This window comes from Nocardia abscessus (assembly GCF_015477775.1).
Lineage (GTDB): Bacteria > Actinomycetota > Actinomycetes > Mycobacteriales > Mycobacteriaceae > Nocardia > Nocardia abscessus_A.
The window spans coordinates 1-56613 of sequence record NZ_JADLQO010000015.1 but is presented as its reverse complement, the minus strand read 5'-3'; the positions used below and the strand labels follow the sequence as shown (position 1 = coordinate 56613).

At 69.8% G+C, this 56613-nt stretch carries 54 protein-coding genes, 1 tRNA gene, 1 other RNA gene and 3 pseudogenes (1 of these 59 only partly in view); 25 read left to right on the top strand and 34 right to left on the bottom strand.

Translation table 11 applies throughout. The features are described 5' to 3' along the window. Positions 1-832, bottom strand: partial view of an alpha/beta hydrolase gene (locus IU450_RS30245; RefSeq protein ID WP_195153138.1) — the 5' portion only. It extends 713 nt beyond the left edge of the window; 832 of the gene's 1545 nt are visible here — the first part of the coding sequence; the start codon lies at positions 830-832; its stop codon lies off the left edge, out of view. 181 nt (positions 833-1013) lie between these two features. Between IU450_RS30245 and panB the strand changes: the two genes are divergently transcribed. The 5 genes and pseudogenes from panB (at position 1014) to IU450_RS40200 (ending at position 4639) form a co-directional block, all read left to right on the top strand. Further along, complete coding sequence (gene panB / locus IU450_RS30240) at positions 1014-1871, top strand: 3-methyl-2-oxobutanoate hydroxymethyltransferase (protein WP_195153259.1); 858 nt, start codon at positions 1014-1016, stop codon at positions 1869-1871. A gap of 80 nt (positions 1872-1951) precedes the next feature. Next, positions 1952-2287 carry a hypothetical protein gene (locus IU450_RS30235; RefSeq protein WP_195153137.1) on the top strand — a complete coding sequence of 112 codons (336 nt, stop codon included), beginning with the start codon at positions 1952-1954 and terminating at the stop codon, positions 2285-2287. Positions 2288-2337: 50 nt separating this feature from the next. Next, positions 2338-2787 carry a hypothetical protein gene (locus tag IU450_RS30230; protein WP_195153136.1) on the top strand — a complete coding sequence of 150 codons (450 nt, stop codon included), beginning with the start codon at positions 2338-2340 and terminating at the stop codon, positions 2785-2787. Between the two features lie 13 nt (positions 2788-2800). Then, positions 2801-3748, top strand: a pseudogene (gene pip, locus IU450_RS40205) (prolyl aminopeptidase); the annotation flags it as partial. Next, complete coding sequence (locus IU450_RS40200; protein ID WP_324197888.1) at positions 3728-4639, top strand: CHAD domain-containing protein; 912 nt, start codon at positions 3728-3730, stop codon at positions 4637-4639. The pseudogene pip and the gene IU450_RS40200, both read left to right, overlap by 21 nt. Before the next feature lie 48 nt (positions 4640-4687). Here the strand turns inward: IU450_RS40200 and IU450_RS30220 are convergent, their stop codons facing one another. Further along, positions 4688-6139 (bottom strand): RNB domain-containing ribonuclease, encoded by a 1452-nt coding sequence (locus IU450_RS30220; RefSeq protein ID WP_195153134.1) that lies wholly within the window; start codon positions 6137-6139, stop codon positions 4688-4690. Positions 6140-6154: 15 nt separating this feature from the next. After that, positions 6155-6487, bottom strand: a complete 333-nt coding sequence (locus IU450_RS30215) for a hypothetical protein (RefSeq protein WP_195153133.1) — start codon at positions 6485-6487, stop codon at positions 6155-6157. Between the two features lie 434 nt (positions 6488-6921). On the opposite strand from IU450_RS30215, the gene IU450_RS30210 reads away from it, so the two are divergent. Beyond that, entirely contained in the window at positions 6922-7293 is a 372-nt protein-coding gene (locus IU450_RS30210) for a hypothetical protein (protein ID WP_195153132.1), read from the top strand. Between the two features lie 91 nt (positions 7294-7384). On the opposite strand, the gene rnpB is transcribed toward IU450_RS30210, so the two are convergent. Beyond that, positions 7385-7802: RNase P RNA component class A (gene rnpB, locus IU450_RS30205), an RNA gene on the bottom strand. 36 nt (positions 7803-7838) lie between these two features. Here rnpB and IU450_RS30200 point away from each other — a divergent pair. The 3 genes from IU450_RS30200 to IU450_RS30190 are packed head-to-tail and all read left to right on the top strand — an operon-like array spanning position 7839 to position 9821. Next, on the top strand, positions 7839-8726 hold the full coding sequence (locus tag IU450_RS30200) for an alpha/beta hydrolase (RefSeq protein WP_195153131.1): 888 nt from the start codon (positions 7839-7841) through the stop codon (positions 8724-8726). A gap of 12 nt (positions 8727-8738) precedes the next feature. Continuing rightward, positions 8739-9311 (top strand): NUDIX hydrolase, encoded by a 573-nt coding sequence (locus IU450_RS30195; protein WP_195153130.1) that lies wholly within the window; start codon positions 8739-8741, stop codon positions 9309-9311. 48 nt (positions 9312-9359) lie between these two features. Beyond that, complete coding sequence (locus tag IU450_RS30190) at positions 9360-9821, top strand: GNAT family N-acetyltransferase (RefSeq protein ID WP_195153129.1); 462 nt, start codon at positions 9360-9362, stop codon at positions 9819-9821. A 6-nt stretch (positions 9822-9827) separates the two neighbouring features. Here the strand turns inward: IU450_RS30190 and IU450_RS30185 are convergent, their stop codons facing one another. Genes IU450_RS30185 through IU450_RS30170 form a run of 4 tightly spaced genes read right to left on the bottom strand, consistent with a single transcriptional unit; the run spans position 9828 to position 11723 of the window. After that, positions 9828-10433: a hypothetical protein gene (locus tag IU450_RS30185; protein ID WP_195153128.1), complete on the bottom strand. Its 606-nt coding sequence runs from the start codon at positions 10431-10433 to the stop codon at positions 9828-9830. Beyond that, on the bottom strand, positions 10430-11017 hold the full coding sequence (locus IU450_RS30180) for a GNAT family N-acetyltransferase (RefSeq protein WP_195153127.1): 588 nt from the start codon (positions 11015-11017) through the stop codon (positions 10430-10432). The genes IU450_RS30185 and IU450_RS30180 overlap by 4 nt, the downstream gene beginning before the upstream one ends. A 10-nt stretch (positions 11018-11027) precedes the next feature. After that, positions 11028-11309, bottom strand: coding sequence for a hypothetical protein (locus tag IU450_RS30175; protein ID WP_195153281.1), 282 nt, complete (start codon positions 11307-11309; stop codon positions 11028-11030). Positions 11310-11315: 6 nt separating this feature from the next. Continuing rightward, on the bottom strand, positions 11316-11723 hold the full coding sequence (locus IU450_RS30170) for a hypothetical protein (RefSeq protein ID WP_195153126.1): 408 nt from the start codon (positions 11721-11723) through the stop codon (positions 11316-11318). 129 nt (positions 11724-11852) lie between these two features. Here IU450_RS30170 and IU450_RS30165 point away from each other — a divergent pair, with 129 nt between their 5' ends. Continuing rightward, positions 11853-12671, top strand: a complete 819-nt coding sequence (locus tag IU450_RS30165; RefSeq protein ID WP_324197881.1) for a helix-turn-helix transcriptional regulator — start codon at positions 11853-11855, stop codon at positions 12669-12671. Between the two features lie 7 nt (positions 12672-12678). On the opposite strand, the gene IU450_RS30160 is transcribed toward IU450_RS30165, so the two are convergent. The 7 genes from IU450_RS30160 to cobC form a co-directional block, all read right to left on the bottom strand. Beyond that, positions 12679-19881: a non-ribosomal peptide synthetase gene (locus IU450_RS30160; protein WP_324197880.1), complete on the bottom strand. Its 7203-nt coding sequence runs from the start codon at positions 19879-19881 to the stop codon at positions 12679-12681. A 249-nt stretch (positions 19882-20130) separates the two neighbouring features. After that, positions 20131-22602, bottom strand: a complete 2472-nt coding sequence (locus IU450_RS30155) for an FAD-dependent monooxygenase (protein ID WP_195153124.1) — start codon at positions 22600-22602, stop codon at positions 20131-20133. A gap of 310 nt (positions 22603-22912) precedes the next feature. Next, a complete protein-coding gene (locus IU450_RS30150; protein WP_195153123.1) occupies positions 22913-24106 on the bottom strand; it encodes a bifunctional RNase H/acid phosphatase in 1194 nt (397 codons plus the stop codon). A gap of 34 nt (positions 24107-24140) precedes the next feature. Beyond that, positions 24141-24878, bottom strand: coding sequence for a zinc ribbon domain-containing protein (locus IU450_RS30145; protein ID WP_195153122.1), 738 nt, complete (start codon positions 24876-24878; stop codon positions 24141-24143). A gap of 72 nt (positions 24879-24950) precedes the next feature. Continuing rightward, complete coding sequence (locus tag IU450_RS30140) at positions 24951-25595, bottom strand: hypothetical protein (RefSeq protein ID WP_195153121.1); 645 nt, start codon at positions 25593-25595, stop codon at positions 24951-24953. A gap of 136 nt (positions 25596-25731) precedes the next feature. Beyond that, positions 25732-26853, bottom strand: coding sequence for a Nif3-like dinuclear metal center hexameric protein (locus IU450_RS30135; protein ID WP_195153120.1), 1122 nt, complete (start codon positions 26851-26853; stop codon positions 25732-25734). 175 nt (positions 26854-27028) lie between these two features. Further along, a complete protein-coding gene (gene cobC / locus IU450_RS30130; protein WP_195153119.1) occupies positions 27029-28069 on the bottom strand; it encodes an Rv2231c family pyridoxal phosphate-dependent protein CobC in 1041 nt (346 codons plus the stop codon). A 44-nt stretch (positions 28070-28113) separates the two neighbouring features. On the opposite strand from cobC, the gene IU450_RS30125 reads away from it, so the two are divergent. Beyond that, on the top strand, positions 28114-28635 hold the full coding sequence (locus IU450_RS30125) for a low molecular weight protein-tyrosine-phosphatase (protein ID WP_195153118.1): 522 nt from the start codon (positions 28114-28116) through the stop codon (positions 28633-28635). Further along, positions 28635-29534 carry an SURF1 family protein gene (locus IU450_RS30120; protein ID WP_195153117.1) on the top strand — a complete coding sequence of 300 codons (900 nt, stop codon included), beginning with the start codon at positions 28635-28637 and terminating at the stop codon, positions 29532-29534. The genes IU450_RS30125 and IU450_RS30120 overlap by 1 nt, the downstream gene beginning before the upstream one ends. A gap of 31 nt (positions 29535-29565) precedes the next feature. On the opposite strand, the gene IU450_RS30115 is transcribed toward IU450_RS30120, so the two are convergent. Then, positions 29566-30483, bottom strand: coding sequence for a cobalamin biosynthesis protein (locus IU450_RS30115; RefSeq protein ID WP_195153116.1), 918 nt, complete (start codon positions 30481-30483; stop codon positions 29566-29568). A gap of 147 nt (positions 30484-30630) precedes the next feature. Between IU450_RS30115 and sigJ the strand changes: the two genes are divergently transcribed. Next, positions 30631-31590 (top strand): RNA polymerase sigma factor SigJ, encoded by a 960-nt coding sequence (sigJ, locus tag IU450_RS30110; RefSeq protein ID WP_195153115.1) that lies wholly within the window; start codon positions 30631-30633, stop codon positions 31588-31590. Positions 31591-31605: 15 nt separating this feature from the next. Here sigJ and ald read toward each other — a convergent pair whose 3' ends face one another. Together ald and IU450_RS30100 are read right to left on the bottom strand one after the other, a co-directional pair. Continuing rightward, positions 31606-32715, bottom strand: a complete 1110-nt coding sequence (gene ald / locus IU450_RS30105; RefSeq protein ID WP_195153114.1) for an alanine dehydrogenase — start codon at positions 32713-32715, stop codon at positions 31606-31608. A gap of 129 nt (positions 32716-32844) precedes the next feature. Continuing rightward, on the bottom strand, positions 32845-33612 hold the full coding sequence (locus tag IU450_RS30100) for an MBL fold metallo-hydrolase (RefSeq protein ID WP_195153113.1): 768 nt from the start codon (positions 33610-33612) through the stop codon (positions 32845-32847). Between the two features lie 71 nt (positions 33613-33683). Between IU450_RS30100 and IU450_RS30095 the strand changes: the two genes are divergently transcribed. The 3 genes from IU450_RS30095 to IU450_RS30085 all read left to right on the top strand — a co-directional run bounded on the left by IU450_RS30095 (position 33684) and on the right by IU450_RS30085 (position 35579). Continuing rightward, positions 33684-34631 carry a GlxA family transcriptional regulator gene (locus tag IU450_RS30095; RefSeq protein ID WP_195153112.1) on the top strand — a complete coding sequence of 316 codons (948 nt, stop codon included), beginning with the start codon at positions 33684-33686 and terminating at the stop codon, positions 34629-34631. Positions 34632-34710: 79 nt separating this feature from the next. Then, positions 34711-35226: a gamma carbonic anhydrase family protein gene (locus IU450_RS30090; protein WP_195153111.1), complete on the top strand. Its 516-nt coding sequence runs from the start codon at positions 34711-34713 to the stop codon at positions 35224-35226. A 140-nt stretch (positions 35227-35366) separates the two neighbouring features. Further along, positions 35367-35579, top strand: coding sequence for a hypothetical protein (locus tag IU450_RS30085; RefSeq protein ID WP_228835381.1), 213 nt, complete (start codon positions 35367-35369; stop codon positions 35577-35579). Positions 35580-35603: 24 nt separating this feature from the next. Here the strand turns inward: IU450_RS30085 and IU450_RS30080 are convergent, their stop codons facing one another. Next, entirely contained in the window at positions 35604-36599 is a 996-nt protein-coding gene (locus IU450_RS30080) for a GAF domain-containing protein (protein WP_324197879.1), read from the bottom strand. A gap of 119 nt (positions 36600-36718) precedes the next feature. Continuing rightward, positions 36719-37531: an SDR family NAD(P)-dependent oxidoreductase gene (locus IU450_RS30075; RefSeq protein WP_195153109.1), complete on the bottom strand. Its 813-nt coding sequence runs from the start codon at positions 37529-37531 to the stop codon at positions 36719-36721. 226 nt (positions 37532-37757) lie between these two features. Here IU450_RS30075 and IU450_RS30070 point away from each other — a divergent pair, with 226 nt between their 5' ends. Beyond that, positions 37758-38381: a TetR/AcrR family transcriptional regulator gene (locus tag IU450_RS30070; RefSeq protein ID WP_195153108.1), complete on the top strand. Its 624-nt coding sequence runs from the start codon at positions 37758-37760 to the stop codon at positions 38379-38381. A gap of 1143 nt (positions 38382-39524) precedes the next feature. Here IU450_RS30070 and IU450_RS41065 read toward each other — a convergent pair. Continuing rightward, positions 39525-40136, bottom strand: a pseudogene (locus tag IU450_RS41065) (Eco57I restriction-modification methylase domain-containing protein); the annotation flags it as partial. Positions 40137-40317: 181 nt separating this feature from the next. Here IU450_RS41065 and IU450_RS30065 point away from each other — a divergent pair. After that, complete coding sequence (locus IU450_RS30065) at positions 40318-41004, top strand: nitroreductase (protein ID WP_195153107.1); 687 nt, start codon at positions 40318-40320, stop codon at positions 41002-41004. A 61-nt stretch (positions 41005-41065) separates the two neighbouring features. On the opposite strand, the gene IU450_RS30060 is transcribed toward IU450_RS30065, so the two are convergent. The 7 genes from IU450_RS30060 to aceE all read right to left on the bottom strand — a co-directional run bounded on the left by IU450_RS30060 (position 41066) and on the right by aceE (position 50293). Next, positions 41066-41551, bottom strand: coding sequence for a winged helix-turn-helix transcriptional regulator (locus IU450_RS30060; RefSeq protein ID WP_195153106.1), 486 nt, complete (start codon positions 41549-41551; stop codon positions 41066-41068). A 201-nt stretch (positions 41552-41752) separates the two neighbouring features. Further along, a complete protein-coding gene (locus IU450_RS30055; RefSeq protein WP_043688958.1) occupies positions 41753-43186 on the bottom strand; it encodes an acyl-CoA carboxylase subunit beta in 1434 nt (477 codons plus the stop codon). A 121-nt stretch (positions 43187-43307) separates the two neighbouring features. Further along, a complete protein-coding gene (locus tag IU450_RS30050) occupies positions 43308-44558 on the bottom strand; it encodes a KasA/KasB family beta-ketoacyl-ACP synthase (RefSeq protein WP_195153105.1) in 1251 nt (416 codons plus the stop codon). 10 nt (positions 44559-44568) lie between these two features. Continuing rightward, positions 44569-44868 carry a meromycolate extension acyl carrier protein AcpM gene (acpM, locus tag IU450_RS30045; RefSeq protein ID WP_014982996.1) on the bottom strand — a complete coding sequence of 100 codons (300 nt, stop codon included), beginning with the start codon at positions 44866-44868 and terminating at the stop codon, positions 44569-44571. Between the two features lie 120 nt (positions 44869-44988). Continuing rightward, entirely contained in the window at positions 44989-45903 is a 915-nt protein-coding gene (locus tag IU450_RS30040; protein ID WP_195153104.1) for an ACP S-malonyltransferase, read from the bottom strand. Between the two features lie 128 nt (positions 45904-46031). Next, a complete protein-coding gene (locus IU450_RS30035) occupies positions 46032-47366 on the bottom strand; it encodes a PucR family transcriptional regulator (protein WP_228835335.1) in 1335 nt (444 codons plus the stop codon). A gap of 11 nt (positions 47367-47377) precedes the next feature. Next, complete coding sequence (gene aceE, locus IU450_RS30030) at positions 47378-50293, bottom strand: pyruvate dehydrogenase (acetyl-transferring), homodimeric type (protein WP_195153103.1); 2916 nt, start codon at positions 50291-50293, stop codon at positions 47378-47380. 210 nt (positions 50294-50503) lie between these two features. Here aceE and IU450_RS30025 point away from each other — a divergent pair, with 210 nt between their 5' ends. From IU450_RS30025 to IU450_RS30010, 4 genes are all read left to right on the top strand, one after another. Continuing rightward, a complete protein-coding gene (locus tag IU450_RS30025) occupies positions 50504-51061 on the top strand; it encodes a hypothetical protein (protein WP_195153102.1) in 558 nt (185 codons plus the stop codon). A 126-nt stretch (positions 51062-51187) separates the two neighbouring features. Next, positions 51188-51610: a DUF3052 domain-containing protein gene (locus IU450_RS30020; protein ID WP_195153256.1), complete on the top strand. Its 423-nt coding sequence runs from the start codon at positions 51188-51190 to the stop codon at positions 51608-51610. A gap of 78 nt (positions 51611-51688) precedes the next feature. Continuing rightward, the gene (locus IU450_RS30015; protein ID WP_195153101.1) at positions 51689-52153 is read left to right on the top strand and encodes a peroxiredoxin; all 465 of its coding nucleotides are present in this window, start codon (positions 51689-51691) and stop codon (positions 52151-52153) included. A gap of 17 nt (positions 52154-52170) precedes the next feature. Further along, positions 52171-52242: transfer RNA gene (locus tag IU450_RS30010), tRNA-Val, on the top strand. Between the two features lie 118 nt (positions 52243-52360). Here IU450_RS30010 and IU450_RS30005 read toward each other — a convergent pair. The 5 genes from IU450_RS30005 to IU450_RS29985 all read right to left on the bottom strand — a co-directional run bounded on the left by IU450_RS30005 (position 52361) and on the right by IU450_RS29985 (position 54413). Beyond that, the gene (locus IU450_RS30005; protein ID WP_195153100.1) at positions 52361-52720 is read right to left on the bottom strand and encodes a DUF3703 domain-containing protein; all 360 of its coding nucleotides are present in this window, start codon (positions 52718-52720) and stop codon (positions 52361-52363) included. Further along, entirely contained in the window at positions 52720-53451 is a 732-nt protein-coding gene (locus IU450_RS30000) for a cation transporter (RefSeq protein ID WP_195153255.1), read from the bottom strand. The genes IU450_RS30005 and IU450_RS30000 overlap by 1 nt, the downstream gene beginning before the upstream one ends. Positions 53452-53465: 14 nt before the next feature. Continuing rightward, positions 53466-53795 (bottom strand): metalloregulator ArsR/SmtB family transcription factor, encoded by a 330-nt coding sequence (locus IU450_RS29995; protein ID WP_324197878.1) that lies wholly within the window; start codon positions 53793-53795, stop codon positions 53466-53468. Between the two features lie 118 nt (positions 53796-53913). Next, complete coding sequence (locus IU450_RS29990; RefSeq protein WP_195153098.1) at positions 53914-54081, bottom strand: hypothetical protein; 168 nt, start codon at positions 54079-54081, stop codon at positions 53914-53916. Continuing rightward, the gene (locus tag IU450_RS29985; RefSeq protein ID WP_195153097.1) at positions 54081-54413 is read right to left on the bottom strand and encodes a hypothetical protein; all 333 of its coding nucleotides are present in this window, start codon (positions 54411-54413) and stop codon (positions 54081-54083) included. Before IU450_RS29985 ends, IU450_RS29990 begins: the two co-directional genes overlap by 1 nt. A gap of 193 nt (positions 54414-54606) precedes the next feature. Here IU450_RS29985 and IU450_RS29980 point away from each other — a divergent pair, with 193 nt between their 5' ends. Genes IU450_RS29980 through IU450_RS29970 form a run of 3 tightly spaced genes read left to right on the top strand, consistent with a single transcriptional unit; the run spans position 54607 to position 56313 of the window. Next, positions 54607-54936, top strand: a complete 330-nt coding sequence (locus IU450_RS29980) for a hypothetical protein (RefSeq protein ID WP_195153096.1) — start codon at positions 54607-54609, stop codon at positions 54934-54936. Beyond that, on the top strand, positions 54914-55429 hold the full coding sequence (locus IU450_RS29975; RefSeq protein ID WP_195153095.1) for a DUF6879 family protein: 516 nt from the start codon (positions 54914-54916) through the stop codon (positions 55427-55429). The genes IU450_RS29980 and IU450_RS29975 overlap by 23 nt, the downstream gene beginning before the upstream one ends. Further along, positions 55426-56313 carry a helix-turn-helix domain-containing protein gene (locus tag IU450_RS29970; RefSeq protein WP_195153094.1) on the top strand — a complete coding sequence of 296 codons (888 nt, stop codon included), beginning with the start codon at positions 55426-55428 and terminating at the stop codon, positions 56311-56313. Before IU450_RS29975 ends, IU450_RS29970 begins: the two co-directional genes overlap by 4 nt. A 168-nt stretch (positions 56314-56481) precedes the next feature. Here IU450_RS29970 and IU450_RS29965 read toward each other — a convergent pair. Beyond that, a pseudogene (locus IU450_RS29965) lies at positions 56482-56613 on the bottom strand (IS481 family transposase); the annotation flags it as partial.

Below are 56613 nucleotides of genomic sequence, written 5' to 3'. Positions count from 1 at the left end.
AGGCGTCGAACACCTTCTGGAAGCCCGCCGCCTGCCGCAGCGACTCCTGCACCGGGTCCTGCGAGGAGTCGATGGCGCCGTCGAGCACCATGGCGCGCACCCGGTCCGGGAACCTCTCCGCGTACGCCGAGCCGATCTTCGTGCCGTAGGAGTACCCGATGTAGGTCAGCTTCGCGTCGCCCAGCACGGCACGCATGACGTCGAGGTCCTGCACCACTTCGCGGGTGCCGACGTGCGCGAGGAAATCCTTCCCGGTGCGCTCGGCGCAGCGGTCGGCGTACCGGCGATTGTCGGCCTCGGCGTCGGCGATGCCCTCCCGCGTGTAGTCCTCCTGGGGCTCGGCGCGCTCGGCGTCCTGCTCCTGCGGGGTCTGGCAGACGATCAGCGGTGTGGAGGACCCGACGCCGCGCGGGTCGAAACCGACCCGGTCGAAGCGCTCGGCCAGCGGCGTCTTGTTGCCGAGCGAGGACATGGCGAGCCCGGACTCCCCCGGTCCGCCCGGGTTCATCAGCAGCGAACCGACGCGCTGTCCGGTCGCCTGGATCCGGGACACCGCGATCTGCGCGGTCGGGCCGTCGGGCGCCGCGTAGTCCACCGGCACGGTGATCCGCGCGCACTGCGTGTTCGGGGGCAGCCGGTCGTCCGGGCCGCCGAAGTCGGCGCAGTCCCCCCACTGCACGGCCTGGCCGTAGAACGTCTCCAGTCCGGTGGGCGCGGCCGGCATCGGCTGACCCGATTCGGTGCGGGTGACAGCGCATCCCGAGACCAGGACAGCGACCAGGGCGGGCACCGCCATCACGAGCGCACCGCGCCTACTCCGCACCGTCGACATGTCTCGATATTGCCATCGGGCAAACCTGGACGCCGACTCGGGCGAGCCCGCGCGCCGCTGTGACCAATTGCACCGATCATCGGCCTTAATCCGGCACCGTGGCGGGTGGCACACTGAATCTCGTCAGACACTCCCGGGGACCCGCACGGGCCCCGAGGCGACACAGACGAAAGGGACGATGATGTCCGTATCCGATTCGGAAACCCCTGCCTACGGTGCGGCGCCCGCGGAGCCCAAGAAGGTCACGCGCAAGACCCGGGTGCACCACCTGCAGCAGATGAAAGCCGACGGCGAGCGCTGGGCGATGCTGACCGCCTACGACTACTCCTCGGCGCGGCTGTTCGAAGAGGCAGGCATTCCCGTACTGCTGGTCGGCGACTCCGCGGCCAACGTCGTCTACGGCTACGACACCACCGTGCCGATCACCGTGGACGAGCTCATCCCGCTGGTGCGCGGCGTGGTGCGCGGCGCACCACACGCGCTGGTGGTGGCCGACCTGCCGTTCGGCACCTACGAGTCCTCCCCGCAGCAAGCCCTGGCCACCGCGACCCGCTTCATGAAGGAGGGCGGGGCGCACGCGGTGAAGCTGGAGGGCGGCGAGCGGGTCGCCGAGCAGATCGCGGTGATCACCGCGGCGGGCATCCCGGTCATGGCGCATATCGGCTTCACTCCGCAGAGCGTGAACACGCTGGGCGGATTCCGGGTGCAAGGTCGCGGCGACGGTGCCGAGCAGTTGATCGCCGACGCCATCGCGGTCCAGGAGGCCGGCGCGTTCTCGGTGGTCATGGAGATGGTTCCGGCCGAGCTGGCCGGGCAGGTCACCCGCAAGCTGACCATTCCGACCGTCGGCATCGGCGCTGGCGCCGACACCGACGCGCAGGTGCTGGTCTGGCAGGACATGGCCGGCTACACCAGCGGCAAGACCGCGAAGTTCGTCAAGCGCTTCGGCAACATCGGCGACGAGTTGCGCACGGCCGCCGCCGCGTACGCCGACGAAGTGCGCCGGGGCACCTTCCCCGGCCCGGAGCACAGCTTCTGACCGGCGGCTCCGAGGAGACGACGCCCGGCCGGGCAGCGCACGCACCAGCCACGCTGCTCGGCCAGCCGCTGCGACCGCTCGTGGACTGGGCGCGCAGCGTGCTGCACGCCGGCGACATCGAGGTCACCGGCGCCGCGGTGGAGACCAAGCGCCGAGCCTGGTCGCTGCTGGCACGCATCCCCACCGACGCCGGGCCGATGTGGGTGAAGGCGAACGCGCGCGCCTTCGCCCACGAGGGTCCGCTGGTGCTCCGCCTGGCCCGCCTGCGTCCCGGCAGCGTGCTGGAACCACTCGCGGTGCGCGGACCACGGCTGGCTACTCAGTCCGGACGGTGGCGCCACCTCTGCTCGACGAGCTGCGCGGGCGCTTCCGCTGACTATTCCCAGCGAAATCGGTGGGTTCGGGCCGGTCGGTGAAATCAATGGCAGACTCGATGCCGACAATACCGACACGACCAGAGGTACCGATGCCGCACAGCCGTTGGATTTCACGCAGCACCCTGCTGGTGGCGGGCGCTCTCGCCGCCGCGGCGTTGACCGCTTGCGGCAGCGAGACGAGCCCGGCCCCCACCGGCAGCTCGAGTTCGACCACGGTGTCGGCCACCGCCGCGCCCGGCACGACCTCCGGCCGCGTCACGCCCGCCAGCCCGGAGATCTCCGACGCGGCCGCGACCCAGCTGTGCGACTTGATCCGGCCGGAGCTGTCCAACTGGCGCATCCAGGGCGGGACCCTGGGCAAGATCGGGCTGAACGCGCTGGTGCACGAATGGGCGCTGCGCAACGGCGGCATCAACGCCGCGGTGCTGGGCGACAAGCCGATCGTCGACCGCGTCACCACGAAGAGCTGCCCTGACGTGCGTCAGCAGGCCATCGAGGCGTTGGGCATCCCCGATCTGGCCTCCGGCCTGGCGTTCTGATCCGGCCGGCCCGATGCGCACCCTCTATCCCGCGATCGAGCCCTACGAGTCCGGCATGCTGGCGGTCGGCGACGGTCAGTCGGTGTACTGGGAGGTCAGCGGCAACCCGGACGGCAAGCCCGTGGTGTTCCTGCACGGCGGCCCCGGTGGCGGCACCGCGCCGTTCCACCGGCGATTCTTCGATCCGGCCGCCTACCGCATCGTGCTGTTCGACCAGCGGGGTTGCGGCCGCTCCACCCCGCATCTGGCCGATGGCGCGAGTCTGGAGCACAACACCACCGGGCACTTGATCGCCGACATCGAGGCGCTGCGCGAGCATCTGGGCGTCGAACGCTGGCAGGTGTTCGGCGGCTCCTGGGGTTCCACGCTCGCGCTGGCCTACGCGCAGCGGCACCCCGAACGCGTGACCGAACTGGTGCTGCGCGGAATCTTCCTGTTGCGCCGCAAGGAGATCGACTGGTACTACAACGGCGCCGCGGGTTACGTCTACCCGGACGAGTGGGAGAAGTTCCTCGCGCCGGTGCCCGAGGACGAACGCGACCAGGACCTGGTCGAGGTCTACCACCGGCTGCTGCACTCGCCCGACGAGGACCTCGCCCGCGCGGCCGCGGTCGCCTGGTCCACCTGGGAGGGCGCGACGAGTTCGCTGCTGCCGCACCCGGATCGAGTGGCCGAAACGGCCGAGCCGCGGTTCGCACTGGCTTTCGCCAGGATCGAGAACCATTACTTCCGCCACGGCGGGTTCCTCGACGAGGGCCAGCTGCTGCGCGACATCGCCGCCATCACGCACATTCCCGCCGTGATCGTGCAGGGCCGCCACGATATCGTCTGCCCGGCGGTCAGCGCGTGGGATCTGCACCGGGCCTGGCCCGGGTCGATCCTGCACATCGTCGACGACGCCGGGCACGCGGCGAACGAGCCCGGCATCACCCATCACCTCGTGGAAGCGACCGACCGATTCGCGAAAGTGGGAGTGAGCACGGTGACCACAGCCGGGGACGCACTGATCGGCGCACTGCGGGACGACATCGACCGGCTCTCGGACGCCGAGCCCGAAGTCCGGGCCGACGCGGAGGATTCGGTTCACCAGATGCGGGTGGCCACCCGCAGGCTGCGCAGCGTGCTGCGGTCCTACGGCACCCTGCTGGTCAAGAAACCGGCCGCCGCGATGAACGCCGAACTCAAGTGGCTGGCCGGATTGCTCGGCGAGGCGCGGGACGCGGAGGTGCGCGCCGAGCGGTTCGCCGCGCTGCTGGCCGAGCACGGCGAGGGCGCCGAGCCGGCCGATCTGGACGCGGTCACCGCGCGTCTGGTGAACGCCGAGCGGGAGCGCTATCGCGCCGCGCACGACGAGGTGCTGGCCGCGTTGGACGGCAAACGCTACCGCAAGTTGCGCGACGAACTGGACCGGTGGCGCACCGCCCCGCCGCTGCGCCACTCCCGCGCCGACGCGCCCGCGACGGACGTTTTCGGGGAGGTGCTGCGGCGTGATCTCGACCGGGTGGCGTCGCTGGTCCGCGCCGAGCCCACCGTGGACCCACACGAACGGGTCGAGCTGCTGCACGATATCCGCAAGAGCGCCAAGCGTTTACGTTATTCCTGTGAAGCAGCGGAGCAGGTGATCGGGGACGAAGCCGCCGAGCGAGGCCGCCGAGCGAAGAAGCTGCAGACGGTGCTCGGCGACCATCGGGACGCGGTGGAGTCGCACAGCGCGATCGTGCACCGGGCGGCCGAAGCCACGGCGGCGGAGGAGGATGCGGGCCTCTACGACATTCTCGCGGCCGCGGAGGACGCGGCGGCCGGGCGTGAACTGAGCCGCTACCCGGCCACCGCCGCGGCGCTGTTCGGATGAGCCACCTCGGGTGACCGCATCGCCGACCGACGCACCGGCCGTCCTCGTTCACGCCGGGTAGGCGAAGGACACCTTCCGCTCCCTCGGGTCCGCCGACACCAACCGCACCCGTACCGTCTCCCCTTCCGGCGGCCGGCCCGCGCACGGCCCCAGCACCGGCGGATCCGCGATGAAGACCACGGCCGGGCGATTGCCGTTGGCCTCACGGACCACCACGGCGTCGAACTCCGCGCCGGTCCGCCGCGCCAGCAGGGTGGACTCGGTCAGGTCGATGCAGGCGCGTTCGATCTTGCCCGCTACGCCGTCGCTGCGCCGCATGGCCTCGGCCGCGCCCGCCAGCCCGTCCCGCACCCAACTCGGCACCTCGGCGCCCGCGCACCTGGCCAGGCATATCTCGGTCGCGAACCGGTCCGACAACCGCCGCAGCGGGGCGGTGACGTGTGCGTACGGAGCGCCGATCGCACTGTGGCGCAGCGCTGCCGGTGCGGGCGGCTCGTCTGCCGCGCCGTCGACCACGGTGTAGGAGGCTCCGCGCAGCAGGGTCGTCGCCTCGGACATCAGCACCAGCGCGGCGGGCGTGTTCGGGTCCAGCCGGGCCAGCATCCGCCCGACCGCTTCGTCGGCGGGCCAGGCCACGTCCAGCGCCTGCGCGGTCCGGCGCATCGAATCGATCGCGGAATCCGACGGCGGCGGCATGGTGCGCAACAGCGCGACCCGCTCACCCGCGGGTGCGTCCGCGTTCAGCATGATCTGCGCCGCGCACATACCGGTCAGCAGCGAGACCTGCTCGTTCCAGTCGTCGGCGGCGGTGCGCGGTTCCACCACCAGCCGCCAGTGCCCGTCGGCGCGCTCGTCCTTGACGACGGCTTGCGCGGGCAGCCGCAGTCCGATCGCACCGCGCGCCAGCCCCGCCTCCATGCGCCGCGTGCCGAATTCCGGCAGGGCCGCGATGGACGGATGCAGCCGACCGGCCTCGGCGTCGCCCTGCACACGCAAGTAGTCGAGCCGGGCACGGGAGCGCACCAGCGCCCGTACCACTGTGAACCGCACCGGTTCGGCTTGCTCGTCGAGTTCGATGGTCCACAGCGCGGCCGGACGCGTCCGTTCGGGAAGCAGGCTCGCGGACCCTTCCGACAGCGCGCGTGGGTGCAGCGGCACCGTGCCGTCGGGTAGATAGAAGGTTTGACCCCTGGCGCCGGACTCTTTGGCGAGTGCGCCGTCGGGAGGGATCACGGCACCCACATCGGCGATGGCGTAGTGCACGGTGAAGCCGCTGGGGGTGCGATCGATGTGCAGGGCCTGGTCCAGATCCATGGCCCCGGGTGGGTCGATCGTCACGAACGGGATGTCCGTGCGATCGACCCGGGTGCCCGCGAACGCGTCCACCGCGTCGCGGGCCTCCGCGCCGGCCTCGGCGGGATACGCCGAGGCCAGCCCGAACTCGGAACGTATGGCGCCGAAATCGACCGGCGCCGAGACGATCCGCTGGTGGAGTTCCACGCTGAGGCGCCGGTCCTACTGCAGCGCCAGCATGGTGCCGTTCAACTGGTCGAACGGCCCGTAGACGGTGAAGGTGACCCGGCCACCCGGCACCGAGGACGACACCTCGGCCGCCGCGTCCAGCGCCTGACCGAACGAGGCGGCGGACGGGTGCGGCAGCCCGGCGATGGCCAGGCCGACGTTGTTCTGGTGCACGAATACCGTGTCGGCGGGACTGAGGTCGACCTGAACCCCACCCGGCAGCGGGGTCACCGCGACCGCGCCGGCGGAACCCGCGCCCAGCACCGCGAAAATCGAAGCGGCGCCTGCGACCAATGCGCCGGCGACTATGGAGCGAACTACTCGCATATGTGTTGAGACCTGCTTTCCCGCGATAGAAGTATGAATGGCCCGGTGCTGCCCCGCACCGCGCCTTACCAACGGCGACTACTTTATGACGTCGATCACGATCAGGGCCAGTTCCGCACGAATCGGACAGACCGGAATCTTGCCTGACGGCATGAGCGCGCCCACGCTGCTAACGTGGCCCGCCGTGACGGGCGTCGCGTTCGCCCTCGCCTCAGGAAAATGTCCCGTACGTCGACAATTGGGAGTTCCACACCTATGTCATCGATTTTGTTCGACTACCTGCTGCCTCTGCTCGGCCCCGAGCAGGCCGCGTACTGGGCTCAGGTTTTCGTGATCAACCCGGTCTGACCGCGCGATTGTTCTCCCACTACTCGTCGCCTCCCGTTCACCTGACGGGAGGCGACGGTGGTTGTCGGCCGCTAGCATCCCGCTGCGTGACCAGAACTACCGCCGCGCTCGCGGCCAGCGCCACCCTCTTCGCCCTGCTCCTCACCGGTTGCGGGGACGACAAGACCAGCGATGCCACCTCCCCCGCCACCACGACGGCGGCGCAGGCCACCGCCCAGGTCGACAGTGTCAAGGCGGGCGCGTTCGTCGTCAGCTTCCGCGGCGCGTTCCCCAAGCTGGCCGACGGAAAGGACGACGCGAAGATCGCGAGCATCCTGTCCGAGACGTGCGGCGACATCAAAGCGGGCAAAGCCGAGGACGAGGTCGTCGAGAACATCACCAAGCGCGCAGGCGGCGCCACCCAACCCAGCCCCGAGGAAGCCAAAGCGATCTACCAAATGGCCAAACTCATGTGCTGACCTCCCGCTCCTGCCAGGCGTGCTTCGCACACCCGCCGATTCCTCGCAGACGTGAGGAATCGAGCCGGTGTGCGAAGCAGGCCGTAGCGGGCGGACGAGTTGGTCTGTAAGCCGGATCCTGTCCCCGGCCGTGTGGCCGGGGGGCGACCATCCATCTGGGCACTCCGTTGCCGGGTGCCTCGAGCGGTCCACCCGCAGGCTCGGGCGAGCAGCCCTCGAACGCCTGCGCAGCCGCACCGCGAACGGTGCGACCTTCGACCTTGCTCCGGGCGGGGTTTACCTAGCCGCCCCGGTCACCCGGGGCGCTGGTGCGCTCTTACCGCACCGTTTCACCCTCACCGCACGGCCCGCGAAGGCCGTGGGCGGTCTGTTTTCTGTGGCACTTTCCCGCGGGTCACCCCGGGTTGCCGTTAGCAACCGCCCTGCTCTGTGGAGTCCGGACTTTCCTCGGCGCCGGGCGGCGGCACGACCGTGCCCGTTCCCAGCGCCGCGGCCGCCCGACCAACTCGTCCGCCACAACAGGATACTGGGTACGGTTGGTGGCCATGGAACGTGTCGAGGTCGGCTTCCCTTCCGGAAGCGAACAGTGCGCGGCGTGGCTATATCGCCCGGACGGCGCACCCAAACCCCGCCCACTAGTGGTGATGGGACACGGCCTGGGGGCCAATCGGGAAATGGGACTGGATCGGTACGCGCGGCGTTTCGCTGCGGCGGGGATTGCGGTCCTGGTATTCGACTATCGGCATTTCGGCGCCAGCCAGGGCACACCGCGCCAGTTGCTGAGCATCGCGCGGCAGCGCGAGGACTGGCATGCCGCCATCGCGTTCGCGCGCACGCTGCGCGGCATCGACGCGACCCGGATCGCGTTGTGGGGCACGTCGTTCGGCGGCGGGCACGTGCTGTCGGTGGCGCCGGACGACGCCTACATCGCGGCCGTGGTCGCGCAGGTGCCGTTCACCAGCGGCCTGTCCTCGGCGTTGGCCAAGGGACCGATCAGCTTGATCAAGGTCTCCACCATCGCGGCCACCGACCTGCTGCTCGGGCCGATCCGGCGCAAGCCGGTCGGCATCCGGCTCGCCGGACGCAAGCGCTCCGCGGCGCTGATGAGCGCGCCCGACGTGCCGGAAGGCTTCCGCAGGCTCACCGACGAGAGCGAGACCTACGAGCCGAAAGTGGCCGCGCGCGTAGCATTCTCCGCACTCTTCGACGCGCCGGGGCGACGCGCGAAGGCGCTCAAGATGCCGGTGCTGTACGCGCTGTGCGACGACGACTCCGTGGCGCCGGTGAAATCGGCGCTGCGTGCCGCAGAACGCACCAAACACGCGGTGGTGAAACGTTATCCGGCCGGGCATTTCGACATCTATTTCGATGAGGTCTTCGAGAAGACCGTCTACGACCAGACGGAATTCCTGGTATCGGTACTGCGGCCCTAGGTGATCCCCGCCATGAATTCCGCCACCGCCGCGGTCGCCGAGATCGTGAATCGAATCGAACCGCTCGACGAGGTGGAGCAACGGCACATCGACACGACACGAGCCTGGCTCGCGTCGACCGACGACATCTTTCGTCGGGTCAAACCGGCCACACCACCGCGGCACCTCGTTTCCTATGTCGTGCTGGTCGATCCGCAGGCGCGGGCGGTGCTGCTGGGCAAGCATCGCCTCGCCGGGCTGTGGCTGCCGACCGGAGGGCATGTCGATCCCGGCGAGCATCCGCTCGAGACCGCGCGGCGCGAAGCGGCCGAGGAGATCGGCATCGAGGCACGGTTCGACGTGGTCGGACCGGTTCCGCTGTTCCTCACCGTCACCACCACCGTCGGCTCGGGCGCCGGGCACGAAGACGTCAGCCTCTGGTACGTCATCCGCGGTGACCGCACCGGTGGCCACACCCTCGATCCACGAGAGTTCCACGGTGAGCGCTGGTGGGACGTCGACGAATTCGCCCTGCCCGACGCCGACCCCCACTTCGGACGGTTCCTCACCAAACTCGGCACCGCTCTGCGCCGCACCGCCGACTGAGGCCGCCTCGAGTCGACGGCGTGCGCCGATGCTGTCACCATGGCGCGAATGATTGTCAGGCTTGCGCGAGAGGACGACCTCGCCGGATTCGTCGAACTGGCGGGGCAGGTCGAGCACTGGTTCGGTGCGGCGGCAGACGACGCCGACTTCCGTGCCGCGGTGCTGCGGCACGTCCAGCGGGGTACGGCACTCGTCGCCCGGTCCGCGGGTGCGGAGGTGCTCGGCGGCATCATGTTCGGCGCGAAGCCGCCGGTCTATCGGGTGCACTGGCTGGTGGTCGCGGAGCAGGCGCGCGGGCACGGCATCGGCCGGGCGTTGACCACGGATGCGATCCGCCGCTACGTGCTCCGCCCGGGAACGCTCGAGGCGGTCACCTTCGGGCCCGATCATCCCGGCGCGGTGCCGAGCGGTGCGCGGGCGTTCTACCAGAAAATGGGCTTCCACCCCGCCGAGGACGCGGCTGCCGGGCCGGACGGCGGTTCCCGGCAGGTCTATCGACGTCGCGTGTGACGCGGATCAGCGCCCGCGGAACGCGCGCCAGAAGATGAAGGCGAGGACCGAGGCGGGTATCGCGGCGAGGACAGGCTTGTCTCGAAGCGTTTCCAAGAGCGTGCGACCCGGGCGGCTCACCGGCCCGGGAAGTCCCGCCGCACCCCGTTCGGCCGCGGTGGCGGTGTCCGCCTGCACCTGCTCGGCGCGCTCGGTGGCGCGTCGAACGGACTCCGCGATCGGTGTGTCGTGCCAGCTGTCGTCCACGGCCGACGAGCGCGCGGATGCCCATTCCGCATTCTCTGCCGCGCCCGGGGTGTGGCCCGGCTTCGCGGCCGGGACCTCAGGAATCTGGGCCGAGGTCACCGTCTCCGGCTCCCCACCCGCGGCACGACCCGGCTTCGGAATCTGTGCCGCATCCCCTGCGCTGGGCTCAGTTTCCCGTCCTCCGGCATCGGCACTGCTCGCCGTGGCAGGAGCATCCGTTCCCCGTGCCGCGCGGGGCTCGGTGTCCCCGCTCGATCCGGCGGACGCGCCGTTGGACGGCTGCACCGCGTCGGGCGACGTGCTGGAGACCTCCGGAGTGCCCGGTGCGTCGTCGGTCCCCTTGTCCGCGGGTTTGCGATCGTTCATCGCTGTCTCCTGTCCTCGGCGTCGCGGTGCGGGACGGATGTCTCGGCTGCCGTCGAGGCCCGGATACCCTGGGGATGGTCGGGCAAACCGGGCCCGAGCGGCCGCCACTCCATCTCGAATTCCGTTCGCGGGTCGCCCGGAGCGACGGGCCCACTCACCCCGGTCCGCACGAAGCCGTGGCGCAGGTACAGCCGCTCGGCAAAGGAATTGTGCTCGGCGAACTCCAGGCGGACCGCCTGGTGCCCGCCCGCCACCGCCCAATCCAGCACCGCGCGAACCAGACGGTCCGACACACCGGTTCCCCGCGCCCGTGGCGCCACCCACATCGAAATCAGGTGCACGCCGCCGCGTTCCGGGTCGAGCATGCCCGCGACGGTCCCCACCTCGGTACCGCGCGACTCGGCCAGGAACTGCGCCCGATCCGTCAACGCGTGCCGCCACTCGCGCTCGGTGCGGGCCTGCGCCTCGGTCAGCGTGGCGCCGAAGAACTGCGGCGCGTCGGTCAGCGCCGCGAGCCGGACGCGCCGGAACACCGCCCAATCGTCGGGGACGAGCAATCTGATCTCGGATGCGGAGACGCCCATCCGGATTTCTCTACGTGATCGGCGGCGGCGTGCGCAACGAATTTCCGGCGCGCGGCCGAGACGGCAGGCGCTGTCGACTCACCCCGTGGCCGGGACGGGGACGGCACTCGTCGCTGCCAGGGCGCAGCACGATGAATTCGCCGATGACCGAGAAGAAATCGGCGTCGGCGGTGAAGGTCGCGGCGAATGCGGGCCCGCCACCGGCCGCCCACGCCGCCCTCTGCGCGTCGAGCAGCCGGACGAGATCGGCTTCGTCGGCGCCAGGTGATCGGTCATCGACATGCACGGTCATCCGCGATCACCCGAGCCTGCGCAGCCCGGCGAATTCCAGCCCGGCGAAGCTCGCGACCGCGGCCGCGCCGACCAGCAGGAACGCCACGCCGAGACCGGTCAGCGCGAGCGCATCCGAGCCGGCCAGACCGAGCATCCCCGCGGCCGACAGCGCGTTGACGGCCACGACCGCCCGAGCCCGACGCGCGGAGATCGCCGGGCGCCTGGCGATCGACAGCAACGCGAGCGCGCCGCCCACCATGACGACGCCGAACACGATGCTCCAGCCGATCGGCAGTCCGAGCGGGTCACGCAGCGATCCGGCTCCGGCGAGCAGCACACCGCCGAAGACTCCGGTGCTCCAGCCGTCCACGCGCAGCGCGGCACGCAGCAACGCGGCGCTGCTGCCGCGGTCGGCCAGGGTCGTGGTGCTCATTCGTACTCCTGTCGGTCGATCCGGCGGGGCCGATCGGCTCCCGGCACCAACCCTGCTGCCCGAAGGTGGGTGTCTCAATAACCTCGGAGGTCATGGCCGCACCGCGCGACCGGGTGCTTAGCTGGTCGAGTGACATCAGTGCAGACCCCATCGAGAGCGGGCGTCCTGCTGCGCGAATGGCGGCAACGGCGCAGGCTGAGCCAGCTGGACCTGGCACTGGCGGCCGACACCTCCGCACGGCACCTGTCGTACGTCGAGACCGGCCGGGCCGCCCCCAGCCGCGCGATGGTGCTGCGGCTGTGCGACACGCTGGATGTGCCACTGCGCGAACGCAACACCCTGCTGGTGGCGGCCGGTTTCGCGCCCGCCTACCGGGAGAGCGGTCTCGACGACGCCCATCTCGCCTCGGTCCGCGCTGCGCTGGACACCATGCTGACCGCGCACGAACCGTACCCGGCGGTGGTCATCGATCGACTGTGGAACGTGGTGGCGGGCAACGCGGCGATGAGTGTGCTGATGGACGGCGTGCCCGAGCACGTGCGGACGCCGCGGCCCAACGTGTACCGGCTGGTGCTGCACCCGGAGGGACTCTCGGCCCGCCTGGCCAACCTCGCCCAGGTGCGCGAACTGTTCCTGGAGCGGCTGGGCAGGCAGGTCAGCGCGAGCGGCGACGCGGAGCTGGCCGCGCTGTACGACGAGGTGTCCCGCTACCCCGACCCACCGGAGACGGCCGGCGCGGAGGCGGAGGACGGAGCGCCGCCGAGCCCGTTCGAGGTGCCGATCCGGATCCGCACCCCGGCGGGCGAACTGTCGATGTTCAGCACGATGGCCACCTTCGGCGCTCCGGCCGACGTCACCCTGTCGGAGCTGGCCATCGAATTGTTCTACCCCTTGGACGAGTTCACCGCGGCCGTGCTGCGCGCAGCGGCGGCCGCGGTGAAGGCGTGAGCGGAGCTCAGGCGTCCAGCATGGATTCGTCCCATTCCCGGTCCAGATCGGGATCGGCGGCCGAGAGCACCTCGTCCAGCCGCAGCCCCAGCTCGCCGATGTTCGGCTCGGTCATCATGTTCAGGTGATCCCCCGGCACGTCGATCACAGTGAACCGGCGCGCCGCGTACTTTTTCCAGCCGTTGTCGGCGCTGTCGAACATGCTGCCGACGGTCTTGTGCGCCAGGTCGACGCCCGGCGGCAGGCCCTCGGTGGCGCGCATCAGGGTGATGTCACGGTCGTACGGCTCGAGCTTGTAGTCCAGCATCGCGGAGTAGTTGGCGAAGAACACCTCGTAGAGCCGCCGGATCGCCTGCGGCGAGCTGTCGGCGGGCAGGATGCCCGACCGCACCGACTCCTCCAGCATCGCCGCGAACAACTCCTCGGAGTTGTGCACGTCGGGCTCGAAATCGACCAGGGCGGTCTGGCTTCCTCGCGCGTACCAGAGCAGTTCGAGGAAGAACCACCGGATGAGTTTCTCCTCCGGGATCGGCGTTCGCGTTCGTGCGCGCAGCGCCATCGTGTCCAGCAGCGTCACGCTGGACACCTCGTGCTCGGGGAGCTGGCGGGCCATCTCCAAAGCGACGTACCCGCCGAACGACCAGCCCGCCAGGTGGTACGGACCGTCCGGATGCACCCGTCGCACCGCCTCCAGGTACGACTCGGTCATCGCCGCGATGGACTTCTCCGGCGCGCTGCCCGGATCCGCCCCGGCCGCCTGCAACCCGTACACCGGACGGTCCGGGTCCAGGTACCGCGCGAGAGCCAGGTAGCACAGCACGTTGCCGCCGATCGGATGCACCAGGAACAGCGGTGGCTTGCTGCCGCCGACGCTGATCGGCACCAGCGGGTCGAATGTGCGCTGGACGTCGCCCGACCGCACCAGCGCGGCGAGCCCGGCGGCGGTGGGCGCGCCGATGAACGCGTCCAGCGGCACCTCGACTCCCCAGCGGCGCGACAGCGCCATCACCACGCGCATCGCCCCGATCGAGGTGCCGCCCGCCGCGAAGAAGTCGTCGTCCACGCCGATCGCGCGCAGCCCCGCGTACTCCGCCAGCAACCCGACCGCCGACCGTTCGTACTCATCGGCCGGTTCGCGCCGCGCCGCCACCGAGTCGGTGGCGTCGTCCCCGTAGCCGCGCAGCGTGGCGTCGTCGCGTTTGCCGCTGGGCGTGCGGGGCAGTTCGTCGAGCCAGACGAACCGTGTGGGCACCATGTGCGCGGGCAGCATCGAGCGCAGGTCGTGCCGCAGCGCGGCGAGGTCGGTCTGTTCGGCCGCGCCGACCAGGAACGCGATCAGCGAGCCGTCGATACCGCCGAAACCGCGGGCCACCACGGCGGCCTCGGTGATGCCGGGGAACTTCTCGACCAGACCGAGAATGCACAGCTCTACCTCCGCGGGCTCCACCCGGAACCCGCGGATCTTGACCTGGCTGTCGCTGCGGCCCAGGCAGACGATGTCGCCGGAGAATAGTCGGACACCGAGATCACCGGTGCGGTAGCGGATTCCGCCCGCGTGCGTGGCGACGAACCGCTGCGCGGTGAGCGCGGGCCTGCCCTCGTAGCCGCGGGCGATGCTGCGCCCGCCGAGATAGAGCTCGCCGATCACACCGTTCGGCACCGGACGCAGCGCGCTGTCGAGCAGTTCCACGGTGTCGCCGTCGACGGCGCGGCCGATGGGCGGCAGGGCGGGGAATTCGTCGGCAGGCCCGGTCAGCGTGAACTTCGTCGCGACGTGGGATTCGGTGGGGCCGTACTGGTTCTCCAGCACCAGGCCGGGAACCACCTTGCACAGCGCGCGGATCTCGTCGGTGATGCGCAGCTGTTCGCCGGAGGAGATCAGCACCTTCAGCTCGGTCGGGAACATTCGCCGCCCCACCGCGGCCTCGGCGAACGCCTGCAGGGCCACGTACGGCAGGAACAGCCGCTCGATGCCCTCCTCCACCACCGTGTTCAGCAATTGCTCGACATTCGATCGCAGGTCGGCCGAACTCACCCGCAGCGTGGACCCGGCCGCGAGGGTGGTGAAGATCTCCTGGAACGACACGTCGAAACTCAACGGCGCCAACTGCAGTGTGCTGAGCAGCCCGGTGCCGGTGGCCGCGCGATTCTGCCAGTCCACCAGGGAGGTCAGGCCGCGGTGCGGCATCGCGACTCCCTTGGGCTCGCCGGTCGACCCGGAAGTGAACAGCACGTAGGCCACCGCGTCGGGCGAGACGTGGTCGGGCAGGAGCACGTCCGCGTCGGGCGCGGAGTCGTCGAAGAGCGCAGAGTCATCGAAAAGCGCAGAGTCATCGAAGAGCGCGGCGGTGTCCAGGACCAAGGCGGCGTCGTCCACGATGTCGCGATAGGCGGCGTCGGCGATCACCCGGTGCGGGCGGGCGCGGTCGATCATGAGATTCAGCCGGGCGCGCGGGTAGCTGACATCCAGCGGAACGCACGCGGCCCCGATCCTGGTCAGTGCGAGCACCAGCAGCACCAGTTGCGGACGGCGCCCCATCAGGATGCCGACCCGGTCGCCGGGCGACACCCCGAGTCCGACCAGGCGGCGCGCCAGCCGATCGGAGCGTTCGATCATCTCGTCGTAGGTGACCGATTCGTCGTCACCGGCCAGGGCGACGCGGGCGGGGTTGAGCGCGGCGGCCTCGGCCACCAGCGTGCCCACGTCGCGGGCGGTGGCCGGGCCGACGCCGCGGTCGATCACCGCGTCTGGGTCGGCGACGATGCCCGCCAGCATGCGCAACTGTGTGAGCGCCACCGTTTCGCACTGTTCGGCGGTCAGCGTGTGGTCTCCGTTGACCCGCAACCACATCCGGCCGTCGCGCGGGTCGGTCGCCGCGGTCACCAGCAGCTGGAAGTTGGTCTCCTCGCGGACGTCGAAGTCCAGCAGGCGCACGCCGTCCAGCACGAGCATGGGCTGGAAGACGTGATAGTTGACGAAATTGAACGCCGTCTCGAAGACCGGCCCGCCGTCGGCGAGGATCGACCGCAGCGGGTAGCGGCGGAACGGATAGGCCTCGCGTTCCCGGCGCGCGATCTGCTCCACCGCCGCGCGCCAGGTGGTCGCGGCGCTGTCCAACCGGATCGGCAGCGTGTTGAGGAACAGCCCCGCCACCCGCTCGGCGCCCGCACGGTCCGGGCGGCCGTGGCTCACCACGCCGGTGGTGACGTCCGTGCGCCCGGTGAGCGCCCGCAACGCCAAGCAGTGCGCGGCCAGGTAGACCGATTTCTCCGGAACCTGGTGACGCGCGGCGAACGCCGAGACCCGCTCGGCCAGCCTGCGCGGCACCAGCGCCCGCGCTTGCGGCACGCCGGCGACCACCGGCTGGTGCACGCCGAGCGCGGTGAGCGCGGTGGGTTCGGCTCCGGCGAGGGCGGTCAGCCAGTACTCGCGGGCCGCGGTGTCGTGCGCGGCGCCCTGCTCGGCCTGCGCGTACTCGGCGAGCACGGTCGCCGGGTGCGGCGTGGCCTCGATCCGGGTCCTGGTCATGCCGATGTGGTTCAGGTAGTCCAGCAGCAGTTCCAGCACCGACGTGGCGACGCTCCAGCCGTCCAGGATGGCGTGGTGGAAGCTCAGCACCAGGTCCACCGTGCCGACCGGGTCCTGCGGACCGGGGCGGACGAACACCCGGATGGCGAACAGCGCGGCGACCGAGATGTCGTACTGGGCGTGCGTGCGTTCCTGGAGATAGATCTCGATCAGGTCTTCGCCGGTCGCCTCGTCCATATCGCCGAGGTCCACGATCTCCAGCTCGTAGGGCGGCGCGACGTGCACGACCTGCAGCGGGACCGAATGCCTGCTCAGTTCGAACGAGGAACGCAGCGCGGGCTGGCGCCGCACCAGCCGGTCCACGGCTTCCCGAAATCGCTCTCCGTCCCACGGGATTTCGAGCCGGTAGCGGAACGCGTCCTTGTAGGTGACCGAGTCGGCGCGCTCGATGCTGTGATACAGCATGCCCAGTTGCAGGGCCGTGGCCGGGAACGCGTCCTCGACCTGGTGCAGTGCCGCGCGGTCGATCAGCGGCACCGTCTCCAGGGGCGTCCCGATGTGCCCGCGGTCACCGTGCCGGTCGTCGCGCACCACACGGGCCAGCTCGGCGATGGTCGGCGCCTGGTAGAAGGCGTCCACGTCGAAGTAGAGCCCGGCGCGTTCGGCGGCGGTGCGCACGGCCAGCGCGAGGATGGAATCGCCGCCGTGGGTGAAGAAGTTGTCGTGCACGCCGATCGACTCGACGCCCAGCACCGTGCGCCAGACCCGCGCGAGCCCGGCTTCCACCTCGGTGCGCGGATCGCCGCCGCCGGTGAACGGCTCGCCGCCGTGGCCGAGGACGAGTTGCGCGGCGAGCGCGCGACGATCCAGTTTCCCGTTGCGGGTCAACGGGATCCGGTCCACCCGGATCAGCCGGGACGGCACCATGTAGCGGGGCAGCGTCGCCGCGAGCTGCTCGGCGATCTCCTCGCCGGAGACGTCGGCTCCGACGAAGTAGCCGACCAGTTGGACGCCGTGCGCCTCCGAGACCTCGTCCACCACGGCCGCCGCGCGCACCCCGGTGCAGCCGAGCATGGCGTTGTGCACCTCGCCGAGCGTGATCCGGTTACCGCGGATCTTCACCTGGTCGTCGAACCGGCCCAGGTATTCGAGGTTGCCGTCCGGCAGCCACCGCGCCAGGTCGCCGGTGCGGTACCGGCGGCGTCCGGGCACCGCGCGATCGTCGACGAACGCCGCGGCGGTCAGCTCGGGCCTGCCGCGGTAGCCGCGAGCCACGCCCACGCCCGCGATGTTCAGCTCCCCCGGCACGCCGACCGGCACACGGCGGCCGGTGTCGTCGAGCACGAGCAGATCTATGTTGTCGATGGGGCGGCCGATCGGCACCACGTCGAGCGGGTCGTCGGCCGGGCAGTCGAAATAGGATACGTCCACGGTGGCTTCGGTGGGGCCGTAGAGATTCACCAGCTGCGGCGCTGTGGCACCGGCCGCGGCGAAGACCGCGTGGAACCGGCGCACCAGCGCCGGCGGTAACGCCTCACCGCTGCAGAACACCCGCCGCACGCTGCCGATCCGCGCGATCGTCGCGGGATCGGCCGCCAGCTCGTCGACGAACGCGACCAGCATGGACGGCACGAAGTGCAGCACGGTCACGGCGTGCGCGGCGATCGCCTCGGCGATGCGGCGCGGATCGCGCTCCCCGCCCGGTTCCAGCAGCGCCAGCCGGGCGCCGGTGATCGCCCACCAGAACAGTTCCCACACCGACACGTCGAAGGTGACCGGGGTCTTCTGCAGGATCACGTCCGTGGCGTGCAGGGGGTAGCGCCGCTGCATCCAGGTCAGGCGGTTCACCACCGACCGGTGCTCGATCATCACGCCCTTGGGCACGCCCGTGGAGCCCGAGGTGTAGATGAGATAGCTGAGATCCGCCGGGTGCGAGACGTTTTCGACGCCGCGCGCCGGGCCGATGTCGGCCACCGTGATCCGGGTGACGCCGAGTTTGTCGAAGACCGCTCGATGCCGCGGCCCCGCCGCGACGAAGCGCGCCCCGCAATCGGCGAGCACGGTTTCGATGCGGGCGGCCGGGAAGTCCGGGTCCAACGGCACGTACGCACAGCCCGCGCGCAGCACGCCGAAGATCGCGACGAGCATCTCCGTCGAGCGGGTCAGCACCACCGGAACGCATTCGTTGCCGGTCGCGCCCAGCGCGCGCAGCTCGGCGGCGACTCCGTCGGCCAGCGCCGACAGTTCGCCGTAGCGCAGCGGCCGCTCCCCCGAGCCCGCGACCGGTTCGATCGCGACGCGATCCGGATGCCCGGCCGCCGCCTCGGCGAACAGCCGGTCGATCGTGGTGTACGGGAATTGTTCGCGCGGACCGGATTCGAACGCCGCGATGGCGGCCAACTCCCGAGCGGGCATCAGCGGCAGCGCCGAGATCGGCGCTCCGGGCCGGTCCAGCGCCGCCACCAGCAGGGCGCCGATGCCACGCACCACCGACTCGAACGGGAAGTTCGCGTCGAAGACGTCTCGGTCGTAATAGAGCTGGAGGTTCAGCGAGCCGTCGCGGGCATGCTCGACGCCGAGGATGTTCAGCGCCTCGAGCACCGTGCCCGGATTGACGATGTCGAGGGTGCCGAGGATCTTGTCCAGGTGATCCGACGGCGGCATCTTGATGTAGGAGTACGCCACGTCGAACAGCGGCGGCGCCGTCGGATCACTGCTGAGCGCACGGGCCAGGTCACCGTACGGAAAACGCTCGTAGCGCTTGAGTTCCCGGATCTGCGCGGCCACCTCGGTGGCGACCGCCGACAGCGGCTCGGCCGGGTCGACCCGGATGCGCAGCGGCACCACGTTCGTCCGGTGCCCGGAGGTGCGGAAGGTTTCCGCGCTGTGCCGGTTGAGCATCGGGACCCCGATCACCACCTCCTCGGAGCGGTGGATGGTGGTCAGGTAGGCGGCCAGCGCCGAGACGGTGAACGCGAAGACGGAGAAGCCGGTGGCCCGGATCCGGTCGAGGAACGCGGGTTCCACGACCACCCGTCTGCGTCCCCGGTTCACGTTCGGCGTGCTCGCACGGCCGGAGAACAGCGCGGGGACCACGCCTTCGAAACGACGCACCAGCGCGTCCCGGTCCGCCACCCACTGCGGCGAGGACAGGTATTCCTCGTGCTCGGCGGCGATCTTGCGGTAGGTGGCCGCGCCGCGGTCGGTCTGCTCGGTCGCCGGGTCCGGTTCGGCGAGCAGTTCCAGCGACAGGTCCGTGCGGCTGTAGTTGTCCACCAGCGCGCTCCACAGCGCGTTCACGCCCCAGCCGTCGATCATCGCGTGGTGCATCGCCACGTAGAGATGGAAGTGGTCGGGGCCGTCGACCAGCGCGGCGATCCGGAACGGCTGCCGCGGCGGGGACGGCGTCACGTTGGCTCGGTGCACCCAGTCCCGGCGCGCCGCGGCGGAGTCGGACGCCCAGCTGAGATCGACCAGTTCGACCTCCGGTAGCTCGTCGGACACCCACTGCCAGAAACGGCCGTCGGAGAATTCGAACCGCAGCCGCAGTGCGTCGTCGCCGAGCAGAGCCCTGCGCACCACGGCCCGCAACCTGGCCATATCGAAAGGCTCGTCCAGAAACGCGCAGTAGGCGTTTCTGGTGACCGGCGCCGGGGCATACCGGTAGGCAACCGACAACACGTCTCGCTGGTACGCGCTGACCGGCCAGGCCTCGGGAGGTCTCTCGGAAGTAGCACTCGGTTCGGATGTCACAGTCACTCCTATCGCGACAGTCGCGGCACCGGCCGTGCGCGGATCTACCCAAGCCCACCCTGATCGCTGACACGCAAAGCTGCTACCACACTTATCCAGTTATCGATATCGCGAATCACGGCATCGGCTGTGCCGATGCCGCGACTCTGCTGTTGTATCGCGGTGTATGCGGGCCGGTCAGCAAGCCGACAGCAGCGCGCGCACGCTTTCGTCGGCGAGACGATCCGCTCGGTCGCGCGAGACCGCGGGCTCGACGTAGCCGATGTTGAAGGACAGCTCGTTGTGCGTCGCGTTGGCAGTGGCCATGATGAAGCCGCTGACGGACATGCCGGAGACGAACTGCGCCCCCTCCAGCTGCCAGGAGCCGACCTTGTCCGGGAAGGGATAGCTGCCCAGGTAGGTCATACAGAGATGACCCGGGCCGCGGGTGTCCATGAGTTTCACCGTGGACGCGCTGGCGGCCACCGACTTCGGTGCGGCCACCTTGAGCAGGTTCAGCGCGGACAGGTGATCGCGTCGATCCATCCGCGCGCCGTACTCGCGCTCGATCTCGGCGGCGATCTCCCACAGCGAGGCCCACGGCGCGTACTTCGCCGGAGTGGCGATCATGCCCTGGTACGTGCCGACCTCGGTGTCGGCGGCGGCGCCGTCGAGATGGTCGCGGAAGTTGACCGAGCTGCCGACGGTGAACCAGGCGGCCTTCTCGGTGCCCGCTTCCCTGGCCGCCGCGATCAGCAGCGCCGCGGACAGCGCCGCCTGCAGGCCGACGCCGTGGCGGGCGCAGCCTGCCTTGAGCGCGTCGAGCCGGTCGGCGTCGAGGCTGCGGTGCACGACCCGGCTGCGCCGCTGCGCGGGAGGCGCCAGCGAGGTCGGCTCGAGCCTGCGCGGCTTGCGCAGCTGCGACTTCTGGTCGCGCAGGAACGAACCCGCGGTGCGCAGCGCACCTCCTGCTCCCTGGAAACGCGGCGGGAACAGCTCCTCCGGCCCCGGCCGTACCGGCGCGGGCGAGAAGTCGGCCGCTTCCCCGGCGGCCGCCTGGAGCACCTGTTTGGCCACCGACAGCGCGCTCTCTCCGTCGGCGATGGCGTAGTGCAGCGTGACGATCAGCTCGTTCGTGCCGTCGGTCTCCTTGATCAGCACCGCCCTGGCCAGCGGGCCGGTGCGCCAGTCGAACGGCTCGCGCAGTTCCACCTCGTCGGCCTCGGCCAGCCAGTTCGTGCTGTCCTCGGATTCGATCACGCGCAGCGGAATCGGCGCATGCACCGGCACGAAACGCGGTGCGGTGCCGTCCGGCTCGGCGGCGACGGCGACCCGCAGGAGCGGATGTCGGCGCTGCACCTCGTCCAGGCCGGCACGGATCTGCTCGACCTCGACGTGGCCGCGGATCCGCACGCGCGACAGGATGTGCAGCGGCGCGAGCTGATCGGCGATCCAATGCCAGCGCTCGACCGGCGACAGCGGGCGCGGCAGCCGGGCGGTCGGCCCGTCCGGCGGCGGGAAGGACATCGGCTTGCCGAGCTCACGCAGGAAGAATTCGGTGGGCGCGTGCCGGAAGTAGGTGTCGCGCACCCGCACCAGCCGTGGGTCGGTGGTCTGCTCGATCTTGGCCAGCGAGGCCGACCCGTTGACGAACATGGCGGTGCGGTCGGCGCGCAGTTTCTCGTAACGGCGCAGGCCCGCAACCGGATCCAGGGAGTTGCGCAGCACGCTCGCCAGCACCACCGCGTCCTCGATGGCCGCGTTGGCGCCCTGGCCGAGGCTGGGCAGCATCGGGTGCGCCGCGTCGCCGAGCAGCGTCACCCGGCCGCGGCCCCACTGCGCGAGCGGCGGACGGTCCTGCGCGGGCACGGCCAGGATCGCCGATTCGTCGGTCTGCTCGATGCAGGCGCGCACCTCCGGCGCCCAATCGGCATACAGGCGCAGCAGGTCCTCCTTGCCGCCCTGCCAGTTCGCGGCCTCGTCGGCGGGCAGCGTCTTGGTGCCCCACCAGTACACCCGGCCGTGGCCGATGTCGTGGATGCCGAAACGCATTCCGGTGCCCCAGAAGTGCGCCGACAGCCCGCGGGCGACATTGGGATGCTCGAACGGGATGCAGGCCAGCCAGCACACGAAATTGCCGGGGCGCGGCTCGGCGCGACCGTGCAGCTGGGCGCGCACCACGGAATGGATGCCGTCGGCGGCGACGAGCAGATCACCCTCGGCGATCCGGCCGTCGGCGAACTCGACGCGCACGTGTTCGCCCTCGTCGACGAAGCGGGTGGCTTGCGCGCCAACGTAAGTCGGCGTGTCGCCGATCGCGCGCAGCAGGACGTCATGGAGGTCGGTGCGGTGCAGCGCCACAGCGGGGGCGCCGAGCTGGGCATCGAGCCGGTGCACCGGAAGCACCCGGATCGGGCTGCCGTCGGGATTGCAGAAACGGAAGGTCTCGACCCGGCCGCCGCGTTCGAGCAGTTGCTCGTCGATGCCGAGGCCGAGGGTGCGCAGCGCGTTGATCCCGTTGGCCTGCACCGAGAGTCCGAATCCCTGGGCCCGCAGCTCCGGCCCCGCTTCGTATAGTTCGACGCCGAAACCCGCATGCCGCAGAGCGGCCGCAGTGGTGAGCCCTCCGATCCCCGCCCCGAGAACGACAACCTTGATCGGACTGCTCATCGAACCTGCACTCTCATCGAACCACTCGACGGCACAGGTGCTTCCTACGACGCGGCCTGCGGGCGTCGCTGCCCGTGAGCCATCGTCCCCTGAACAGCACTGACCGAGGACGCTGCGTCGACCCCGACCGGGCAAGCCGGTAGGACGCCTGTGCCTGACCGTCCGGAAGCCTACCGCTACTCGGCGCGCAAGGCAGAGTTGAAGTGAGATTCACCGCATCGCGCGAATGTGAAACGCAAATGTGTTGCAATAGGGCATAATTCGCGCTCCGCGCACCGCATACGCCCTCGATTCGGGCCTGGCGGCGTCCTCAGAGGTAGGACGTATCGTTCACCAGACGCACCGAAGACCCGCCGTCGGGATAGAACTCCGCTATCGATAGCGACGCCAGATCCAGGTGCAACCGATACAGCAGCGCAGGACCGACGTCGAGGGCCAGCCGCAGCAGCGTCTTGATCGGGGTCACATGACTGACCACCACCAGGTTGGCGCCGGGATACCGCTCGAGCAGGTCGCGACGAGCCGCGTCCACCCGCTGCGTGACCTCCTCGAAGCTCTCCCCACCGGGCGCGGCGACGGCGGGATCACCGATCCAGCGCGCGTGCAGCTCGGGGTCGCGCTGGGCGGCCTCCGCGAAGGTCAGTCCCTCCCACACGCCGAAGTCGGTCTCGATCAACCCGTCGTGGACCTCGACCGGAACCCCGAGCGCGGCGGCCGCCGCATCGGCGGTCTCCCTGGCTCGGCCGAGCGGAGAACTGACCACGGCCGTGATGCCGCCTTTGGCGGCAAGCATCTTCGCGGCACGGGCGGCCTGCTCCCGGCCCAGCGGGGTGAGCGGTGGGTTGCCGCGGCCGGAATAGCGGCGCTGTACCGACAACTCGGTCTGGCCGTGGCGAAGCAGCAGTAGCCGGGTGGGACGGCCGGTGGCGCCGGTCCAGCCCGGGCTGTACTCGGCGGGTTTCGACTGCACCGCGTTCGCGTCCCTGACTTCGTCGATCCAGCTCGGCCGGTCGTGCTCGGTCGCCTCGAGGGCCGGATCGGCGGCCTCGGTCGACCGCGCATCCGCGACGCTCGCACGGCCGTCACCGGTGCCGGTGCCCTCGTCCATGGCTTCGTTCGCCAAGCGGTCGGCGGCGGAGTTCTCCGCGCGGGGAATCCAGGTGTAGGTCACCCGCGCGAACCCGGCGGCGATCCTACGGGCACGGTCGGCGAGCGGGATCAGGGCCGCGTGCTTGATCTTCCAGCGACCGGACATCTGCTCGACGACCAGCTTGGAATCCATGCGCACCACGACCGACTCGGCGCCCAGTTCCGCCGCCGCTTCCAATCCGGCGATCATTCCGCGATATTCGGCGACGTTGTTGGTCGCGATGCCGAGGAACTCCCGCCGCTCGGCGAGCACCCGGACGTGGTCGGCGTCGTAGACCACCGCGCCGTATCCGGCCGGACCGGGATTGCCCCGCGAACCGCCGTCGGCTTCGACGATCACTTCGGAAAAGCTCATCGCCGAGCTTCCCCGGCACGCGGTCGCGGGGAGCTCACAGCCCCGATTCCTTGGTCCGGACCAGGATCGCGCCGCACTCCGGGCAGCGCACGACCACGTCGGGAGCGGTCTTGGCGATGCGCGCGATCTCACCGCGATCGAGCTCGATGCGGCACGCCCCGCAACGACGAGCCTGCAACAGCGCGGCGCCGACGCCGTGCTGTTCGCGCTGACGGTCGTAGATCGCGAGCACTTCACCGGGCAGCTTCGCCACCACGACGGCACGGTCGTTGTCACAGCGGGTCTGCGCCACGTCCAGATCCGCCAGCGCCTCGTCGCGATGCCGCTGCGCGGCCGCGAGCTCGTCCTCGGTCTTGCTCAGCCGGGCGCCCGCGTGCTCGTGGTCGGCGGCGGAGGCTTCCCGCCGCTCCATCACCTCCAGCAGTTCGTCCTCCAGGACCGAGCGGCGGCGCTCCAGACTGCCCAGCTCGTGCTGGATCTCCGAAAGCTGTTTGGCGTTCACCGTTCCCGCGGTGAGCATGCCTTTGTCGCGGTCCTCGCGCTTGCGCACCGCCTCGACCTCGCCCTCCAGCTTGCGAATGTCCCGGTCGAGGTCGTCCAGCACGATCTCCACCGCCACCGCGGCGTCTTTGTGCGCGTTGCGCTCGGCCTCCAGCCGGGCCACCTCCTGCTGCTCGGGCAGCACGGTGCGCCGGTGCGCGATCCGGGTCAGCTCGGCGTCGACGGAGGCCAGCCGCAGCAGCTCGGCCTGGATCGTGGGTTCGACATTCAACGCGGACAAACTCCTGGATGGGGTGGACGGGACTGGTGTTCAACCGTACCCCGCCGGATCGGCGGACCCGCGTCAGCCGCCGACCGTGCGGGTTTTGATGGCGTCCCGCGAGATGTAGACGTCGTATTCGCCGGGCACCGCGATCACCGCGTTCCCGTAAGCGGAGCGCACGAACGGCTGGGTCCACCAGCGGCCCTCGCGCATGTCGGCGAAGAAGTCCCGGTCGCCGTCGTTGAGGAAGATCTGGTTCTGCGTGGTCGCGACGCCGTCGAGGCGCTGGCCGTACAGGCGGCTGATCCGGTAGCCGGAATGGAAGCCCATGGCGTTGACCCATGGTTCCAGCTCGACGATGCCCGCTTGCAGCACCCACATGTCGCCCTCGACCCGGTAGGTCAGGCGCTGGTCGGGGTGGTCGTCGTCGCCGAACAGGGTGAGGTCGACGTCGAGCTGGTGTTCCTGCCCCGCCACCGGCTTGGCCACCACATGGGCCGCCTTGATCTCGCCGGTCAGCCCGAGATACGTCTGCAGCAGGGTCGCTATCCACAGCAACACCGCCGCGACCAGCAGCAACGCGAGCCCGCTCGTCCCGCGCGCGAGCAGCGGCCGTATACCCACCCGGCGCGCGGCGAGCAGACCGGAGACGATCAGCGCCACACCGACGACCAGCAGCAGGATCAGCCCGATCTGCACGAGCCCGAAATCAACCGGGAAGTTCATGCGGTAGTTGTACCCCGCACGAACTACTCGATTCACCCGAACCGCCCAACCCGTTCCGGCCGCGGGCGGACACGCACCGACACGCCGTCGTCAGTTCGTCGCCGGGACAACGGCATCGGACGCAGGCGCTCGGTGCTCAGCTGGGCGCACGCACCGTCCACGGGTCGGTGCGCAACGTGGACACCCTCGTCTCCAGGCCGGGCAGCGCGCTCCGGACGAGCGCTTCGGCCTGCGCGCACCAAGGGAATTCGGTGGCCCAGTGCGCGGCGTCGACCAACGCTGGTCCACCCGCGCGCAAGTGCTCGTCGACCGGATGGTGGCGCAGGTCGGAGGTGACGTACACGTCGACGCCGAGCCTGGTGGCCCTGTTCAGATAGGAGTCGCCCGCTCCCCCGCACACCGCGACGGTGTAGATACTGCGCTCCGGGTCGCCCGCGGCGCGAACGCCCCACGCGGTGTGCGGGAGAGAACGGGCCACGCGATCGGTGAACGCGCGCAACGTTTCCGGTTCGGGCAGTGTGCCGACCCGGCCGATGCCGAGCGACGACGGCAGCTGGGCGCGTTCACTGATGTGGTAGGCCGGGTCTTCGTAGGGATGCGCGGCGCGCAGCGCGGCGAGCACGGCCGAGCGCACCGCGGGCGGGGCGACCACCTCGATCCGTTCCTCTTCGACGTGCTGGAGTTCGCCCAGGGTGCCCTGCGCCGGAGCCGCGTCGCCCACCGGACGGAACTGCCCCGTCGCGGGCACCCGCAGCGCACAGTCGCAGTAGTTCCCACTCCCGCCCGCACCGGCGGCGAAAATCGCGGCGAGCACGGCCTCGGTGTGCGTACGTGGCACCTGGACCACCCAGTTGTCCACGGCGGACTCGGGTTTCGCGTCCAGCGGTCCGGTCACCGTGAGACCGAGGGCCGCGGCGAGCGCGTCGGAGACGCCGGGGGCGGCGGAGTCGGCGTTGGTGTGGGCGGTGAACAGCGCGCAGCCGGAACGGATCAGCCGGTGCAGCAGTGCGCCTTTCGGCGTGCTCGCCGCGACGGTGTCGACACCGCGCAGCAGTAACGGGTGATGCACCACCAGGGCCTGCGCGCGCCAGTCGATCGCCTCGTCGACGACCGCCGCGGTCGCGTCGACCGCGAACAGCACCCGGGTCAGCTCCTCGGCCGGGTCACCGCAGACCAGGCCGACCGAGTCCCACGACTCGGCCAGCGCGGGCGGGTAGGCCGCGTCGAGCACCCCGATGAGATCCGCGAGCGTGGTCATCGTCCACCTTCCTTCACATCGCTCCTGCACTGCTTCGCCTGGCTCGTTTCCCGACCGCCCCGGTGTGGGTTCGGGCACTGCCCCACCTCCAGCGCACCGGACGCCCGAAATCGCCGCGCGGAACCTCCGTCCGGCCGGCGCGGGGCATCTGATCCGCGCACAGCCCGCTGTGCGCTCACCGGACATCCGCCGACCGGATCGCGGCGACCAGCCGATCGACCTCCCCACCGCCACGGACCGCGACGCGCAGATGATCCGGGCCGAGACCGGGGAAGGTGTCCGCGCGACGAACCGCGATGCCCTCGGCGGCCAGATGTTTGCGCAGCAATTCGCCGTCCGCCACGCGCAGCAGCAGGAACGGGCCGTCAGCCGGGGTGTGGACGTCGACGCCCACGCCGGTCAGTCGCTCGATCATCGCGGCGCGCTGCACGGCGAGCGCCTCGGCGACGCGTCCGGCCTCGGCGACGGCCGCCAGGCTCGCGGTGGCGGCGATCGCCTCCAATTGCAGGGTGCCCAGCGGCCAGTGCGGTCGCCCGTGCTCCAGTCGCGCGAGAACCTCCGGCGCCCCGAGGAAATAGCCGCAGCGCAGACCGGCCAGCGCCCAGGTCTTGGTGAGACTGCGCAGCACGAGCAGGTCGGGTGCGGAGTCGGCGGCGAGGGATTCCGGCTCGCCCACCACCGCGTCGGAGAAGGCTTCGTCGACGACGATGACGCGGCCCGGCCTGCGCAGGGCGCGGATGGTGTCGGCCGGGTGCAGCACCGAGGTCGGGTTGGTCGGGTTGCCGAGCACCACCAGATCGGCCTCTGCGGGCACCGCGGCGGGATCCAGCCGGTAGGGCGGCCGCAGCACCACCCTGGTCACGGGGACGCCCGCCTCGCGCAGCGCGAGTTCGGGCTCGGTGAACGACGGGTGCAGCACCGCGGCCGAGCGCGGGGCGAGGCGGGGCAGCATCGCGAAGCCTTCGGCGGCGCCCGCCAGCAGCAGCACCTCGCCGGGATCGCGGCCGTGCCGGGCCGCGACCGCGCGGCGGGCGGCTTCGGCGTCCTCGGCGCTCGGATAGCGGCCCAGATCGCACAGCCGCGCGGCCAGACGTCGCCGCAGCCACTCCGGCGGCGCGGTCCCTCGGACGTTCACCGCGAAATCGAGCATGCCCGCACGCGCGTCCACGTCGCCGTGGTGACGCAGTTTCGCGCGATCGACGGTGTCCTCGGCCACGAGATCACACCCTACGTGGCGGTCCCGTAGCAGGACCGGCCAGAATGGCAGGCGTGGGTCAGCTGCACGTCTCGTTCGTCTGTACCGGCAACATCTGCCGCTCTCCGATGGCGGAAAAGATCTTCGCGTCGCACCTGTACCGGGCCGGACTGGCCAATCGGGTACGCGTCAGCAGCGCGGGCACCGGTTCGTGGCACGTCGGCGCCGACGCCGACCCGAGGACCAGCGCGACCCTGCGCAAGTACGGGTACCCGACCGGCCACATCGCCGCCGTGTTCGGCGCCGCGCACAGCGACGCCGACCTGGTGATCGCCTTGGACCGCTCGCACCAACGGGACCTGGCCCGCCTGGGCATCCCGGCGCGGCGGCTGCGGTTGCTGCGCGCCTTCGACCCGGACGCCGACGGTCAGGACGTGGCCGACCCCTACTACGGTGATGCCGCCGACTTCGAACTCGTGCGCGCTCAGATCGAGGCGGCGGTGCCCGGTCTGCTCGACTGGGTGCGCGCCGAACTGGCCGCCGCCGAACCGCCCGATCCGCGCCTAGTCGCCGACGAGCGATCCTGATGCGCAGGCTCGCCTTCCTGCTGCGCCCCAGCTGGCTGATCCTGGCGGTGCTGGTCGCCGCGTTCGCTTACCTGTGCTTCACCGTGCTCGCGCCGTGGCAGCTCGGCAAGAACACGGCCACCTCGCACCGCAACCAGCTGATCGCCGACTCGGTGAAGGCCGAGCCCGTCGACGTCACCGCCGTGCTGTCGGAGACCGCGAGCGGCACGCCCACCGAGTGGCGGCGCGTCACCGCCTCCGGCAGTTATGTACCGGACTCCACGGTGCTGGTGCGGCTGCGCCACCTCGACGGCGCTCCGGGGTACGCGGTGCTCGCCACGTTCCGGTTGGACGACGGCCGCGTGCTGCTCGTGGACCGCGGGCTGGTGTCGGCGGTCGACGGCACGCGCCCGCCGCGGATCATCGAGCCGCCCGCCGGGCCGCAGCGCATCGAGGCCCGCGTCCGGATGTCCGAGGGCGTCACGCCCGGCAAGGACCCGAGCGTCCAGGACGGCTACCGCCAGGTGTACTCCATCGACACCACGCAGGAGTCGGCGGTTCTGAACCAGACCTTGACCACCCTCCCGACCGGCGATCGCGGCGGCTACCTGCAGCTGAGCGAGAACCAACCGGGTGCGTTCACCCCCACTCCCCTGCCCCGGCTCGACGCGGGCCCCTACCTGTCCTACGGCCTTCAGTGGCTCGCCTTCGGCATCATGGCCCCGCTGGGCCTCGGTTACTTCGTCTACGCCGAGATCCGGGAGCGAAGGAAGGAAAAGGCCGCAGCACAGCCACCCGGCGCGACATCCCCCGCCGAACCGGCCCGCTCCGAGCCGACCCCAGCGACCACGCCGAACCCGCCCGCCGCACCGACCACCCAAGCTCGCCTCGCCGACCGTTACGGCCGCGGCCGCGGTTGATTCCGGCCCGGTGGATGCTCGCCGCGGACGTTCAGCGCTTGGTCGCCGCGACGGCGGCGGCCAGCAGGGTGGCGGCGAGTTGCACGGCCTCGGAAAGGCGGACCGCGCGGCGCAGATCGTGCACGGTGGGGGCCGGGCCGTCGCCGAGGACGGGCCGCAGTTCGACGCCGTGCGGGTACTGCGTGCGGCCACCCAGTCGGACGCCGAGCGCCCCGGCCATCGATGCTTCGACCACCCCGGCATTAGGGCTGGGGTGCCCGGCGGCGTCCCTGCGCCACGCGTCGAGAGCCGCCGCGGGCCGTCCGCCGATCATGGGGGAGAGCGCGGCGGTGAGCAAACCGGTGATTCGTGCCGGGATCAGGTTGGCCACGTCGTCGACGCGCGCGGCCGCCCAGCCGAAACGCCGGTAGCGCTCGTTGCGATAGCCGATCATCGCGTCGAGCGTGTTGATCGCGCGATACCCGAGCAAACCCGGGACGCCCGCCACGGCGCCCCAGACCACCGGGGCCACAGCCGCGTCGGAGGTGTTCTCGGCGATGGACTCCAGGGCCGCGCGCGCGAGTCCGTTGGCGTCGAGCGCCTGCGGATCGCGACCGCACAGCGAGGGCAGCAGCGCGCGGGCGCCGTCGAGGTCGCCGTCCGCCAACCGGTCGGCCATCGCGTGCCCGGTCCGGGCCAAGCTGCGTCCACCCAGGACGGTCCAGGTCGCGACCGCGGTCGACACCACCCCGCCGCGCCGAGCCGCCACGCCGAGCCCGACCACCGCGCCGACGGCCAGCGCCTCGTGCGCCAGACCCGCCGCGCGCCGGTCGGCGTAGGTCACCGACTCCAGAGCCGCCACCGCCGAACCGAATCCGGCCACCGGGTGCCACCGCCGCGGATCGCCGAACGCCCGGTCGAGCGCGAATCCGAGCAGCAACCCGATCGCGGTGGAGGTCCCCTTCTGCACCCGGCGAGGCTATCGGGTGGGCGACCGGCCCCGCGCACACGGCTCATCCCCCGCGGCCGTGTCACACTCTTTCCCCTGCGTTGTCGACCTGACGACGCACCATAGAATCGCCCCGGCAGGGGCCGAACGACGAACGGGCGAACAGCAGTGACCTCCGAACAGCCTTCCCGCGAGCCCCTCGATCAAGCCGAGCTGGCCCGGCAGTTCGAGGAGCACCGGCCGTACCTGCGCAGGCTCGCCTACAGCACCTTGGGCAGTCTCAGCGACGCCGACGACGTTGTGCAAGAGGCGTGGTTGCGGTTGCAGCGCCAGTACGAGGCGGGCGCCGCGGGTGAGATCGACAACCTGCGCGCCTGGCTTTCCACCGTGACCGGCCGCCTCGCCCTCGACCACCTCGGCTCCGCGCGCGTCCGCCGCGAACAGTACGTGGGCGAATGGCTTCCGGAGCCCGAGGTCACCACCTTGGACGGCCCCGCCGACCGGATCACCCAGGACGAGCGGGTGACCACCGCGCTGCTGGTGGTGCTCGAGTCCCTGTCACCGGCCGAGCGCACCGCATTCGTGCTCCAGGACGTCTTCGGCATGAGCGGACCGGAGGTCGCCGACGTGGTCGGTCGCACTCCGGCCGCCGTCCGCCAGCTCGCCTCCCGGGCGCGCAAGCACGTCGAGAGCGGCACGCCACGCTTCCCGGCCTCGCCCGACGAGCAGAAGAAAGTGGTGTCGGCCTTTGCGCTGGCCTGGCGTTCCGGCGATCTCAGCGCACTGCTCGGCGTGCTCGACTCGAACGTGAGCCTCACCGCCGACGGCGGTGGCAAGGTGCCCGCGATCCGGCAGCCGGTGCACGGCGCCGAACTCGTGGCCAAGCTGCTGCTCGGGTGGTACCACGCGCCGTCCGCCGCGGGCGCCTGGGGACGCGCGGTGCTGGTCAACGGCCAGCCCGGGCTGGTCGTCTTCGACGGCACCCACACGGGCGTCTTCTCCTTCACCGTCGACGACGGACACATCGTGGCGATCGACGTGGTCCGCAACCCGGACAAGCTGCGCGACCTGCCCACCAGCGGCGAGCCGGACTGGTATCTGGGCGAGGGCCGCGCCGAGCAGGAGTAGGCCGAGCAGGAGTAGTCAGCCCGCGACGCCGAGCGGCCGCGAATACCCGTGCGCGGCCGCGACTTCGGCCGACAGCAGCCGCCCGGCGTCCGCGGTGAGCCCGTGCGCCAGATCGGGGTGCGCCGCGCACGCCTCCTTCCAGCCGAGATCGGCGATCGCGCGTACATAGGGCAGGGTCGCGTTGGTCAGCGCGATCGTCGAGGTGTGCGGCACCGCTCCCGGCATGTTGGCGACGCAGTAGAACAGCGCGTCGGCCACCCGGAAGGTGGGGTCCGCGTGCGTCGTCGGACGCGCGGAGGCGAAGCAGCCGCCCTGGTCGATGGAGATGTCCACCAGCACCGCACCGGGGCGCATACCCGCGACGAGGTCGTCGGTGACCAGTCTCGGCGCGCGCGCACCGGGGACCAGCACCGCGCCGATCACCAGGTCGGCCGACAGCACCGCGCGCCGGATCTCCGCGGCGTTCGACGCGACGGTGATCACCCGCCCGGCGAAGCGTGCGTCGAGTTCGCGCAATCGGTGCAGGTTGGTGTCGAGCACGCTGACGCGGGCGCCCATGCCCGCCGCGACCGCGGCCGCGTTCGAGCCCGCGACGCCGCCGCCGAGCACCACCACCTCCGCCGGACGCACGCCGGGGACGCCGCCGGGCAGCAGTCCGGCGCCGCCCAGCGGCGCCATCAGGTGGTACGCGCCGACCTGGGCGCCGAGCTTGCCCGCGATCTCGCTCATCGGGGCCAGCAGCGGCAGCGATCCGTCGGCGGCACGGACCATCTCGTAGGCGATCGCGGTGATCCCCGAGCGCAGCACGGCGTCGGTGCATTCGCGCGACGCGGCCAAGTGCAGGAAGGTGAACAACACCTGCCCGCGACGCAGCCGCGGATACTCCTGCGCGATCGGCTCCTTGACCTTCAACACCAGTTCGGCTTCCCGCCACACCTGGTCGGCGTCCGGGACCAGACGCGCCCCCGCCGCGGCGAACTCGGCATCGGGGAACCCCGATCCGACGCCCGCGCCGGCCTGCACCAGCACGTCGTGTCCCTGGCCTGCCAATTCCCCGGCGCCTGCCGGAGTCAGGGCTACCCGGAACTCCTGCTCCTTGACCTCCCGTGGTACTCCGATCCTCATACCGCCATCGTGGCCCCGCCACCGTGCCCGCGCCACGAGCGACGCGCCGGTCGCGCACGCCGACCACTCGGAGCCCGCCCTTCGCGCCGGTTTCTCGGCACGTTGCTCAGGTGAGCGGCCGCGCAGGCGTCATACGGTGGCCGCCTGCCCCAGGGGCGGTATGCGCAGTTGGTCGGCGCGACCGGCGTAGCGGAACGCTCGGCCCAGATAGTCGAGCGTCTCGCTGAAGTGGGCCCAGCCTTCGCCGTGCACCGCCACGATCACGGCGTCGCCGAGCACTTCGGCGGCCTGCAGGGCGGTGCGCGCGTTCAAGGTGACGTCGGCTTCGATGAAGCGGCCGACGTTCGCGGCGCCCACGTTGAGCACGGCGATGTCGATCCGGCCGATCCGCTCGACGATGCGCCGCACCACGTCGACGGAGGCGTTGTCCCCCGAGACGTACACCGTCGGTTCCCCCTCGGCCCGCAGCACGAACCCGGTGACGATTCCGGTGATCGGTTCGCAGCCCTCGGGGCCGTGCAGGGCGGGCACGCCGGTCACCTGCACCCCGTGCACCGTCACGGTCTCCCAGTTCTCCAGGCCGCGCACACCCTCGATCCTGGTCGCCGCGCCCGGCGTGGACAGCACGGTCGGCACGGTGCCCAGGAATTCCCGGCCGGAGTTGTCCAGGTTGTCGGCGTGTTCGTCATGCGAGAGCAGCACGACGTCCACCGGGCCGACCTCTTGCGGCGACACCGCGGGTCCGATGAGTTTGTGCAGCGTGACGGGCCCCGGGTAGTCGCCGGGCTCGTCGAAGGTGGGATCGGTCAGCCACGTGCGGCCGGCGTAGCGGAACCGCAGTGTCGGGCCGCCGACGTGCAGGACTTCCAGGGTGGTGCGTTCGATCGTGTCGCTCATGCCGTTGATCTTGTCCGGCCCGCACGCCGATCGACAGTGGCCCGCGAGTCGCTCATCGTTAAGATCGGGCCATGCGCACCGTAGCCGTCTTCGCGTACGACGGGATCAGTCCATTCCACCTGTCGGTACCCAGCCTCGTTTTCGGGCGGATAGGGGTGGGCGGGTCCGCGCCGTATCGAGTCGACGTGTGCGCCGAGCAACCTGGAAGCCTCGCCACGCCCGCCGGATTCGACATCGATGTCCGGCACGGCCTCGATACGCTGACCCGCGCCGACACGGTCGTGATCCCGAGCTGGCGAGCCGGCCTGCCGCTGTCGGACGACCTGCGCGCCGCGCTGTACGCCGCCCACGCGGGCGGCGCGAGGATCGTCGGGCTGTGCCTCGGCTCGTGGGCGGTGGCCGCCAGCGGGCTGGCCGACGGACGCGAGGTCACCACGCACTGGGCCGCCGCCGCCGAACTGGCCCGCGCGTTTCCCGCGGTCCGCGTCCGCGCCGACACGCTGTGGTCGGACCTGGGCGACGTGGTGACATCGGCCGGCGTGGCCGCGGCACTGGACTGCTGCCTGCACCTGGTCCGCGGCGATCTGGGCAGCAAGGCCGCCACCGAGCTGGCCAGGGCGCTGGTCACCGCACCGCACCGCAGCGGCTCACAGGCGCAGTACATCCCGGTCGCGGTACCCGACGCCGCCCAGGACGATCCGATCGAGCGCGCCATGGTCTGGGCGCGCACCCATCTCGGCGACCCGATCGACCTGGACGGTTGGGCCAGGGTCGCGCTCATGTCGCGGCGCACCTTCACCCGCCGCTTCCGCGACCGCACCGGCAGCAGCCCGCAGCAGTGGTTGCTGCTGCAGCGCACCGACCGGGCGCGGCTGTTGCTCGAGTCCACCGCCGACAGCGTGGAACGCATCGCCGCCGACACCGGCTTCGGCACGGCGGTGAGTCTGCGCCACCACTTCCACCGCATTCTCGGCACCAGCCCGGCCGCCCATCGCACCAGCTTCCAGGGGCGCGGCTGAGCGGCCGCACCGCCTTCGCCCGGCCCGGCACGGGCTGCCCGGCCGCGCCTGTTGTGTTCAGCCCGATATGTTCATGAGCATGCGGATTCAGCTGGGCGAGCATGCGCCGGAGATCGATGAGAGCGCGTGGATCGCGCCGAACGCCACCGTGATCGGCCGGGTGCGACTCGGCGCCGAGGTCAGTGTCTGGTACAGCGCGGTACTGCGTGGTGACCTGGAGACGATCGAGGTCGGCGCGCGCAGCAATATCCAGGACGGCTGCGTGCTGCACGCCGACCCAGGCTTCCCGCTTGCCGTCGGAGCAGGGGTGTCGGTGGGTCACAACGCGATCCTGCACGGGTGCACGATCGGCGACGACGTACTCGTCGGCATGGGCGCCACCATCCTCAACGGCGCCGTCGTCGGTTCGGGCAGCCTGATCGCGGCCAACGCGCTCATCCCGGAAGGCGCGCAGATTCCGCCCGGCTCGCTCGTGGCGGGAGTGCCCGGCAAGGTGCGCCGGGAACTGCGCGCCGAGGAACAAGATCGCATTCGCCTGAATGCGACTGTCTACCTAGCAAATACAGCTCAGCATCGCACGGGAAATACGGTGTGAAACAGGACACACTGATCAAGTGTCCAGTAGAGATCGCTGATAGCATTCAGCCAGCGTGCCCGGCGACCCGGGCTCTCCTGTCGACACGGTTGTCGTGCGACTTGTAGCGCAGTGGTGAACCCACCCGGGTCGGTGGGTGGGTGAGCGTGCAGGCAGGAGGTAACACGGTGTCGTACGTGCAGTCGGGCGTGCATCGGCCCATGGGCCGGATCAGCGTCGCCGACATCGCGGCCCAACCCGGCGGAGTGGAGGCACTCCAGCGCCGGGTTCATGAATTGCGTTCGCGCGGTGTGGATTTCGCCGCAAATGCGATCGAGAAGGAAATGGCCGAGCTGGATCTGCCGCGCCAATGACTTCGACGCCACGGTCACCGCGGTTCATGATGCCGCGGTGACCGTGGCGAGTCCGGCCGTGGTGTGCTGATCCAGCGCCATCAGCGCGGCCCGTACCCGTACCCGTTGCCAACCACCGTCGAGTCGGCGCAAGCGCACCGTCCCCTCGGTGCGATGCCGCGCCAGCTCGCGCGACATGGTCTGCGCGGTGGCCAGATCGTCCGGATGGATCTGCGGTCTCGGCTGCCAGGGAAGGTCCTCCCAGGCGATTTCCGGCATGGGCGCGCCGATCCACCGGATCAGCCGCAACGAGCGCAGATTGACGATCGCGCGGTATTCGCCCGGCTCGGTGGCGGCTTCCAGCACGGCGTACTCCAGGATCGTCGGCGGCGGGGCCGCGGAGACCGCGGTGGCGGCGCCGATGTCCTGGGTCACGCCGCGCAGCAGCACGTGCCGCATGCCCGAGTCGTCCGGCTCGGCGACGATCCGGCAGGCGAAATGGCCGGCCCGCAGCGCGTTGTCGTCGCGCCGGATGGTCCAGACCGCCTGGTGCTCGGTGCCCGGCGCCGAGTTGACGATCTTGGCCAGCGCCTCGCTCTCGTCACGGTTGGTGACCAGCCGGGTGAACGCGCTGGCGATGGCCAGCTCGGCGGCGCGGTTGTGCGGCGCGACGCCGTACAGGTCCAGCAGGTCGTCGCTGCGCACCGAGCGGTTGGTCGTGAGATCGAAGTACCACGCGCCCATCGGGTCCGTGGCGGCGACCGGCTCCTGCGCCGGGCCCACCCACACCCGTACGGCGTGCGCCTGCCCCGGCGCGATGAGCAGCGGCTCGGCCCGCACCGTGCGCCTGCCGTCGTCCGAGGCCCGCGCGACCGGCGCACCGGTGACGCAGACCCGCCGCAGCGCCGACTCCGCGTCGGCCAGCGACAGCGGATTGCGCACGATGTTGGTCAGCGGCACGAACGACTTCGGCGTGGACCCCACGGCGATCACTCGCCCCGGCGAACCCGAAAAACACTCCAGGAGAATCCACTTCGTCACCGCTCGCGCCTCGGCGTGCCGTCCCGATGCGGCGCGGCGGCCGTCCACCATAACGTGAGATACGTTCGGCCAGTTATCATTTCGTCATTCCCATCCGTGACCGCGTACCCTGCGCGCGGTCAGGAACGGAATACCATGTCCAGCACCTTCTCGTGGTACGACCCGGCGATTCTTGTGACCAGGTCCACAACGACGGCGTCCAGTCCCACCAGGACCTTCGCCTCGCCGCGCGCCGCCCCGCGCAGAATGGTCCGCGCCGCCGCGGCCGGACCGGTCCGCGCCACGCGCCCTTCGAACCGGCGCACCACCTGCGCCGCGTCGACACCCGGCGCGACACTCGCCGAGCGGGCGATCCCGGTGAGCACGCCGCCGGGGTACACGCCGGTGACCCGCACGTTGCCGCCCGCCGCCCGCATGTCCTGGCGCAGCGAGTCGGTGAAGCCGCGCACCGCGAACTTCGCCGCGTTGTACGGCGCGTGCCGCGCTACCGCCACCAATCCGAAGGCCGAGGACATGTTCACGACATGCGCGCGATCGGCGGCCAGCAGATGCGGCAGGAACGCCTTGGTTGCGTTGACCACACCCCAGAAATCGACGGCCATCACCTGTTCGAAGTCACTGAACGGTGACTCCAGCACGCTGCCGACATGCAGTATGCCCGCGTTGTTGAACAACGCCTCGACCCGCCCGAACCGCGCGACGGTCCGCTCCGCGTACCCGAACACGGCCGCGCGGTCGGTGACGTCCACCGTGCTCACCTCGGGCTCCCGGCCCGCGGCGGCGCACAACACGCCCGTCTCGGCGACGGCATCCGCCGACTTGTCCGACAGCGCCAGCGATGCCCCCGCACCGGCCAACGCCACGGCCAATTCCCGGCCGATACCCGAGCCCGCACCGGTGATCGCCACGACACGATCCGCGAAATACCCCATGGCCCAACCCCTTTCCGCACCGGCCGATGGTGCGGCCGGACGCCAACCACAGGCTAGTCAGTCGAATCTGGACACGCGACCTGTTGTCCGAGGACGGCGCGGTTGGGCAATGCCCGATCACACCGTGCGGAACCGATGAAATAATGGACGTCCCGCCCGCACCCGTCGCGATGCCGCGCCTACCGGCCACGGGCCGGCCACCGCCGCCGAAACCACTGGAGATCCGATGCCAACCGTCTCACCCATACTGCAGCGCATTCTGGAGAAGCCGGTCGCCGACGGGGAAAAGCTCCTGGAAAGCGCGCTCTCGGCATTCCTCGACTTCGGCATCAAGCGAACCAGCATGGGCGAGATCGCCCGCCGCGCGGGAATCAGCCCGGCCACGCTGTACCGGCGCTACGAATCGAAGAACGACCTCGTCGAGGCGGTCAGCGTCCGGGAGGCGCAACGCTTCGTCGCCGCCATCGACAAGCAGGTGCACGCCGTCTCCGGCACCGACGATCAGCTGGTCGAAATCTTCGTCGCGTTCATCCGCGCCATCGCGGGCAACGAATTGCTGCGCAGGCTGCTGCGCACCGAACCCGACCTGATCCTGCCCCGCCTCACCACCGAAGCCGGACCGATACTGGCCGTCGGCCGTGACTACCTGGCCGAGAAGCTGCGCGGACTACGGGAGGCCGGTGGCACGCACGACTTCGACGCCGATCTGGTCGCCGAGATCATGGCCAGGCTCGCGCTCTCGCTCGCCCTCACCCCCGACGGCCTGATCCCGGTCAGCGACCAGAGCGCCGCGCGCGAGTTCGCCCGCCGCACCCTGCTGCCGATGGTCGGGGTCCGGGTCAACGCGTAACCGTACGCCGAACGCGGCGGCCACCCGCTCGTCCAGTTCCGCCTGCGCCGCCGGGTCCGGCGCCCGGCCCTGCACGAACTCGCGCACCAGGTCGATCACCCCCGCCGACGGGGCGGCCGCCGGATCGGGCACCGGCAGCCGCGACACGTACTGGGTGATCCAGCGCCGCCTGCCCGAGTACAACCGGTTGCCACACACCGCGTCGTAGAACCGCAGCCCGAGCGCCGAATTGGCCACGCCCATCAGCAGATACGCCAAGCGCGTCGCCTCGGTGGGCACATCCGACAGATCGGGTAGCGAGATCCAGTAGCAGTCGCCGTTGACCACCGCGCCCGAGTTGTCGAGCGCGAAACGCGGACGGTCGCTGATGTCCGGGAACACCAGTTTCGGCTCGCGCCACAAGTGCGGGCGCTGCGGAACCCAGATCTCGTACCAGGGGCGACCGCTCTCTACGACGTAGCGACGCCCGGCCAGCGTCTCCCGATGCGACAGCAGATACGCGGCGGTGTCGGGGAACTCGGCCAGATCTATCGGCGTCCGGCGCGAACGGGCCAGGTCGTAGGGATACAGCACGCGCACGTCGCGGGCGCGGACAGTCCGCCACGGCGCGAGGTCGTGGTGGGTGATCAGGTCGAGCAGCAATTCCGGTTCGGGGCATGGTCGCGCTTCGGCCCAGCGGTCGGAGATGAACACGTGGTCGGCGGTCGTCTTGATGCCGACCCGGATACGTGCCAGGTCACCGAAACTGCGCCAGGTCGCCGCCGCTACCTTCGTCAACCAGGCATCGACCGCGTCGTGCGACATCCGCCACGCGACATCCGGTTCGTGGGACACGTCCCGGCGATTCGCCCCCTGCGCCTGCCCGCCGCGTGTCGCCGCGCGGGCGGTCGAACTCTCGCCGGCCCGAGCCACGGAATCGTCGCTGGGCCTCGCCGTCACCAACTCGCCGACCTCCACGGCGAAGGTCCGGCCGTTGAACTCGACAATCGAGCCGTCCGCGTCGGCAAGCGCTTCGAAAAGCGTCTTCGCACCGGGTGTTCCGCCGCTGACCTGGTAGGCGGAGACATAGCGGCAGCCGTCGCGGTGGCTCGCGCGGCGCGCGATGGTGATCGCGGGCAGGACAGCGGCGGTGAAGAGCTTGGTGTCCCCCAGGTCGTACAGCTCGACCGGCGCCAGGTCGGTCAGCAGCAGCCGCCGGATGTTCGCGCCCGCCTTGGTGGTCAGGAAGCGGTTGGCGCACAACAACCCCAGTGCGCCCTCGTAGGTCAGCAACCGAGGCAGCGTCGCGACGAACGGATGGGTCAGGTCGATCCGGCCGCGCAGGCCGAAGCGCTTGCTCAGCAACTGCGCGGTCGATCCGCCCAGCTGCTGGGTGCGCACGTACGGCGGGTTGGTGATCACCGCGTCGAACGAGGCGTCCGCGAGCCGGGATTCGACCGCGAGGAAGTCGGCTCGGTGCCAGCGCGCTGCGATCCTTTCCGCACCGGCGCGTTCGCGGGCGACCGCGAGCGCTCGGGCATCGAGGTCGTAGCCGGTCAGTACCAGCCGGATGCCCGGGAACCGCGCCGCGACCTCGTGATGCACCGCGAACAGCAGCTCGCCGTCACCACAGGCCGGATCGAGCACGCGCAGGGCGCCCTCCGAGGGCTCGACATGGCGTAACAGCCGCTGTGCGAGAAACCGGGCCAGCGCCGGGGGCGTGTAATGCCTGCCGTGCCGTTTGCGGTCCCGCGCGGCGGGGGCTTCGGACGCCATATCGGGATTCTGCCTCGTCCCGCCGCGCCGATTGCCGCAACGCGGACAACCGGATCACACGGCTGCGCGCGTCGCGCTCGACGCGCCCGTCCTCGGCGAGCGTGCGGCCGCCCGGCTTTCGCGCGGGAGTGTTCGATGCTAGTTTTGGTCTCGAAATAAGACTGACAAAGGAGGCGGGGGAATGACAGTGACGACCGACGACTTCACGGCGCTGACCCGGGTGCTCGATGAACGGTGGACCTGCAGGCAGTTCCGCGCGCAGCCCGTCGAGCGCGACACCATCCGTGCCCTGTTGCGGCTGGCTCAGCGGACGCCGTCGTGGTGCAACACCCAACCGTGGCAGGTCGTGGTGACGGAGGGCGCGGGCACCGATCGCTTCCGGAAGGAACTGGTCGAACACATCGCGACCGCCCCGCCCGCACCGGATTTCGCGTTTCCCGGCCAGTACACCGGGGTGTATCGCGACCGCAGGCGCGAATGCGGGAAGCAACTCTACGACAGCGTCGGCATCGTCAAAGGCGACCACGAGAAGACCATGCGGCAGGCGGTGCGGAACTTCGAACTCTTCGACGCGCCGCACGTGGCGATCGTGACCAGCGAAGCGGACCTGGGCGTCTACGGGGCGGTCGACTGCGGCCTCTACATCGGCAGTTTCCTCTTGGGCGCACAGAGCCTCGGTCTCGGCGCGGCGCCGCAGGCCGCGTTGGCCTCGTACTCCCCCTTCATCCGGGAGTACTTCGGCATTCCGGACCACCGCAAGGTCGTGGCCGGGATCTCGTTCGGGTACCCGGACCTCGACCATCCCGTCAACGGCTTCCGCACCGCCCGGGCCGAGCCCGAGGAAGTCGCCACCTGGTTCGCCGACTGATTCCCGCGCGACCTCGCCCGGCGGGGTCACGCCCACACGGCATGCGCCGCTGCGACGATTTCTAGCGTGTGCTGTTCGCGGTGGCCTCGGCGCCGGTGACGTTCAGCAAGCCCGGTCCCGGCTCCGGGGTGACCTCTCGGGCGGTGAGTTCGCTTCCGCACGTATCGCATTCGAGCTTGACGTGCGCCTCCCCCGAGCACTCGCGGTGGCTGTAGCGCACCGGCGGCCCTTCGGGCGCCATGTAGGCATCGCCCCAATCACGGATGGCCAGCAGGATCGGGTAGATGTCGTGGCCCTTGGGCGTGAGCCGGTATTCCTCGTGCGCACCCACGGCGGCCTTCTGCTTGACCAGGATGCCGTTGTCGATCAGCCGGTCCAGGCGATCCTGCAACCTGCTGCGCGAGATGCCCAGCGTGCTCTGAAACGCGTTGAACCGCCGGATGCCGGAGAAGCAAGACTTGAGGATGAGCAGAGTCCAGCGATCACCGAAGATCACGAGGGGGCGCGTGATCGAGCACGGCACGTCGGCCAGTTCTTCGTAGCGCACCTCCCGATGCTACCGACCACTCCCCCGAGCTCGCCCCGTGAAGCCTCACGATCTCGGCCGCCTCGGCCGAGGACACCCCACCACACCACCGAATCGGCTCACCACTCGACCGGGCGAGCGCGATCAGCGCCGCGCCGCTGCGGGAGGCCCGGAAACGCGAAGCGGGCCCCGGCAGTGCCGTGGCCCGCTTCAGTGGGTCGATCAGAGCGGAATGTTCTTGTGGTGGCTGGCGCGGGCCGGAGCCGCGGCGAGTGCCGCGGCGATGGTGCTGCGGGTCTTCGCCGGGTCGATGACCTGGTCGACGACACCGATCGCGATGGCGCGCTCCACGCCGCCCGCGATGCGCTCGTGTTCGGCGGTGAGCCGCTCGTGCAGCGCCTCGCGCTCCTCCTCCGGCGCGGCCGCGAGAGCCTTCTTGTGCAAAATGCCGACCGCGGCCTTGGCGCCCATGACGGCCACCTCGGAACCGGGCCACGCGTAGACGGCCGTCGCGCCGAGCGAGCGGGCGTTCATCGCGATGTAGGCGCCACCGTAGATCTTGCGGGTGACCAGCGTGACCCGCGGAACGCGCGCCTCGGCGAACGCGTGCAGCAGCTTCGCGCCACGCCGCACGACGCCTTCCCACTCCTGGCCGACACCGGGCAGGTAACCCGGCACGTCGGTGACCACGATCAGCGGAATGCCGAACGCGTCGCACAGCCGCACGAAACGCGCTGCCTTCTCCGCGCTTTCGGAGTTCAGGCAGCCGCCGAGCCGGATCGGGTTGTTCGCCAGCACGCCGACGGTGCGGCCACCGAGGCGACCCAGACCGGTGACGATGCTGCGGGCGTACAGCCCCTGCAACTCCTCGAACGACGACTCGCCGTCCACGTTGTCGAGCAGCTCGTGGATGATCGGCTTGACGTCGTAGGCGCGCTTGGCCGATTCCGGCAGCAGGGCCTTCAGGTCCACGTCGCCGTGCTCGGCCGCGACCAGGTCGAACTCGCCCTGCTCGGCGAACATCGACACCAGCCGGCGTGCGCGATGCAGCGCGTCGGCCTCGTCGTCGGCCACGATGTGGGTGACGCCGGACTTCTTGCCGTGCGTCGCGGGTCCGCCGAGGGTGGCCATGTCCACCTGCTCGCCGGTCACGCTGCGCACCACGTCCGGGCCGGTCACGAAGACGCGGCCTTCCGGAGCCATGATCACGATGTCGGTCAGCGCCGGGCCGTAGGCGGCGCCACCGGCGGCGAAGCCGAGCACCACGGAGATCTGCGGCACCAGGCCGGACGCGCGGACCATGGCCTCGAAGACCAGGCCTACCGCGTGCAGCGCCTCGACGCCCTCGGCCAGGCGGGCGCCGCCGGAGTGCCACAGGCCGACCACGGGGACGCCGGAGCCGATGGCGGTGTCGATGGCGTCGACGATGTGCTTGCAGCCCTCCACGCCCATCGCGCCGCCCATGACGGTGGCGTCGGAGCAGTAGGCGACGGTGCGGACGCCGTCCACCTCGCCGATGGCGGCGAGCACGCCGGACTTGTCACGCGGATGGAGCGGAAGAATGGTCCCGGGATCGAAGAAGCGCTGGAGTCGACCCAGCGGATCGCGCGGGTCGGTCGCCGTCTCTTGATGCAACGCGGGAGCGATGATTGTCATCGCGTGGTCTCCTCACCTCGATGAGTGTGCCGCTGCTGCGGCTGCGTATGTCGAACCACGGCGGGGCCGGGCCACTTCGAATGGCCGACCCCGCCGGGATCGTGTGCAGTCGATCGCGCGGCTATGCCCGACCGAAGGCGAGCGCCACATTGTGCCCACCGAATCCGAAGGAGTTGTTGATCGCGTATTCGATCTCCTGGCGGCGAGCTTCGCCCTTCACCACATCGAGGTCGATCTCCGGGTCCTGGTTCTCCAGGTTCAGCGTCGGCGGCACGATGCCGTCGCGGATGCTGAGCACGGTCAGCACGGACTCCAGGGCGCCGACGGCGCCGATCGAGTGACCGAGTGCCGACTTGGGCGCGTACACCGAGGCATGGTTGCCCACGGCCTTGTTGATCGCGTTCGCCTCGGCGGTGTCGCCGATCGGCGTCGCGGTCGCGTGCGCGTTGATGTGCGCGATGTCCTTCTTGGTCAGACCCGCGGACTGCATCGCCCTGGTCATCGCCCGCGCGGCGCCGTCACCCGTGGGATCGGGCGCGACGAGGTGGAAGCCGTCGGAGGTGATGCCTGCGCCGAGCAGTCGCGCGTGGATGGTCGCGCCGCGGGCCTTCGCGTGCTCTTCGGTCTCGATGACCATCAGCGCACCCGCCTCGCCGAAGACGAAGCCGTCGCGATCCTTGTCGAAGGGACGCGAGGCGCCCTTCGGATCGTCGTTGCGGGTGCTCATGGCGCGCATCATGGTGAACGCGGCGATCGGCACCGCGTCGATGAAGCCCTCGACGCCACCGGTGACGACGATGTCGGCGTCACCCATGACGATCATGCGCCAGGCATTGGCGATGGCCTCGGAGCCCGACGAGCACGCCGAGACCGGAGTGACCACTCCTGCCCTGGCCTTCAGTTCGAGACCGACAACGGCCGACGGGCCGTTCGGCATGACCATCTGCACAGCCAACGGCGAAATCTTGCGATAGCCGCCGTTCTTCAGCTTGTCCACGGAATCGATGAGGGCGTCGCCGCCCCCTAATCCGGTGCCGATGGCCACACCGAGCCGTTCCGGGTCGACTTCCGGGCTGCCTGCGTTCCGCCACACCTCGCGACCGAGCACGGTCGCGAGCTGCTCGACGTACGCCATGCGCCGGCATTCGACACGAGACAACAGAGTGTCGGGCCGGACCTTCAGGTGGCCGCCGATGCGGACCGGAAGGTCGTATTCCTCGACGAAGGAATCCTCGAGAACGTCGATGCCGCTCTCGCCGTTGAGGAGTCCCTTCCACGTCGCATCGACGTCACCCGCGATCGACGTGGTCGCCGCAAGGCTGGTTACGACGACGTTGGGGAAATTCCCGTTCAAGGTGGAAGGAGTGGTCACTGTTTCGGCCCTACTCGGCGTCGAACTTGGCCTTGAGCTCCGCGGCCGCGTCAGCGTTCTCGGCCTCGAGCTTCTGGATGTAGGCGACGGCGTCGCCGACCGTCTTCAGGCTGGCCAGATCCTCGTCGGGGATCTTCACGCCGTACTTGTCCTCGGTCTGAACCGCGATCTCGACCATGGACAGCGAGTCGATGTCCAGGTCATCGACGAAGGACTTCTCGATCGTCACTTCGGAGGGCTCGATACCGGTCACCTCTTCGATGATCTTGCCGAGTTCCTCGACGATTTGTTCCTGGGTCAGAGCGGCCACTTCGTGGCTCCCTTCTTGATACTTTGTAGGGCTCTACTGGTTTTTTTCGGATCGAGCGCGGTAATAGTTACCGCCTCTCGGTCACGACCTCGCATCTGAATGCATGGTCGCGGAGGAAAGCTAGCCGGACACGGTCAGTTCAGCCAACGCGGGGAGGTCTTGCGGGGTCTTCAGGGCCAGCGTGGGCGTGCCCTTCAGCTCCCGCTTCGCGATGCCGACGAGGGTGCCCGCCGGCGGCAGTTCCGCCACAGCCGAAACGCCGGCCTGCCGGACGGTTTCGGTGCACAGATCCCAGCGAACGGGCCGGGTGACCTGCGCGGCGAGCTTGTCGATCGCGTCCTGTCCGGACGTGACCGGCTTGCCGTCGAAGTTCGAGAGCAGGGTCCTGGTCGGCTCGTTCGGCGTGATCTTCGCTATGGCATCGGTCACAGCATCCTGCGCCGGGGCCATGAACGCCGTATGGAAGGCGCCCGCGACGGGCAGCGCGCGAACCCGGGCCTTCTCCGGAGGGTTCGCGGCGAGCTCGGCGAGAGCGTCCAACCGACCCGCGGCCACGATCTGGCCCACCGCGTTGCGGTTGGCCGGGACGAGGTCGAGTTCGGTGAGCCGTTCCAGCACGGCGGCTTCGTCGCCGCCGAGCACCGCGGACATACCGGTCGGCTCCAGTGCACACGCCTTGGCCATCTCCGCTCCGCGGATTGCGGCCAGCCGGACCGCGTCGTCGGCGGAGATGACTCCGGCGACCGCGGCGGCGGCGAGTTCACCGACCGAGTGCCCGGCGACGATGGTAGCGGCCGGAAGCGCGTCCTGCGAGATCTCCGCGAACGCGAGCAGCGCCGCGGCGACCACCAGCGGTTGGGTAACGGCGGTGTCGGTGATCTCCTCGGCCGTCGCGGTGGTACCGAGACGGACCAGATCCAGGCCGGAGGCCTTGGACCACAGCGTGAGGCGCTCGTTCGCGCCGGGAAGGTCGAGCCAGGGCGCGAGCATGCCGGGTGTCTGGGAGCCCTGTCCAGGGGCGAACAACGCGATCACGCCTCTAAGAAAACACTGTGAGGCGGGCCGCACGAGATGTCGACGCGAATGAAGGTTCGGAGGCGCTTTTGTGGGGGTCCCACAAAAGTCCACGTGGGCTGTCCGAATCGACCGATTCGACGGATGCGTTACAGCCCCGCGTGACCGATAGGGACTCGAGCGTCCTCTGGGGCAGAAGTTGACGATTCGTTACGGGTTCGTGTCAAACGACCTACTGTGGCGGCAATCCGTAGCACGTAGGCGTCCCGAGGATTCATCGGATCACGGCCCGTGATCTCGGCGATGCGCTTGAGCCGATACCGAACCGTATTTGGATGGACGTACAGCTGACGCGCACACGTCTCGACAGCTCCACCGCAATCCAGATAGGCATCGAGCGTGTCCGCCAGCGACGACCCCGCCGCGGCCAACGGTAGGACAAGGTACTCGTTCAGCGCGTCGATCGCAGCTCGATCACCCAACAAAGCGCGTTCCGGCAACAATTCCGCCGCGTGCACCGGCCGCGGCGCACCGCGCCAGCCCACCACGGCCTCCATTCCGGCCAGCGCTTCCACCGCACTGGCGTGGGCCGCGCCCAGGGTGCGGGTGGTCGGCCCGATCACCACCGGACCGTCCGAGAACACCTCGGCGAGCAGGTCGGCCAGGAACGGGGAGACATGCGAGGTCTCCCCCAGGTGCCCGGAGACGACCATCACCAGCCTGGCGCCCTGCACCACCGCGAGCGCGGCCCGCCCGTGCCGCGCCGCGATGGAATGCACCGACCCCACCGAGGAGACGCCCTGCTCGCCGGGCGGGGTGCCCACCAGCACCGTCGCCGGTGCGGTGGCATCCCAGTTCAACGTCGCTGCCCGCGACAGCATGTCCGGGCCGGTGTCGCCGCGCACCACGGCGTCCACGACGAGCGCCTCCAGCCTGGTGTCCCACGCACCGCGCGACTCCGCGGCGCTGGCGTACACCGAGGCGGCGGCGAATCCGAGCTCACGCCCGTACCGCAGCACCGCCTCGGTGAGCGCCACCAACTGCCGGTCGTTGCGCGCGAGCGCGGGCAACCACTGCTCGAAGAACTCCATGGCGACGCGGACCATGTCCACGGTCTGGCGCAGCGTCAACCGCCGCGCCAGGTCCTGCGGGATCACCTGGAAGGCATCCAGGCTGAACCGGATGTCGCTGTCGGGGTCTTGCAGCCACTCCAGGAAGTTCACCACCGCGGTCTGCACCAGCATCTGCACGCCCGCCCGCTGCGCGGCGTCCAGATCGGCGAAGAACGGCAACCGATCCTGCATCGACCCCACCGCCTCGGTGGAGAGGCGGCCGGAGAACTGCTTCACCCGTTTGAGCAGCGTGTCCGGAAGGGGGTCGCGAGTTTGCCGGTTCGGGGAGAGCGCGCCCGTCGGCAGATACACCTCATGCTCGGAAGAGCCTTCGGAGATCCGTCGCGGCCGCGGCGGTTTACGGTCCACCATCCAATATTCCGCTACGCGAGTTCTTCTTCGGCGCTTGCCGCGGGCTTCGGCGCGGCGTCGACGTCATCGATCCGGTACTTCGCCGCCGCCTCGACCGCCTTGGCGGGATCGATCCCGCCCGTCCGGCCCAGACCGGCGAGTGCGGCCACCACGATGGACTGCGCGTCGACGTTGAACACCCGTCGCGCGGCCGGGCGGGTGTCGGAGAAACCGAAACCGTCCGTGCCGAGCGTGGTGAAGTCGCCGGGAACCCACTTGCGGACCTGGTCGGGCACCGCGCGCATCCAGTCGGTCGCCGCGACGTACGGGCCGTCGACCCGCGACAGCGCCTCGGTGACGTACGGGACGCCGGGATCGGCGCCCGGGTTGCGCAGCGCGGCGATCTCCTTGTCGAGCGCCTCCTTGCGGAGCTCGCCCCACGAGGTCACCGACCACACGTCCGCCTGCACACCCCACTCCTGCGCGAGCAGCGCCTGTGCGCGCAGGCCGTCCGGCACCGTGACGCCGGAGACCAGGATCTGGGCGCGCGGGTCGCCCTCACCTCCGCGCTTGTACAGGTAGATGCCCTTGAGCAGACCCGCGACGTCGAGGTCTTCCGGCTCGGCCGGCTGCGGGTACGGCTCGTTGTAGAGGGTGATGTAGTAGAAGACGTCCTCGCCGCCGAACTCACTCGCGCTGCCGTGCGGATGGGTGCCGGGCAGCGGAGCCGCGCCCTGCGGGGCGGTGCCGCCGCCGTACATCCGGCGCAGGCCGTCCCGCACGATGTGCGCGATCTCGAACGCGAACGCCGGGTCGTAGGTCACCACGGCCGGGTTGGTCGAGGCGAGCAGCAGGGAGTGCCCGTCGTTGTGCTGGAGGCCCTCACCGGTCAGCGTGGTGCGCCCGGCGGTCGCCCCGAGCACGAACCCGCGGGCGAGCTGGTCGGCCGCGGCCCACAGTCCGTCACCGGTGCGCTGGAAGCCGAACATCGAGTAGAAGATGTACAGCGGGATCATCGGCTCGCCGTGCGTGGCGTACGAGGTGCCCGCCGCGGTGAACGACGCCGTCGAGCCTGCCTCGTTGATGCCCTCGTGCAGGATCTGCCCGACGGCGCTCTCTTTGTAGGCAAGCATCAATTCCGCGTCGACCGATGTGTACAACTGGCCGTTGCGGTTGTAGATCTTCAACGAAGGGAACCAGGAGTCCATACCGAAGGTCCTGGCCTCGTCGGGGATGATCGGGACGATCCGCTTGCCGATCTCCTTGTCCCGCAGCAGCTCCTTCATCAGCCGCACCAGGGCCATCGTGGTGGCCACGTTCTGCTTGCCCGACCCCTTGCGCACCGACCGGTAGGCCTCGTCGCCGGGCAGCTTCAGCGGCTTGGCCGCCGCGCGCCGCTCGGGCAGGAACCCGCCGAGCGCCTTGCGCCGGTCGAGCATGTACTGCACCTCGCGGGCCTCCATACCGGGGTGGTAGTACGGCGGCAGATACGGATCCTTCTCCAGCTCGGCATCGCTGATCGGAATCCGCTGCAGGTCGCGGAAGTCCTTGAGGTCCTGCAGGGTCAGCTTCTTCATCTGGTGCGTGGCGTTGCGGCCCTCGAAGTGCTTGCCGAGGGTGTAGCCCTTGATGGTCTTGGCCAGGATCACCGTCGGCTGGCCCTTGTGCGCCATCGCGGCCGCGTAAGCGGCGTACACCTTGCGGTAGTCGTGACCACCGCGCTTGAGGTTCCAGATCTCCTGGTCGGACAGGTCCTGCACCAGCGCCTTGGTCCGCGGGTCACGGCCGAAGAAGTGGTCGCGCACGTAGGCGCCGTCATTGGCCTTGTAGGTCTGGTAGTCGCCGTCGGGGGTGCTGTTCATCAGGTTCACCAGCGCCCCGTCGCGGTCGGCGCCGAGCAGCGCGTCCCACTCGCGACCCCAGATCACCTTGATGACGTTCCAGCCCGCGCCGCGGAAGAACGACTCCAACTCCTGGATGATCTTGCCGTTGCCGCGCACCGGGCCGTCCAGGCGCTGCAGGTTGCAGTTGACGACGAAGGTCAGGTTGTCCAGCCCCTCCATGGCCGCCACGTGCGCGAGGCCGCGCGATTCCGGCTCGTCCATCTCGCCGTCGCCGAGGAACGCCCACACGTGCTGGTCGGAGGTGTCCTTGATACCGCGGTCGTGCAGGTAGTGGTTGAACCGCGCCTGGTAGATGGCGTTCATCGGGCCCAGGCCCATGGACACCGTCGGGAACTCCCAGAAGTTGTTCAGCAGCCGCGGATGCGGGTAGGACGGCAGCCCGTGGCCGGGGCCGCCGTGGCTGTACTCCTGCCGGAACCCGTCGAGCTGATCGGCCGACAGCCTGCCCTCCAGGAACGCGCGGGCGTAGATGCCCGGCGAGGCGTGACCCTGGATGAAGATCGAGTCGCCGCCGCCGGAATGATCTTTGCCACGGAAGAAGTGGTTGAAGCCGACTTCGTACAGCGCGGCCGAGGACGCGTAGGTGGAGATGTGGCCGCCCACGCCGATCCCGGGTCGCTGGGCGCGATGCACCATGATCGCGGCGTTCCAGCGGATCCAGGCGCGGAAGCGCCGCTCCACCTCCTCGTCGCCGGGGAACCACGGCTCGTTCTCGGTGGGAATGGTGTTGACGTAGTCGGTAGAGGTCAAGGATGGGATGGCGACGCGACGTTCACCGGCCCGCTCCAGCAGACGGAGCATGAGGTAACGCGCACGGCCGGGACCTTCCCGGTCGAGCATTTCATCGAACGACTCGAGCCATTCGCTGGTTTCCTCCGGGTCGATGTCCGGTAGGTAGGACGCCACCCCTTCGCGGATCACCCGCACCCGGCCACCCGGCTGCGGCGGGTGCGACCCGTTCGGATCGCGGCTCGCGGCGGGCGCGGGGGCGGAGCTGGTCCCGGCGGATTTCGCCGGCGCGGAAGAGTGGATCAGGTCGGTCAAATCTGCTCCTCGTACAGGGGTGGACATGCTGATGGCGTCGGTATCCCCGGGCGGTTTCGCTGGTTGGCGGACCGCCCGTTTACGAAAGGTTCGGGCGCACCATCCATCCTTGCCGATGGCGCGTCCCAAATCATCATGTCAGCCGTAAATCCAGTACCGTTCGACAGGCAAGGTGAGTCGAGCGTGGCAGCCCTGAGGAGCGGGAGGACGATGAAGCTGCTGAACCCACGCGGGTTCGGAATGGTGTGCGCCACCGGAGCCGTCGCCATCGGATTGGTCGTCGCGGGATGCGCCAACCGGGTGGACGGCGTGGCCGGTCCGAACGCGAGCGATCTGGCGGCGTACAAGACCGAGGCGGCGTCCTCGTCGGCGGCCGCGACCTCCTCCCGGCGCGCGGCGGCCGAGGCCAAGGCCATCGCCGACAACTGCGGCCAGTTTCCCGGCACCACCGGTGCGGGCGTCAGCAGGTACAACGAGTTCGTCGACGCGCACGATTCGAACGCGCCCGATTACGTCGCCAAGCGCGACGCGGCGGCGCAGACCCTCGAGGACGCCGCGAACAAGGTGGAGAGCGGCGTGAACTCCGCCAAGGAGGCGCTGCCCGCGGACCTGGCGGCCAAGCTCACAGAATACGTGAACGCGGCCCGCGCACTCGCCGCCGAGACGCGAACGATGACCTACACCGCGCCGGTCGCGGCGCTCAACGACGCCAGCAGGCGGGTCAACGATGCGCGCAACGTCGTGCGCGACTCGTGTCCGAAACGCTGAGAAAGCCCTTGACACACCATCGCAACGCGACATTCGGTACCTATTTCGCCGGATCGGCTTGCGCTGAAGCCCATAACCATGTTCGCTTGCAACTACCTACTGTCGGGAGTTGAGGAGGACACCACCGTGGTCGCCGCGGCGGACGCGCAGAACTACGCTCAGAAGCTTGGCATTACACACGGCTTGGTTGTCCAGGAATTGGGCTGGGACGAGGACGTCGACGACGACCTGAGGGCCGACGTCGAGGACGCGATCGGCGGCGAACTCGTCGACGAGGACTCCGACGAGGTGATCGACGTTGTGCTGCTGTGGTGGCGCGACGGCGACGGTGACCTGGTGGACGCACTGATGGACGCGATCGGCCCGCTGGCCGATGACGGTTTCGTCTGGGTGCTCACCCCCAAGACCGGACAGCCCGGCCATGTCGAGCCGAGCGAAATCGCAGAATCCGCACCGACCGCCGGTCTGACTCAGACCTCGGCGATCAGTCTCGGCTCGTGGACGGGTAGCAGGCTGGTTCAGCCCAAGGCGCCCTCGAAGCAGCGCTGAGCCACCGCGCTATGGTTTCCACCAGGGTTGGTCTCACAGGGCCGCCCGGTGGAAACCCGACACGATGGAGGATTCGCTATGCCGCTCGAGGTTGGCACTCTCGCGCCGGATTTCACGCTGAAGGACCAGAACAACCAGGAAGTGTCCCTGTCGGACTTCCGCGGGAGGAAGAACGTCCTCATCGTGTTCTACCCGCTCGCGTTCACCGGGATCTGCCAGGGTGAGTTGTGCAAGGTCCGCGACGAGCTGCCCAAGTTCCAGAACGACGACGCGGAGATCGTCGCGATCTCGGTCGGCCCGCCGCCCACGCACAAGATCTGGGCAGCCGAACAGGGCTACACCTTCCCGCTGCTGTCGGATTTCTGGCCGCACGGCGCGGTCGCCCAGGCCTACGGCGTCTTCAACGAGAAGTCCGGCTACCCCAATCGCGGCACGTTCGTCGTCGACCGCGAAGGCTACATCCGCTTCGCCGAGATGAACGGCCCCGGCGAGCCCCGTGACCAGGCAGCTTGGGAGAAAGCGCTCGCCGCGCTAGATTCATAAACCGCCGGTAACGGCACGGGCGTATAGCTCAGCGGTAGAGCACTGGTTTTACACACCAGCGGTCGGGGGTTCGATCCCCTCTGCGCCCACCGAAGATGCACGTAGAAGATCAGAGCCGGCGTCGAAGGCTCGCTCCACGATGATTCCGTGGGGCGAACATCGGCCAGTTCGATCCGATGCGGCCACAACGGGCATCCCGCAATGGCATCACAGGTGGCCGCCCCCGGTGGGGTTGAGCAGGGCGGCGAGATCGGGTGGGGTCGGCATGGGTTGGCGCAGCCCGACCGTGGCGCGGCCGGTGTTGCCTTCGGGGTAGCGGCCCGCCAGTGATCCGGGAGCGGCCACGATGATGCGCACGACCTGGCCGAGGGCTTCGCGGCGGTCGCGTTGACCCACCGCTAACACGAACATCGCGGCGTGGTTTCGGGTGTGCAGCCACGGATCGGGCTGGGACAGGATGTGCGCGCGTTCCAGATGGGTCCACCGCTGCTCGGCGCTGGGCGCGGTTTTCGCAGCGCGCATCTCTTCGAGGTAGCGAGCGCGGGCGGGGTCGGAGATACGGGGCATCAGGAGTCCTTTCCGGCAGCATGGTTTTCGCAGCAGTCGCAGTCGTGCCCGGCCGCGCCGGTCTCGCCCAAGGCGGCGGTCGCCGGGCAGCAGGTGTCACCGCGCCAGGCATTCACGCCTTCCTTGACCGCGATCACCGCGATCACCAAGGCGGCGATCGGGTCGGCCCACGACCACCCGAACAGAATGTTGAGCAGCAACCCGACCAGCAGCACCGCCGACAAATATGTGCACAGCAGGGTCTGCTTGGAATCCGCGACCGCCGATGCCGATCCGAGTTCACGTCCGGCGCGGCGCTGCGCAGCCGACAACACCGGCATGATGACCGAACTCGCTGCGGCCAAACCGATCCCGATCGGCGAGTGCCGCGCCTCCCCGATGCCGGCCAGAGCGCGGATCGAGTCGACGGTGACATACAGCGCCAGCGCGAAGAACGAGAACGCGATGATCCGCAGCGCGACCTTCTCCCGCGCCTCGGGATCGCGCCCGGCGAACTGCCACGCGACCGCCGCGGCGGAGGACACCTCGATCACCGAATCCAGCCCGAACCCGATCAACGCCGTCGAGGACACCCGCGCGCCCTCGGTCAGCGCGACGACGGCCTCGATCACGTTGTACGAGATCGTGCCCGCGACCAGCCAGCGGATTCGACCGGACAGCACCGCACGCCGCGCCCCGCTCGCCGCGATCACCGGCGACGACGGCAGCGAGGGCATCCCCAACGAGGCCATCCCCAACGAGGCCATCAGCAGCACGCCTCCGCATCGGCGGCCGGGCAGCACGCCGGATCCACCGCCAGCACCAACCCGAGCAGATCCCCCAACGCCCGCCCGATGCGGGCATCGGCCAACTCGTAGCGACTACGTCGGCCCTCGGGCACCGCGACCACCAGCCCGCACCCACGCAGGCACGCCAGATGGTTGGACAAGATCTGGCGCGACACCCCGATCCGCTCGGCCAAGTCCGACGGATACGCCGAACCCGTCCGCAGGTGCAACAGGATCTGCGTGCGAGTCGGATCCGACAGCGCGTGCCCGAAGCGGGCCAGCGCATCACTGTGCGACAAGGTCTCCACACCACCGACAATACATGCAAATCTGTATTCAGAAAATAATGAATCGTTTCCGTCCACAAGGCCGGCGATGCCTCGGGCTGGCGACCGCCTGCACGATCGCCCGCTTCGCGAAAGTGGGTCAGGGCGCGGGCGGCGGGTCATCTTCGTCCTCGATCCGCTGCCGGATCGCCTCTACCGTCCGGTCCGGTGGAACACGCTCGGGCCACAGGACGGCCACGACGAACACAACCGCCGGGATGCCCACGGCCGCGACGAATCCGAGCCACACCCACAGATCACTGGTCATCACGCACCCGCCAGATGCGCCCGCGAGGGCCGCGTGTGCCCTGGCCCGTAGCCGACGTACCGCCGAGTCATCCACTGCGTGTGCAGGTCCGCGACGCCGGTTACGGCGAGTTCGAGCCCGTGTAGTTCGGCGAGTTCGCGCACGATCACCGCGTGCGCACCGAGTAGGTGTACGGCCGTGAGCAGTCGGAATATCCAGCCCGATTCGGCCGAGCGGAACGTCATCACGTCGGTGAGGTCGAGCCCCAGCCCGGTCGCTATCCGGCGCACCACACGCCGCGCCTCATCGAGGTCGGATGTCGAATCGAGGTCGACAACTCCGAGCGCGTCCATTGCCCTGCCCTCCCTGACGTTGGCAAGCCACGCCGCCGAGGACTTCGCATCAACCCGGCGGCGGGGCTGAAAAGCACGCTAGGCGTGCGCAGTTCACCGACAACAGAAAATTGCGGCATATTGCGCCGAAGAGTCCAGCGCGGTGAAGCCGTACGGCCGATGATGGGTATTCACGCACTCCACTGGAGGAACCATGAAGCTGGAACGACTTGGCGGCGACAGCACGGACGGGCAATCGCCCACCCTCTTTCGCAGTGATCGCCGGACGTACGTGGTGCAGGGCTGGAGCACCGACAGCACCGGCACCATCGAAATTCCGCACCGCCTGATCAGGCACCTTGTTCCGGGGACGTGTCTCGGTGCATTGCTGCGCGACACCGGACACGGCACATTCATACTCACCGGGTCTCCGGTCACCGATGCCGAAGCGCTGGAACAGATTCGGTTGCCCGGCCACGAGTCGGCGGTGGAGGTCGCGATCGGAACGGAGTTGAGGCGCGATGCAGCACCTGGCGTTCGATGACCTGGCGGACGTCTTCCGCACTCATCGCCGCGCGTTCCATCTGGAGGTTCGCGACGACTACAGCGGCGTAGCCGGAGAGACCGACCGGGTGCGGCGATTCCTGAACGGCGAACCGCAAGACCCGACGGCCAGTACGACGTGGCACGCGCTCATGCGAGAGGTGATCGGGTCGGGCTGTGCCGTGCAGCGGGTCCGGGTAATCACCGAGCCGCACGGCGATTACACCCGGTTCTCGGTCGGCACGACCGCCGCAAACATCGACGTCGGCGAAGACATCCGGTGGTTACCACGCCAGGACGCGCCGCCTGATCTTCCCGATGACGATTGGTGGCTGTTCGATGATGCTCTAGCCGCGTACACGGTGTTTACCGCAGACGGGGCTGCGCTGCCCGGGTGGGTGGCGATCACCGACCCCTTGATCGTCGCCCACTACGCCCGGCGGCGGGACGCACTGTGGTCCAGAGCGATTCCGCACGCCGAGTACGCCAAGTGACCAACGTCGGCGAGGCGCGCCGCGACCTGGGAGCCCGACTACGTGGCCTTCGGGTGGCGGCGCGCTTGCGCGGCTACCAGCTGGCCGAACAAGCAGGTTGGCATCCGGCGAAGGTATCGCGCATCGAGAACGGCACACAGTCGCTGTCCGAGGACGACCTGGCCGCGTGGTGCCGAATCACCAGAGCGGAAAAGGAATATCCGGACCTGCTGGCAACCGTGCGCAATATCTCCGCTGCCTGGATGGAGTGGCGGCGCATCGTCGGGCACGGCTACGCGAGTCATCAACGGCAGATCAACGGCCTGGAAGACCGGAGCGAACTGCTACGCGGTTACGACCCGCAGGTCTTCCACGGGCTGTTGCAGACGGCCGACTACGCCCGGGCGCTCCTAGCGGCGGGCATGGCATTTCTGAACACCAATCGCGACCTGGACCAAGCCGTGGCCGCGCGGATGGAACGTCAACAGGTCCTCCGCCACGGTCGGCACCGGTTCTACCTTCTGGTCGGAGAGCAGGCGCTGCGGACGACGGTCGGCGACGACATGGTGATGATCGAGCAGTTGCGGCACATCCTGGACCTTATGACGCTGCCCCGGCTCGTATTCGGCATCGTCCCGGCGGACAGCCCGTACTTTCGGCGCACCACCGACTTCGTGCTGTACGACCGCCGCAAGGTCCTGGTGGAGACCATCACCGCCGAGTCCGCCGTCACCCAGCCCCGTGAGATCGCCCTGTACGAGAAGGTGTTCAACACGCTGACAGAGCAGGCCGCCCATGGCGAAGCGGCCCGAGAACTGATCACGGCCGAACTGGAGCGGCGAGAGGGCCGCTCGGCCGGCGATAGACCTGCCACCGAGTGGACCCGACCGCCGCGACTCGAGTGAGTGCCGGGCCCAGGGTCGGGTGGGCGTGTAGCCCGATCGGCTACTCCGCGCCTTCAGCGCTCGGCAAGCTTCGCGCTGCCACACTCCGTGCAAACGCCACTTCCGACGACCTCGATCGTGTTTTGGAGATCCTGTACAGCAGCGCCATCTCGCTGATCAGATCGACACCTAGTTGTATGAGGCCTGGACGTTGGTGACGCCGGTGTGGAGGCGGCTGGCTGGTGGCTGGTTTCCGGCGGTGGAGTGTGGTCGATGGTAGTTGTAGTGGATGTTCCAGACGCTGAGCGCGTGGGTGCGTTG

Coding starts and splice junctions, on each gene's coding strand:
- IU450_RS30170 (WP_195153126.1), bottom strand. CDS start 11,723: ATGAGCACCACGACCCTGGCCGACCGCGGCAGCAGCGCCGCGTTGCTG.
- IU450_RS30185 (WP_195153128.1), bottom strand. CDS start 10,433: ATGAACGATCGCAAACCCGCGGACAAGGGGACCGACGACGCACCGGGC.
- IU450_RS30155 (WP_195153124.1), bottom strand. CDS start 22,602: ATGAGCAGTCCGATCAAGGTTGTCGTTCTCGGGGCGGGGATCGGAGGG.
- IU450_RS30055 (WP_043688958.1), bottom strand. CDS start 43,186: ATGACAATCATCGCTCCCGCGTTGCATCAAGAGACGGCGACCGACCCG.
- IU450_RS30125 (WP_195153118.1), top strand. CDS start 28,114: ATGGCAGGCGTGGGTCAGCTGCACGTCTCGTTCGTCTGTACCGGCAAC.
- IU450_RS30120 (WP_195153117.1), top strand. CDS start 28,635: ATGCGCAGGCTCGCCTTCCTGCTGCGCCCCAGCTGGCTGATCCTGGCG.
- IU450_RS30135 (WP_195153120.1), bottom strand. CDS start 26,853: ATGACCACGCTCGCGGATCTCATCGGGGTGCTCGACGCGGCCTACCCG.
- IU450_RS30025 (WP_195153102.1), top strand. CDS start 50,504: ATGAAGCTGCTGAACCCACGCGGGTTCGGAATGGTGTGCGCCACCGGA.
- IU450_RS30215 (WP_195153133.1), bottom strand. CDS start 6,487: ATGCGAGTAGTTCGCTCCATAGTCGCCGGCGCATTGGTCGCAGGCGCC.
- IU450_RS29985 (WP_195153097.1), bottom strand. CDS start 54,413: ATGGACGCGCTCGGAGTTGTCGACCTCGATTCGACATCCGACCTCGAT.
- IU450_RS29990 (WP_195153098.1), bottom strand. CDS start 54,081: ATGACCAGTGATCTGTGGGTGTGGCTCGGATTCGTCGCGGCCGTGGGC.
- IU450_RS30150 (WP_195153123.1), bottom strand. CDS start 24,106: ATGAGCTTTTCCGAAGTGATCGTCGAAGCCGACGGCGGTTCGCGGGGC.
- IU450_RS30035 (WP_228835335.1), bottom strand. CDS start 47,366: ATGGTGGACCGTAAACCGCCGCGGCCGCGACGGATCTCCGAAGGCTCT.
- IU450_RS30015 (WP_195153101.1), top strand. CDS start 51,689: ATGCCGCTCGAGGTTGGCACTCTCGCGCCGGATTTCACGCTGAAGGAC.
- IU450_RS30065 (WP_195153107.1), top strand. CDS start 40,318: ATGACAGTGACGACCGACGACTTCACGGCGCTGACCCGGGTGCTCGAT.
- ald (WP_195153114.1), bottom strand. CDS start 32,715: ATGAGGATCGGAGTACCACGGGAGGTCAAGGAGCAGGAGTTCCGGGTA.
- IU450_RS30195 (WP_195153130.1), top strand. CDS start 8,739: ATGAATTCCGCCACCGCCGCGGTCGCCGAGATCGTGAATCGAATCGAA.
- IU450_RS30180 (WP_195153127.1), bottom strand. CDS start 11,017: ATGGGCGTCTCCGCATCCGAGATCAGATTGCTCGTCCCCGACGATTGG.
- IU450_RS30005 (WP_195153100.1), bottom strand. CDS start 52,720: ATGCCCCGTATCTCCGACCCCGCCCGCGCTCGCTACCTCGAAGAGATG.
- IU450_RS30075 (WP_195153109.1), bottom strand. CDS start 37,531: ATGGGGTATTTCGCGGATCGTGTCGTGGCGATCACCGGTGCGGGCTCG.
- IU450_RS30100 (WP_195153113.1), bottom strand. CDS start 33,612: ATGAGCGACACGATCGAACGCACCACCCTGGAAGTCCTGCACGTCGGC.
- IU450_RS30090 (WP_195153111.1), top strand. CDS start 34,711: ATGCGGATTCAGCTGGGCGAGCATGCGCCGGAGATCGATGAGAGCGCG.
- IU450_RS30190 (WP_195153129.1), top strand. CDS start 9,360: ATGATTGTCAGGCTTGCGCGAGAGGACGACCTCGCCGGATTCGTCGAA.
- IU450_RS30000 (WP_195153255.1), bottom strand. CDS start 53,451: ATGGCCTCGTTGGGGATGCCCTCGCTGCCGTCGTCGCCGGTGATCGCG.
- IU450_RS30140 (WP_195153121.1), bottom strand. CDS start 25,595: ATGAACTTCCCGGTTGATTTCGGGCTCGTGCAGATCGGGCTGATCCTG.
- IU450_RS30175 (WP_195153281.1), bottom strand. CDS start 11,309: ATGACCGTGCATGTCGATGACCGATCACCTGGCGCCGACGAAGCCGAT.
- IU450_RS30095 (WP_195153112.1), top strand. CDS start 33,684: ATGCGCACCGTAGCCGTCTTCGCGTACGACGGGATCAGTCCATTCCAC.
- IU450_RS30070 (WP_195153108.1), top strand. CDS start 37,758: ATGCCAACCGTCTCACCCATACTGCAGCGCATTCTGGAGAAGCCGGTC.
- IU450_RS30200 (WP_195153131.1), top strand. CDS start 7,839: ATGGAACGTGTCGAGGTCGGCTTCCCTTCCGGAAGCGAACAGTGCGCG.
- IU450_RS29980 (WP_195153096.1), top strand. CDS start 54,607: ATGAAGCTGGAACGACTTGGCGGCGACAGCACGGACGGGCAATCGCCC.
- IU450_RS29975 (WP_195153095.1), top strand. CDS start 54,914: ATGCAGCACCTGGCGTTCGATGACCTGGCGGACGTCTTCCGCACTCAT.
- IU450_RS30230 (WP_195153136.1), top strand. CDS start 2,338: ATGCCGCACAGCCGTTGGATTTCACGCAGCACCCTGCTGGTGGCGGGC.
- panB (WP_195153259.1), top strand. CDS start 1,014: ATGTCCGTATCCGATTCGGAAACCCCTGCCTACGGTGCGGCGCCCGCG.